The sequence below is a fragment of the Acinetobacter sp. HR7 genome, assembly GCF_000773685.1.
Taxonomy (GTDB): Bacteria; Pseudomonadota; Gammaproteobacteria; order Pseudomonadales; family Moraxellaceae; genus Acinetobacter; species Acinetobacter thermotolerans.
In genome coordinates this window covers 1-57,671 of the sequence record NZ_JPQO01000157.1, presented here as the reverse complement: position 1 = coordinate 57,671, position 57,671 = coordinate 1, and the positions used below count along the sequence as shown (strand labels likewise).

Genomic DNA, 57,671 nt, shown 5'->3' with positions numbered 1-57,671 from the left:
AGAATATGTTCAATTTTCAACTGATTTCGTACTCTCGATCAGACAGATTTCGCCAGAGTGAATGATGACATTCACTCAGCACAAACTTTGTTGGAATAACACAATGCCTGACTATCGTTCAAAAACATCGACACACGGAAGAAACATGGCCGGTGCGCGTGGCTTATGGCGCGCAACTGGTATGAAGGATGAAGACTTCGGCAAGCCAATTATCGCAGTGGTGAACTCATTCACCCAGTTCGTTCCAGGTCACGTGCACCTGAAAGACCTTGGCCAGCTGGTGGCTCGTCAGATTGAAGCGTCAGGCGGTGTAGCAAAAGAGTTCAATACCATTGCTGTGGATGACGGGATCGCGATGGGTCATGACGGTATGTTGTATTCACTACCTTCACGCGACCTGATTGCTGACTCGGTAGAATATATGGTCAGCGCACACTGTGCCGATGCCATGGTGTGTATCTCGAACTGTGACAAGATCACGCCGGGGATGCTGATGGCGGCAATGCGCCTGAACATTCCAGTGGTGTTCGTGTCTGGCGGCCCGATGGAAGCGGGTAAAGTCAAAATCCGTGGTAACGACAAAGCGATTGACCTGATTGATGCCATGATCGTGGCGGCTGATGACAACTATACTGATGAAGAAGTGGCAGAATATGAACGTTCTGCATGTCCAACCTGTGGTTCATGTTCAGGGATGTTCACTGCGAACTCAATGAACTGTCTGACTGAAGCATTGGGTCTATCTTTACCAGGTAACGGTTCAACTTTGGCAACGCATGCTAACCGTAAAAAACTGTTCGAACGTGCAGGTTCTCTAATTGTTGAACTAGCGAAACGTCATTATGAACAAGATGATTACAGCGTATTGCCACGTTCAATGGTGACCAAAGCATCGTATGAAAATGCCATGACTTTGGATATCGCGATGGGTGGTTCAACTAACACAGTACTTCACCTGTTAGCTGCTGCAAATGAAGCAGGTGTAGACTTTACGATGGATGATATCGACCGTTTGTCTCGTAAAGTACCAGTACTATGTAAAGTGGCTCCTGCGAAAAACGACGTGCACATGGAAGACGTCCACCGTGCCGGCGGTATCATGTCGATTCTGGGTGAATTAGACCGTGCAGGCCTGCTGGATACCTCTGTAGGGACTGTTCACGAAGCAACATTGAAAGATGCCTTGGATAAATGGGACATCATGCGTACTGAAAATGAAGAAGTGTATAACTTCTACCGTTCAGCACCAGGTGGCGTACCAACTCAAACTGCATTCTCACAAGACCGTTATTATTCACGTCTGGATGGCGATCGTGAAAAAGGTGTGATCCGTGACGCTGAACATGCCTTCTCTAAAGATGGCGGTCTGGCCGTGCTTTACGGTAACATCGCGCTGGACGGTTGTATCGTAAAAACTGCAGGTGTTGATGATTCGATTCTGAAATTTACTGGTACTGCACGTGTATTTGAAAGCCAGGATTCTGCAGTTGATGCGATTCTGGGTGACAAGATCAAAGCCGGTGATGTAGTGGTGATCCGTTACGAAGGCCCACGTGGTGGTCCTGGTATGCAGGAAATGCTATACCCAACCAGCTACCTGAAATCTAAAGGTTTAGGTAAAGCGTGTGCGCTGGTAACAGACGGCCGTTTCTCTGGCGGTTCATCAGGTCTGTCAATCGGTCACGTATCTCCAGAAGCTGCTGAAGGTGGTGCGATTGGTCTGGTTGAAGATGGTGACCGTATCGAAATCGATATTCCAAACCGTACTATTCACCTGGCAGTAGATGAAGCGACGATGGCCGCTCGTCGTGCAGCGCAGGATGAAAAAGGCTGGCAGCCTGCTGAACAGCGCGCCCGCAAGATTTCTAAAGCCCTGAAAGCGTATGCAATGCACACCACAAGTGCAGCAAAAGGTGCAGTACGTGAAATCTAAGCTGTAATTTTTATAGCACTAGAAAAAGCACTCCAAATGGGGGTGCTTTTTTTATTTCTTAAGCTTTAAAGGTTAAGTTAATTATGTGAACTTTCAATAAAATCAATCATGGCAGCGCTATACATGTTTAAAAACGATAGAGCCTTAATAAAAGTAGGTGTATAGTAAAAATACAGTATTGATGCAAAAGTGATGACGTACATGTCCATGAAATTTATTGGCCGTTTTCTGGCAATTTTAGTCTCTGTAATGGTTTTAGCTGCGCTCAGCATTCATTTTTTCTTCGATCCACATTACAGCATTGTCTTCTGGATTTTAGCTGTGCCGGTGATTTTGGGGACACCAATCTTGGCGTCTGTGGTCTTAGCATCTAATGAAGAACTTGATCTTCATCAGGTGCACTAAGCAAGAAGACACAAAAAGTGTAAATTATTGATTTCCATAAGTATGAAGATGAGTATTACTAACAAATCATCCAAGGTTTGATTGATCATCTTAGTAAAAGGCTCGGCTTAAAAAGACCGAGTCGTTTTTATGACAATCATTTGATGACGCGCTTCGAATACCATCTGAGAAATTAAACAAATCACTGAATCGGATAAACAGAGTTTTACTATTCAGTGCCCTTGGCTTTCAGTACAATCGAATAACATCTAGCCAGCTTTTGGTTTTACAACAATTACAGCAGGGACAACAACAATGAGTAAAGACAATATCCGTGAACATTCTGCGCCAGTTTATGACGGAATTGAAAATGCACCGGCACGTTCCATGATGCGTGCCACCGGTTTTAAGGATGAAGACTTTACTCGTCCCTTTATTGGCATTGCCTCTACATGGGCCAATGTAACGCCCTGCAATATGCATATTGAGGGCTTGGCAAAAACTGTGGAGCAGGGCGTCAATGCGGCCGGTGGCAAGGGCATTATCTTTAATACCATCACCATTTCTGACGGGATATCCAACGGCACTGAAGGCATGAAATATTCGTTGCTGTCGCGGGAAATCATTGCCGATTCGATTGAAGCCGTGGTTGGTTGTCAGGCCTATGATGGCGTGATTGCGATTGGTGGCTGTGACAAGAATATGCCTGGCTGCATTATGGGACTGGCTCGTCTGAACCGTCCCGGGCTGTTTATTTATGGCGGTACCATCAAGCCGGGTGAAGGCCATACTGACATGATTTCCGTGTTTGAAGCGGTCGGTCAGCATGCTAAGGGTGAGATCAACGCGATTCAGGTCAAGCACATTGAAGAGGTCGCTCTGCCAGGACCGGGTTCTTGTGGTGGCATGTATACCGCGAACTCCATGGCATCTGCGATTGAAGCACTGGGCATGAGCCTGCCAGGTTCTTCTGCGCAGGAAGCAGTGTCTAAAGACAAGCAGCTGGACTGCGCCCGTGCCGGTGAGGCAGTCATGAATTTGCTGCGTTTGGACATCAAGCCGCGTGACATTATGACTAAATCGGCATTTGAAAACGCCATCAAGGTGCTGATAGCGCTGGGCGGTTCGACCAATGGTGTGCTGCATCTGCTGGCGATGGCACATACAGTCGGTGTTGATCTGAGTCTGGATGATTTCGTGCGGATCGGGAAGGATATTCCAGTAGTAGCCGATGTACGTCCTTCAGGTAAATATCTGATGTCGGAACTGATCGCGATTGGCGGGATTCAGCCACTGATGAAACGCATGCTGGATGCCGGTATGCTGGATGGTTCCTGCCTGACGGTAACGGGTAAAACCCTGGCAGAAAACCTGGCCGATGTGCAGGACTATCCGGAAGGGCAGCAGATTATCCTGCCATTCGACAAGCCTGTGAAAAAAGATTCCCATTTGGTGATTCTGAAAGGCAACCTGTCACCAAATGGTGCTGTCGCCAAAATTACTGGTAAGGAAGGTCTGTACTTTAAAGGTCCGGCACGTGTGTTTGAAGGTGAACAGGGTGCGATGCGCGGCATTCTGGATGGCGAAGTACAGCCGGGTGAAGTGGTCGTGATTCGTGGTGTCGGTCCGAAAGGCGGACCGGGGATGCCGGAAATGCTGAAACCCACCTCAGCCATTATCGGCAAGGGCCTGGGGGCATCCGTAGCACTGATTACCGATGGCCGTTTCTCCGGTGGTAGCCATGGTTTTGTAATTGGGCATGTGACGCCAGAAGCCTATGAAGGCGGGCCGATTGGTTTGGTACAAAATGGTGACGAGATTTCCATTAATGCCGAAACTCGTGAAATGACTTGGCATGTGTCGGAACAAGAAATTGCCGCGCGTCGGGCCGCCTGGGTCAAGCCAAAGCCGAATTATACCCATGGTGCTCTGGCCAAGTTTGCCAAGCTGGCATCCGGGGCGGATACCGGGGCGGTAACTGACCTAAATCTCAAAATCTAAAGTCTCGGAAATCATTGATCATTTTGTCTTGAGTTGATATAAGTTTTTCACTGAGGGCAGACCTGAACGGTCTGCTATTCTGGTGAAAAAGATAGTATCCTGTAGCAGTTCAGACGCCGTCATCTGCTGCGCCGTCATACCTGTTGAGGCTAAATCCATGTCCCTGTTACGCCGTTGGTTCGATCCCATTCGATCGAGTTGGTTTTATCAAAAGCCAACCCGCCAGGCGGTGCTATCTGCTGAAGGTGGCTTAAGTATCTATCTGCGTCTGGATGACGTTTACAGCTATTTGGCTGTGCAGCTGTTACCCCAATTAGAAGAAATTTTGAGTCCTGAACTCAAACCACTCAAAGTCATTATTTCCCATCAGCGCGGTGAAGTGCCGAACCAGATGACCTTTGAGGAATGGCAAAATTACTGTATTAACGATGCCAAAATTCTCTCCCGCCAGCATCGTTTTAGTTTTCATGAAACCCCGGAACTGCCGACTGAAGAAGCCTTGCAGCTGGCGGAAACCATCCTGCGCCGAACGCCGTTACGTGGACAAGATTTTCTATATTTACTGGAAGATATCTTTCATATGCTGTGGCAGAAGCAGTATGGAAAATTGCGTACCTTGCATACCATGGCCAGCCGTCATCACCAGCCACAGAATTTTCCAGAACGGGTTTTTGATGACAGTACACCCGTTCTAGCCAGCTTCTTTCAGTTTGGCGGTCGTCAGTACCATGCGGTCGATGACCTGCTGCGTTTAACCCGCCGCCTGAAACAGCAGAAACTGCTGACTGGTAATCCGATCTTCCTGATCAATCATATTGAATGGCGTGAGCATCTGATCAGTGATGCCGAAGAGCTGAATGAAATTCAGGGACTGGATCCGGAACTAGATTTGTATATTGCCCTAGAAGATCCAATTTCCTGGCTGTTGCTGGCTTACATAAAAGAAGAATTGGCAGATTTTTATAATATTCATTTAAATATTTATCCATTGTCCTATCGGGGTCGCGATGACTTCGACTGGGGACTGGCAACACGGCTATCCAAACGAACGGAAGTGGCCTTTACTCCATTTTGCCGACCGACGGCACAAAGTGTCCTGCCGATGGCACGTTTGTTCTATAGCTGCCCGGAAGAGCAACGGCTGGATACCATGTACGGGATTTTACAGGCGGTATGGACGCGCGGCCGTGACCTGAGTTATACCCCGCATCTCAATGCTTTAGCCAATGAACTGGGCATTACCAAGCTCACCGAAGAAGACATTCAGGCCAAGCTGAATGAAAATGACATGCACTGCGAAATGAAGTCGCAACCGAATCTACCGGTGCTAGAACTTCGAATTGATAATCAAAGTTTTGTATTTAATAGCTTATATCGCGTTTGGATGATTGAAAGTATTTTCAGTAATGTGTTAGAAGAAAAGTATAAGAGTGATAATCAAACTGAAAGTGAACTGAAAAAACATGAACAAAGTAAAAGCTGAATCATTACAACATGCCCGTGAACAGATTGATGCAATTGATACAGCTTTGGTAGAGCTGATTGCTGCGCGCCAGTTTTATGTAGATCAGACCACACGATTTAAAAAAACTGAAACGGATCTACAGTCTCCAGACCGTATGGAACAGGTGGTTGAGAATGTCCGCGCTGAAGCGACCAAGCAGGGGATTGATGCAGATTTTGTGGAACATCTATATCGTGAAATGTTCAAGCATTTCATTCAGCGTGAACTGAAAGAATTTCGTCCTTAATTCATTTAAACATTCTATTCTTGCTGGGGCATTGTTTGCTTGCCAGCAATGTGCATTTTCAGCCTCAAGCTTTGCTTGAGGCTATATCCTTAAAACCCTGATTTTTCTTTATCCGCAATTTTTATAGCATGGGCGAAACAGATGTAGGTCCATCAGATGATTGCTTTCGTTATTGCCATCTTTGCCCTGGCCGGGCTGATTAAAGGCACCATTGGTTTAGGCTTGCCCGCAGTATCTATGGGTTTGCTGACCATTTTTATGAGTCCTTTTCAGGCCGCAACTTTGCTGATTGTACCTTCGATCCTCACCAATTTCTGGCAGCTGTTTGCCGAAGGTCATGTTCTCAAATTAATGCGCCGTTTCTGGCTATTATTACTAGGCATTGCTGTGGGTTCAATGTGGAGCATTTTCCCGACACTGGGTCATTCGGAGTTTCATAGTGAAGCTTTGCTCGGTGGCATGCTGGCGCTTTATGGCCTATATGGTTTATGTGCGAAAAAAATGCCGGATTTAAGCCGACATGAAAACTGGCTGTCTCCGATTATGGGTTATCTGGGTGGTGCCTTGACGGTAGCGACTGGTGTGGTGGTGATTCCGGTGGTACCGTATTTACAGACCCTGCATTTAAAGCGTGATGATCTGGTTCAGGCTTTGGGGTTGGCGTTTACGACTTCTACCTTATGTCTGGCGATTTTCCTGCACCGCAATCTAGTGGACAATATGCCGATTGATTATGCCATGTCCACGATTGCCCTGATTCCGGCGCTGATTGGCATGTGGTGTGGCAAGAAAATCCGTTATCGCATTCCTGAACAGAAATTCCGGACTGTATTTTTTATCGGTCTGATTGCTTTAGGCAGCTATATGATGCTGCATCAATTCGGCTGGATTTAATGCAGCAGCTTTTGTGCATCTGTGGACAGCAAGAATTGACTGAAATGCTGATAGGCCGTACTCAGTTCATCAAAATTCTTTGCTGCGAGTAATAATTTTCGGTTGGCCCAGTTTCCGGTCAGTTTAATTTGCTTGAAGGCATACAGTCGAGACAGACGTTGTGCAGCACGTTGCGGCATGATGGCGATACCGACACCATTGGCCACCACCTGGGCAATTGCGGCAAAATTAGGTAAGCGTAGGCGGTACTGAATCTCGCAGTTCAGTAATCTGGCCTGGGTTTCAATCGACTGTTGTAGCGAGTGATATTGCATCAAACCGACAAAGGGATAATTCAGACAGTCCGCCAGCTTTAATTTTGACTCCTGGTTTAATTCATGCTGCTGTGGGCAAATCAGTACCAAGGGATCATCGGAAAATTCCAGAGTCTGCAGTTCGGGTGCAGGGAAAAAACTCGAGATCAGTCCCAGTTTGGCAGTGCCACTGGTGATCGCCTGAATGATGTCATTGCTTTCCGCTTCTTTGAGATCGATCTGAATATTCGGATTATTCACCAGATATTGTGGCAGCAGCAGGGGCAGGTACTCGCTTTGTGCGGAGGAATTGCACCATAAGCTGATATTGGAATGTGATCCTTCACTAAACGCAGCCATGGCCTGTGCCAGTTGCTGTCCCTGTTGTAGCATCGCTTGGGCATGCTCGGCAAAGACCTGTCCGGCAAAGGTCAGTTTGACTCCGCCAGCATGTCGGGTAAACAGGCTGACCTGATAGTGCTGTTCCAGTTTTTTAATCCGCTCACTGGCCGCCTGCAGGGAAATGGCAGAGCTTTCGGCTCCTTTGGTCAGACTGCCGCTATCGACAATATTTAAAAACAGGCGTAAATCAAAAAAATCCAGACGCATCGGCAGGATGCCCATTACAAAGAATTAGTCTATCTTAACCAATTCCTCAACCAAATAAAAAAGCAGCCTTGGTGGCTGCTTTCTCATGATTTTTAAAAATTATTTTTTATCGACCAGTCCAAAGAACCAGTTCAGAAACAGGGCAGCAAACGTTGCAGTTCCGATCCCGCCAAGGTTAAAGTCACCAAAGGTCAGGGCGAAGTCACCAGTTCCGAGAATAATAGTTACTGCTGCGACCATCAGGTTTTTGTTTTGCGAGAAGTCGACCTTGTTTTCAATCCAGATTTTTGCGCCGGCAATGGTAATTAGACCAAAGACTACAATCGAAGCACCGGTCAGGATCGCGGTTGGAATGGTATGAATAATCGCACCAAATTTTGGAGATAATCCTAAGAAAATTGCAAATACACCGGCAATGGCAAAGATAATGGTGGAATAGACACGAGTCACGGCCATAACCCCAATGTTTTCACCATAAGTGGTCATGCCCGGAGCACCGACACCACCTGCCAAGGTTGTTGCAACACCATCTGCGAAGAAGGCTTTACCAATCTGTGGATCTAGGTTTTCACCGGTCATCGCACCGACGGCTTTGATATGGCCCAGGTTTTCTGCCAGCAAGATCAGCGCAATCGGGGCAATGATCAGCATGGCATTCACTTCAAACACCGGTGCATGGAAATGCGGTACCCCAAACCAGGCAGCTTCCTGAACTGGAGCAAAGTTGATGGGTGTTCCATGGCCCAGTACATTACTGAGTATGTAATACACGATATAGGACAGCAGCAGGCCGACTAGCAGTAACAGGCGTTGCAGCAGGCCACGGGTGAACACAGCAATCGAACCCATACACAGTACGGTCACCAGTGACATCCACATATTAAAGGTATTGCCCATCACATTTTTCACGGTTACTGGTGCCAGGTTCAGACCAATGATCATGACCACGGCACCCGTCACTACTGGGGGCATCAGCTTTTCAATCCAGCGGGTTCCGGTCGCCATGACCAGCAGACCAAAAATGGCATAGATCACGCCACAGGCCATGATCCCGCCTGCAGCTACTGCGATATTTGGATTCACACCATTGGTTCCGGCATAACCTGTTGCTGCAATCACCACACCAATAAAGGCAAAGCTTGAACCCAGGTAACTTGGGACACGACCACCGGTCATCAGGAAGAACAGGATGGTACATACCCCTGACATTAAAATCGCCAGGTTCGGGTCAAAACCCATCAGGAACGGTGCCAGTACAGTTGCACCAAACATGGCAAACGCGTGTTGTACACCCAGGATTAATGATTGTGCAGGTGGTAAATATTCTGCGGTGCCTACTGGTCGTGCATCGATACTGCCTTCATAAGGGCGCCATTTGGGGAACCAATTGGACATAAAATGAGCACTCTAAAGATAAATTGTGCACATCATACTCTTGTTTTTTAGAAGATTTAATTGCTGATACAAATTTTTTGTTCAAACTAATTTCATGACTTTATTTAAATTTACTGAACGGTAAAAGTTTTTTGAATTAAAAGTAAAAACAAATCAGTGTATTAATTCTGTAAACAGTCTATGTGTGAACCTATAAATAAATCTGATGGGCTATATAAGTAAAGCATTTTGGAATAGTTGACTGATCAATAAAAAAGCACATCGCGAAGGATGTGCTTTTTTGTGACTTGTAAATTATTAGCCTGTATTACGTAAACCGGCAGCAATCCCCGCGATACTCACCATCAGGGCATGGTCAACCGGGGTATTTTCGGCATTTTGCTGTGCCAGATACAGACGACGACGTTTCATCAGTTCAGCTTGGAGCAGATGCAGCGGTAACAGGTAAGGCTTACGCACACGCATAGATTGATCCAAGACATCATTGCTGGTCAGCAGTTTTGATTCACCTTTCAGGGTGAGCAGGGTCTGTACGCCGTCTTTCAAACGTTGACGCAGTTCTTCACCGAGCAATTTCAGATCCGGATCATCAGTCAGATGCGATTCATAGTACAGCGCCACATCGGCATCTGCTTTCGACAGTACCATTTCCAGCATGTCGATCAGGGTCTGGAAGTATGGCCACTGCGCCAGCATTTCATCCAGGGTTGGGCGCTGACCTTGTTCCAGCACTTCATTCAGCGCTGCACCAGTACCCAGCCAAGCTGGCAGCATCAGACGGATTTGGGTCCAGGCAAAGACCCAAGGAATGGCACGTAGTGACTCGATCCCGCCGCTGACTTTACGTTTCGCCGGGCGTGAACCGAGTGGCAGCATTTGCAGTTCCAGTTCCGGGGTTACGGTACGCAAATATTTCACAAAATGTGGATTTTCACGCACGGTCTGGCGATACACATTCACCGACAGATCGGTCATTTTGTGCATCAGCTCACGCCATTCCGGTTTAGGATTTGGCGGTGGCAGCAGAGTCGCTTCCAGAGTCGCCGCGGTATAGATTTCCAGGTTTTGTAGCGCAATGGTTTCCAGACCGAACTTGAAGCGGATCATTTCCCCCTGTTCAGTCACGCGGATCGCACCCGAAATCGAACCAGGTGGCTGTGAGAACAGTGCCTGTTGCGTTGGTGCACCACCACGGCTGATTGAACCGCCACGGCCGTGGAATAGGGTCAGTTTCACGTCATGCTGTTTGGCAACGGCAGTCAGCTCTTCCTGCGCACGGTACTGTGCCCAGTTGGCAGACATAAAGCCGGCATCTTTAGCCGAGTCTGAATAACCAATCATGACTTCATGTTTACCCTGAATATGCTGCTTGTACCAGTGCATATTGAACAGGGTCGACATGGTGTCCGCTGCACCATCGAGGTCTTTTAGCGTTTCGAATAAAGGCACCACACGGAGTGGATGTTTGATTCCAGCTTCTTTTTGTAATAGGAGCACAGCCAGCACGTCACTTGGGTATTCCGCCATCGAGATGATATAGGCACCGAGCGACTCACTTGGCTGCTGTGCCAGTGTACGCATGGTGGCAAAGACTTCCTGCACATCCGGATGTTCAATCAGGCTGCCGGCCGGTTCGTTCAGGTATTTCGGTAATAATGGACGTTTGCTTTGCAGTTCCTGTAGCAGGAAGTTCTGACGTGCCTGTTCCGTCCAGGTTTCAAAATTACCTAAGCCTAAGTATTCAGTAATTGCGGAAATCGCCTGACGGTGACGGCCAGATTCCTGACGGATATCCAGTTTTAGCAGTTCAATCCCGAAACTGTTGACGCGATAGATGAAGTCGAGCAGCTTGCCATTGGCAATTTCCGGCAGGTTGCAGTCCATCAGCGAGCGGTAGCACAGTAATAAAGGCTGTAATAGCTCATCTTTCGTTTTGATCACTCGGCTATCATCGGCATCTTTACCATGCAGTTTTTCTGCCAGCCAGTTACGGGTGGCTTTCAGGCGTTCACGAGTATCGCGCAGATATTCACGGTACGGTTCCGGATGCGATTTGCCCAGTGCCTGTTGCAGTTCTTCGCTGCATTGCTGGATCGACAGTTCCCAGCGCAAGTCTTCGATATCACGTAAATACAGATCCGCGGCTTTCCAGCGAGACAGCCACAGCACTTTCTGAGTCACATGATGCGTTACATTCGGGTTGCCGTCACGGTCACCACCCATCCAGGAAGCAAAACGGACTGGCGCAACACTCAGCGGTAGAGGCTGACCACATTGGTCCTGTACCATTTCATTCAGTTCACGGATGAATTTGGGTACCGCATTCCACAAAGTTTGCTCAATGGTGGTAAAGCCCCATTTGGCTTCATCCACCGGAGTCGGGCGGTGTTGGCGGATTTCATCGGTCTGCCAGGCAGAAGTAATCAGCTGTTTCAGATCAGCCAATACTTCCTGACGTTCACGCGGTGTCAGTTTTTGCTGGTCACATTTGGACAGGCAGTTATTGATGCCATCATATTTCTGAATCAGGGTCCGGCGGCTGACTTCGGTCGGATGCGCGGTCAGCACCAGTTCAATTTTCAGTTCACAGATCTGTTGATACAGGGTTTCAGAGGAAATTTCTTTCTGTTTGAATTTTTCAAACAACGGCACTAGTGGATTTGGTGATTCAGCTGTTTCATCAAACTCGCTTTGGCGGCGGCGGCGTACCACATGATATTGCTCGGCAATATTGGCAAAGTTAAGGAAGTGGGTAAAGGCACGCGCCAGAGGGAGAATTTCATGATCTTCCAGACTCAGGAACAGTTGCTCAAGTTGCTTTTCTGCTTCAACCTGACCATCACGTGCGCCTTTGGACAATGCACGGATCTGTTCGACCTGATTAAACAAATCTTGTCCTGCATGCAGCTTTAAGGTTTCACCCAGCAGGTTACCCAGTAAGCGAACGTCATCACGCAGTGGTGCATCAATCTGTTGAGCCATTTTTATATCCCCTCTGTTATATGCTTTGACTATACCGCTCCTGTCCGACATTCCAAGCCTGTTACAGACAAAAGTCGGACATGGTCTGCTTATAAATTAACAGTTGTCAGACCAATTTATGTGAATTTGGTTATAAATTGGCAGCTTAGTGGGCGTAGCGCAATAAGAAAATCTGAATAGCGTCCTGAATGATTATTTGCTGCTGTGCGGCATCGGGGATGGGCAGGACGCCGAGCATGACTTGTTGATGCCGCTTACCAAACAGCAAGGACATCATCAGCTCCGTCTGTTTGATAGGATCATCGGGCTGAATAAATTGATATTGCTGGGCAAGACTGAAGAAATTCCCCCAGAGCTGATCCAGAAAACCATGTGAGGCACGAAAGAACTGGGTGAGCAAGGGACTTTGCTCGGCAGCCAGTTCCATTAATAACAAATCTAATTTAATGGCTTCCGGCAAATTGACAATGTTCATCGATAGGGCACAGGTCTCGTAAAACACCGTTTTAAAGTCACTATCGGCTTTGAGCTCGATTGGACGGGCCTGAATGATGTGCTCGCAGGTATCTTCAATGGCGCAGGTAAAAAGATTGGCCTTGTCCTGAAAATGGTTATACACCGTCAGTTTGGTCACGCCCGCTGCCTGGGCAATCTGGTTCATGCTGGAACCATGATAGCCATGCTGCAAAAACAGCTGTGTCGCGGCATCCAGGATACGTTGACGCTTTTCTAAATCCTTGGGACGTCCTACCGAAATTTGCACTATCTCATCCAGAAAAAATAAATATGGTCATTGATTTATCTTGATTATTTTAATTAGTGTACCGCATGGTATATTAATTAAAAAATCACCAATTCAATATATCGTAGTCTATTTAGTAGAAAAACCATTATTAGATAAGAGCGGACAACATGAGCATGATGCAGCACTTCCTGACGGGCATGGTTATCGCCTGCAGTGTGACCCTGTGGGGATGTAGCAACAATAATGCAGCAGGAACAGAACAGGAAGTTCCTTTTGTGATGGTGACCCAGCCAAACACCTCCTATACCGAACAGAAAAGCTATGCCGGAGATGTGCAGGCACGCCAACAAACCCCGTTGGCCTTCCGGGTCGGTGGCCAGATTACCCAGCGTTTTGTCGATGTAGGTGATCAGGTGAGGGTGGGGCAGGTACTGGCAACGCTGGATATTCGGGATGCAGAACTGCAACTGAATGCTGCGCGTGCACAGCTGGAAAGTGCCCAGTCTGCTGCCCAGATTGCTGAAGATGAACTGAACCGTTTTAAACAGCTGCTGCCGACCAATGCGGTGAGCCGCTCGCAATATGATGCAGTCGAGAACCAGTACAAGGCCGCGATGTCGAACCTGAAACAGGCGCAGTCCAATTATGATGTCAGCCGGAATCAGACCGGTTATAACCGTTTGGTAGCGAATAAAAATGGGGTGGTAACTGCAAGGCATATTGAAGTCGGGCAGGTCGTGGCAGCAGGGCAGGCCGCTTATGAAATTGCCTTGAATGGGGACCGTGAAGTGGTGATTGGGGTACCGGAACAGGCGATCAGCGAGATCAAGGTCGGTCAACCTGCCTGGGTCACCCTGTGGTCTAAAAATGGTGAAAAATTCAGTGCTTATGTCCGTGAAATTTCTCCAGCTGCGGATCAGTCGCGTACCTTCACTGTGCGTGTGGCGTTGCGAGAAGGCCAGCAATCTATTCAGCTCGGTCAAAGTGCCAGGGTATTCTTTGTCAAAAATCAAGATAATGCCCTGAGCGTACCACTTTCCAGTATTTCTGCGACTGATGGTCAGGCCTATGTCATGGTAGTACAGCCGGACTCGACCATACGCAAAGTGCCGGTACAGATCGGCGCTTATGGTCGTGATTCGGTACCTGTGCTGAGTGGCCTCAAAACCAATGATTATGTGGTGATTGGCGGGATTCATCTGTTACGTGATCAGCAGAAAATCCGCCCGATTGACCGCCAGAACCGTAGCGTTAATATCCAGGCTGGAGGTTAAGTATGGGCTTTAACCTTTCGGAATGGGCCTTAAAAAACAAGGGTCTGGTACTGTATTTCATGATTCTACTGGGGTTGGTTGGGATCATGTCTTATTCCAAGCTGTCACAGAGTGAAGACCCGCCGTTTACCTTTAAGGTCATGGTGGTTCAGACTTACTGGCCGGGAGCTAGCGCGCAGGAAGTCTCGCTGCAGGTCACGGACCGGATTGAAAAGGAATTGATGACCACCGGCAATTACGAACGTATCATGGCCTATTCCCGTCCGGGCGAATCCATGGTGACCTTTGTGGCCAAGGACTCTCTCAAATCCAAAGATGTTCCTGATGTCTGGTACACCGTTCGCAAGAAAGTCAATGATATCCGGCATGAATTGCCACAAGGCGTACAGGGGCCGTTCTTTAATGACGAATTCGGCGATACCTTTGGCAATATCTATGTTCTGAAAGGCAAGGATTTCGATTATGCGACCTTAAAAGAATATGCGGATCGTCTGCAACTGCAGTTACAGCGGGTCAAAGACGTTGCCAAAGTTGAGTTGATCGGCCTGCAAGACCAGAAAATCTGGATTGAAATTTCCAATACCAAAGCGGCGCAGCTTGGGATTCCGGTGACTGCGATCCAGCAATCCCTGCAACAGCAGAATGCGATGAGCAATTCCGGTTTCTTTGAAACTGAATCCGACCGGATTCAGGTGCGTGTCAGCGGTGCCCTGAAAAGCGTGGAAGAGCTGCAGCAGATGCCGCTGTATGTGAATGGCAAGACGGTTCAGCTAGGCGATGTTGCAGAAGTCTATCGCGGTTTTACCGATCCGGCCCAGCCACGTATGCGCTTTATGGGTGAAAATGGCATTGGACTTGCGGTATCAATGCGTAAGGGCGGGGACATTATTGCACTCGGTAAAAGTCTGGAGCAGGAATTTGCCCGTCTGCAGAAGACGCTACCTTTAGGCATGGAACTGAAGAAAGTCTCTGACCAGCCGGTAGCCGTTAAACGCAGTATCAATGAATTTATGAAGGTGTTGGCGGAAGCGGTAATTATCGTGTTGCTGGTCAGCTTTTTTTCACTGGGTTTCCGTCCGGGGCTGGTGGTGGCTTTTTCCATTCCCCTGGTACTGGCGATGACCTTTGCCGGCATGAATTTCTTTGATGTTGGCCTGCACAAGATTTCCCTTGGAGCGCTGATTCTGGCCTTAGGCCTGCTGGTCGATGATGCCATTATCGCGATTGAAATGATGGCGATTAAAATGGAGCAGGGTTTTAGCCGGCTGGAAGCTGCTGGGCATGCCTGGCGCACCACTGCTTTTCCAATGTTGACCGGAACCCTGATTACCGCTGCCGGCTTTCTGCCGATTGCCACAGCGGCCTCGAGTACCGGGGAATATACCCGCTCGATTTTCCAGGTGGTGACGCTCGCTTTGCTTGTTTCCTGGATTGCTGCTGTTGTGTTTGTTCCTTATCTGGGTGATAAGCTGCTTCCAGACTTTAACCAGGATCTGGTACAGAAAGCGCCGTGGTATCAACGCCTCTGGGCACGTTTACGCAAGCAGCCTGAACCTGCACCACTGGTGCATCATGCCGGTGAGCAGCATGACCCGTATCAGACCCGCTTCTACCAAGGTTTCCGTCGTTGGGTTGATGCCTGTGTCACCTATCGCAAAACTGTGATTGCAGCCACTGTCGGTATTTTTGTCCTGTCGATAGCGATGTTTAAGCTGGTGCCACAGCAGTTCTTCCCGCCATCCAATCGTGCTGAAATTCTGGTCGATCTGAAACTGGAAGAAGGCGCTTCGCTGAAAGCCACTGAAGCTGCGGTGAAAAAAGTTGAAGCCTTCCTGTCCAAACAGGAGGGGATCGACAACTATGTGGCTTATGTTGGTACTGGTTCTCCGCGTTTCTATCTGCCGCTAGACCAGCAGTTACCACAGACCAGCTTTGCCCAGTTTGTGGTACTGGCTTCTTCACTGGAAGACCGTAATGAAATTCGTGAATCCTTGAGTAAGCAGATTCGTCTGTTACTGCCAGAAGTGCGTACTCGTGTATCGCTGTTAGAAAATGGTCCGCCGGTTGGTTATCCATTGCAGTTTCGTGTTTCTGGTGAAGATCTAGGTTTAGTACGTAGCTGGGCGCAACAAGTGGCAGCGAAAGTGGCCGAAAACCAGAACACTACCAATGTGCATTTGGACTGGGGTGAGCCAAGCAAGGTAATTAGGCTGGATATCGATCAGGACCGTGCCCGTCAGCTGGGTGTGAACAGTCATGATCTGGCCAGTTTCCTCAATAGTTCTATTGCTGGTGCAACGATTGACCAGTTCCGGGAAAAGCGTGAGCTAATTGAAATCCGTTTACGCGGTGATCAGGCAGAACGTGTGGATGTAGGCTCTTTAAGCAGTCTCGCGGTACCAACTTCAAGTGGCAAATTTGTCTCACTGGCGCAGATTGCCAAAATTGAATACGGCTTTGAAGAAGGCCTGATCTGGCATCGGAACCGTCTGCCGACCATTACTGTACGTGCTGACATCCGCACCAGCTTACAGCCTGCTACGGTGGTCAATGAGCTGAAACCTGAGCTGGATCAATTACATGCGAAGATGCCAAATGGATACCTGATTGAAGTCGGTGGAACGGTGGAAGAGTCGGCACGTGGTCAGACTTCAGTGAATGCAGGTATGCCGCTATTCCTGGCCGTGGTATTGACCCTGCTGATGATCCAGCTAAAAAGCATCTCGCGGACTTTTATTGTGTTCCTGACCGCACCGCTGGGCATCATTGGTGTGGTGCTGTTTCTGCTGTTGTTTAACAAGCCATTCGGCTTTGTGGCAATGCTTGGAACTATTGCCCTGTCCGGAATGATCATGCGTAACTCATTGATTCTGATTGATCAGATTGAACAGGATATTCTGGCGGGAGAATCTCAGTGGAATGCTATCATCAATGCTACGGTACGCCGTTGCCGTCCGATTGTGCTGACGGCACTGGCTGCGGTATTGGCCATGATTCCCTTATCCCGCAGTATTTTCTTTGGACCGATGGCCGTCGCAATTATGGGGGGACTGATTGTCGCGACCCTGCTGACGCTGTTTTTCCTGCCGGCGTTGTATGCCCAGTGGTTTAAAGTGAAAAAAACTGAGCATCCGGTTTAAAACTGTCATAATATCAGGTGCGAAATATTAAAAATTTTAATATAGTAGTGCCTGATATTTTAACAATTCAAAAAAATGCAAGGTTGCTGCTTTATCAAGGGTATAAGGCAGATGACGAGGTTGAAACAAACATGAATCCAGAAACTTTAACTCAAATGCGACGCTCTGTAGCACTTGCATATGTGTTCATGTTTTTAGCCTCTTTTACCGTGATTTTTGGTATTTTTTCTTACTGGTTGGCCCGCAAGGTGACCCAGGTCGATTACGCTGAGGTCTGGTTACAGGCACAGGCCTTATGGATCATGCGCAATGTGGTGATTTATACCGCGCTGGCAGTATTTGCGGCCCTCTGGTTTATTCCATTATTTTTCTATGCCTGGGACAGCATGCTGTGGGTTAAAGCCTGTACCGTGGCTGGCGTCATCTTTAGCTTTATCGCTTTTATTTACATGATTAATGCCTGGTTTAAAGGTGTGTCCAAATTCTATCAAAGCAAAGCGGTTTTCTAAGCTTTCGATTTTTTTTCAAATTCCCCCTTGTAAAAACAGGTTTGACCCCAATTTCAGACCTCAGTTGAGTATTAAATAAAATTCCGTGAGGAGCATCGCCAGACATGGCTAAACGTGATTATTATGAGGTTTTGGGTGTTGCTAAAACCGCTAGTGATGATGAAATTAAAAAAGCCTACCGTAAGTTGGCGATGAAATATCATCCAGACCGCAACCCAGATAACCCGGAAGCAGAAGAGAAATTCAAAGAAGCATCAGAAGCCTATGAAGTATTGTCTGATAGCGAAAAGCGCAGCATGTACGACCGTATGGGCCATCAGGCCTTTGAAGGCGGCATGGGCGGCGGTGGCGGCTTCGGTGGTTTCAGCGCAGAAGACATTTTCAGCCAGTTCGGCGATATCTTTGGTGGGGCTTTTGGTGGAGGTGGCCGTCAGCAACAGCGTGCACGCCGTGGATCCGACCTTCGCTATGTGATGGAACTGACCCTCGAAGAAGCGGTGAAAGGCATCAAGAAAACCATTACTTTCACAGCACCTGCACCATGTGATGCCTGTGATGGTAAAGGCTCTAAAAATCCAAACGATGTGGAAACCTGTCGTACCTGTCATGGTACAGGCCAGATCCGCATGCAGCAGGGCTTTTTCTCGGTACAGCAAACCTGTAGTACCTGTCGTGGTCAGGGCAAGATCATCAAGAATCCATGTCAAAAATGTCATGGTTCTGGTGTGGCAGATCGTCAGCAAACTTTGGAAGTTACCATTCCAGCCGGTGTTGACAATGGTGACCGCGTACGTTTGACCGGTAAAGGTGAAGCAATCCGTGATGGTCAGCCAGGTGACCTGTATGTAGAAGTGGTGGTGCGTGAGCATGAAATCTTCCAGCGTGATGGTGCTGACCTGTATATGGATGTGCCAATTTCAATTGCAGATGCTGCATTGGGTAAAGAAATTGAAATTCCAACGCTTGAAGGTCGTGTCAGCCTGAAAATTCCTGAAGGTACGCAAAACGGCAAGCTGTTCCGTCTGCGGGGTAAAGGGGTGAAACCGGTACGTAGCACGATGAAAGGTGACTTGCTTTGCCGTATTGTGGTCGAAACACCAGTGAATCTAACTGGACGTCAGCGCGAATTACTGAAAGAACTTCAGGCTACTATGGAAGGGGAAGGCAGCAAGTCTTCTCCGAAGAAAAAATCTTTCTTCGACCGTCTGTTTGACTGATTGAAGAGATGAAAAAAGGGTGCTGAGGCGCCCTTTTTTTATGCCCTGATTTAAACTCACAAAAATTAAATACACCGGACAAGATAGTAGAATTTTGAGAATAACTTTGTTGAACAACGCTAACAGAAATGCTACCGATCTTATATTTTTCAAATTTTTCATCCAGCTAAACTTGAGAATAAGAACAAAGCACTTGATAACGCATATAAATTGAAGGTAGCCGAGATGAAAATCAATATTGGTATTTCTGCAGAAGATCGAGAGAAAATTGTTGAAGGCTTGTCCCATTTATTAGCGGATAGCTATACCCTGTATTTAATGACCCATAACTTTCACTGGAACGTGACCGGACCACAATTTAATACCTTGCATACTATGTTTATGCAGCAATATACCGAACAGTGGAATGCGCTAGATATCATTGCGGAAAGGATCCGTTCTCTCGGTTTTCCAGCGCCAGGAACCTATAAACAGTTTATGAAACTGACGTCGATCGAAGAAGTACAGGATGTGCCTAAGGCAGAGGAAATGATTCGCTTGTTAGTGAATGCCCATGAAACCGTTGCCCGTACCGCACGAAGCATATTTAATATTGTCGAACAGGCCAATGACCAGCCGACCGCAGATCTGCTGACCCAGCGTCTGGACGTGCATGAGAAAACTGCGTGGATGTTAAGAAGTCTGCTGGAATAAGAAGTTTTATGAGCAGCAAAAAAACTGATCTGAGCTGAGACCAAAAAATTTAGAGAGTTCTTCCATTAAAAGCTTATACCGTCGGGTATGGGCTTCTTTATTATCAAAAACATTCATGTCACTTTTTAAATCTTTTCATAGATTTTTCTGAGATCAATCTTAGCCTTACCCGGGAGTTTTGCTATAGTAAGAGCAATTTTGAATCAAGATTAGGACAAGACTATGTCAGCAACACCACGCATTGGGATTTTAGGGGCCGGCGGCCGTATGGGACGCATCCTGATTCAGGCAGTCAAAGAAGCAGGTTATCAACTGGCAGCCGCGGTAGAACGTCCGGAAAGTACTTTACTGGGCGCTGATGCAGGTGAGCTAGCAGGCGTAGGTAGCCTGGGCGTGAAGGTTGTTGGTAGCCTTGAAGACGTGGTGAAAGATTGTGACGTGGTGATTGACTTTACTGCGCCAGTAGCAACAGTAAACCATCTGAAAATCTGTCGTGAAAATGGTGTCGCGATTGTGATTGGGACGACTGGTCTGAATGATGAGCAGAAAGCTTATCTGGAAGAATCAGCAACTCAGACTCCTGTGGTATATGCAGCCAACTATTCAGTAGGTGTAAACCTGTCCATTAAATTGCTGGAGCTGGCATCTAAAGTGTTTGGTGATACGGTAGATATCGAAGTGATTGAAGCACACCACCGTCATAAAGTCGATGCGCCATCAGGTACTGCACTGATGATGGGTGAAGCGATTGCTCAGACATTGGGTCGTGACCTGAAAAAAGATGCGGTGTATCACCGCGAAGGCCATACGGGTCCACGTGAACGTCAAAGCATCGGTTTCCAGACCATCCGTGGTGGTGACATCGTTGGTGAACATACTGTGATGTTTATCGGTGAAGGTGAGCGTGTAGAGATTACTCACAAAGCAACTAACCGTATGAACTTTGCTGCGGGTGCGGTACGTGCTGCAGCTTGGGTGGTCGGTCGTGATGCGCGTAAATATGATATGAAAGACGTGCTTGGCTTTAACGACATTCAAGTATAATATTTCTTCAGATTTATTTTAAAAATAACTTAAAACTAAAATAAGACGATAACCAATGAAGAAAGTTCTACTCATGCTCTGTGCTGTGGCCTTTGCTGCCACAGCACAGCCTAAAGCGATCCAGAATGCCAAGCTCAGTATTAATAAAAATAATATTAAGGTCTGGACCTATCAGGATCACAACAATCCAGTTTTTCTCTATAAAGCTGAGACCACTTATGATGTGCCAATCGAACAGGCAGTCTCCCTGATTCTGGATGTCGACCATGCAGTGAAATGGGTGCCGTATATGGGCAGCATCAAGGTACTTTCCCGTGATGATAAAAAAGGTGATTTTACCTTTTATATGGTGCTGGATTTTCCCTTTCCGTTGAAAGACCGTGATCTGGTGGTGCAGGGAAAAATGATTAAAGAGGCCAATGGCCAGATCACTATTAAAAACAAGGCAATTCAGAAAGGCTATCCCCTTAATCCGGACTATGTGCGTCTGACTCACTATGAAGGGGACTGGACTTTTAACCGCTTGGGTGAAAAGAAAGTTAAAGTCTCCACTTATGGCTATGCCAATCCAGAAGGTTCGATTCCATTGACCTTTGTGAATATGTTTGTGCAGCAGCAGCCTTATCAGATGCTACAGAAAATGAAGCAGGAGCTCAGCAAGCCTGCATCGGTTCCAGTCTTGCCAGAAGCTTTACGTTAAAGAATAAAAAAGTTCGCAACCTTAGCGACCCGACTGGTACAGTATCTTTAAGACATTCAATAAAAAAATCTGCCCAATCCTGTTGATTAGGCAGATTTAAATTATCCAGAAAATTCAGCGTACCGTTTAGAAATCTGCTTTCAAAACCACCCGGTAACGTGCCTTGCCGGCATGCAGATGTTCAATCGCATCATTGATTTTCGACATCGGGAAAATCTCGACCTGCGGTGCAATATTCTTGCGTGCAGCGAACTTGAGTAGCTGGCGTAAAGTCGCTGGCGAACCGGTGGCAGAACCGGTGACTGAACGCGACAGGCTGATCAATGAACCGGCAGAAACCTGCAGAGGTTCCAATGGTAAGCCAACCATATGCAGCTGACCGTTAGGCGCTAGGGTATTGATTAACAGTGGCCAATCCAAGGTGACATTTACCGTGCAGAGCAATAAATCAAAGGTATTACGAAGGGCTTTAATTGCGTTTGGATCACGGCTATTTACGACATGATCAGCCCCCATAGCTTTCAGTTCTTCAGTTTTGTCCAGATTCGAGGTAAAGGCAGTGATTTCACAGCCCCAGGCTTTCAGCAATTTAAGAGCCATATGACCCAGTCCGCCAATGCCGATAACCCCGACATGATGCACCGCCTGAATCTGATGTTGTAGTAGTGGAGTAAAGACAGTAATGCCACCACAGAGCAGGGGACCGGCACTTTCAGCAGGCAGTTCGTCCGGTAGTGGAATCACCCATTGCCAGCCAGCACGAACCTTATCGGCAAAACCACCGGCATGACCGACGATGGTTGCAACTTTTTCGCCGCTACACTGTACCTGACGGCCATCCAGACAAGGATCACAGTGTTGGCAGCTTTCTGCGGTCCAGCCGATCCCGACACGCTGTCCGATTTTCAGGCCTTTGGCTTCTGAACCTAGTGCGATTACCTTGCCAATCACCTCATGGCCTGCCACGACCGGATAAACCGAAGATTTCCAGTCATTCTGAATTACGGAAAGGTCGGAATGGCACAGGCCACAGTATTCGACTTGGACTTCGACCTGATGCGGTTGTAGTTCACCGGTATCAAACTGGTATGGCTCAAGCGGAGCACCTGGAGACATGGCCGCGTAGGCCTGAATAATATTCTTCGACATGGAATTAGCTCTTATTGGAATGGGAAGATTTCATTTTAAATTGACAGTGATTTTCATGGTCATCCACCATGCCGACCGCTTGCATAAATGCATAGCAGATGGTCGGGCCAACAAATTTAAAACCGGACTTTTTCAGGGCTTTGGACATCTGCTGGCTTTCGATCGTCTGGGCCGGAGCTTCATAATAATGTTCGATGGAATTATTCAAAATCGGCTGCTGGGCAAAGGACCAGAGCCAATTGACCACCTCAATATTCTGGGATTTTAAGTTGAGCCAGGCACGGGCATTGTCGCGAATCGCAGTCAGTTTGCCGATATGCCGGATCAGACGGCCATCAGCGAGTTTTTGCTGTAACTGCTCATCGGAAAGGGCAGCGATGAACTCTATAGAATACCGAAAAAAGTGTTCACGATAGGCTTCACGTTTTTTGAGTACCGTAATCCAGCTCAGTCCGGCCTGCTGGCCTTCCAGACACAGCATTTCAAACAGTCGTGCTTCATCCTTCAGGGGCTGGCCCCACTCCTGGTCGTGATATTGAATATAAAGCGGATCATCGGAGCACCAGCCACAGCGTTGAATCGTCATGTGATGCTCCTCTGTTTTAGAGTTTAAAACTGGTCCACTGATCTTGCTGGTTATCCCAGTAAGACAGCTCGGCCTGCTCCAGATCGCTGAACTTTATCCAGGCATCCTTGCCGTTTTTGTCTGCATAACCAGTGCTGATCAGAAGCGCATCTTCCGTGATTTCCATCACCCAGCCCTGATAGATCTGGCCATTGAGCACGATTTTTTGTTGATTGCCTGACTCAGCAAATTCCACCAGACGATTGATCAACGCTTCTGACATGTAAATTTCCTAAAAATTAACGTAAGTAGGGATACGGATTTACCGCACCGCGGCCTTTACCTTGTAAATACAGTCCATAGTGCAGGTGTGGCGCAGTATGCCGTGCATTACCGCTATTGCCGACATAGCCGATGACCTGGCCTTTTTTGACATAGTCACCAACGCTCAGACCGCGCTTGTGTCCGTCGAGATGGGCATAATAATGCCATGCACCACCAGGACCGAGTATCCAGACCACTTTACCACCCAAATTATTATTACGTAAGTCTGCAATCAGTCCGTCAGTCGCACTCAGTACTTTGGTTCCACGTGGAGCCATAATATCAATGCCTTCATGTAGGCGGCCGCTACTGCGCGAAGCACCCCAGGTATCCTTAAGCTGTGAGGCTTTGATCTGATCCACGGGAATCGGCAAACGGGAAGGCATGGAACGGCTTTTCAGTTTTTGTACCAGAACCGGATTCAATTGTGCGGTGCTCGACTGTTTCGGTGCAGAACTACAGGCAGCTAATAGCAGTATAAAGACAGAAACTACGACGAGACGGATATTGTGTTGCACATTTGCTTCCTTGCGCATGAGATGAAAATTAAAATTATTAAGTTAAAAATCTCTTATTTCTGAATATGTCACAGTTTGCTGGCCGAGATCAATTTTTTCATGGCAGTTGGAATGCCCGCTCTGATGGCATCAGTCGGCTCCATCCAGATGCCACCTAGTTCAATGGATAAATGTTCTTGCAGGTCAGGATCAATGGCAAAGATCAGACCTTCCAGTTGCCAGGTAAAATGGGTAAAACTATGCGAAATTTCGACTTTTTGAACAACCTGTTTTAGGCCTAAGTTCTGTCTCATTTGCTCCAGTTCATGAGCTTCTTCAAGAATCGGCAGGCACCAGAGTCCACCCCAAAGGCCACTGTTCGGGCGTTGTTGCCACAGCCATTGTTCACCACATTGTAGAACTAATACCTGGGCTGATCTGACCGGAACCGACTTTTTAGCTTTCTTAAATGGCAACTCATTTTCCAGACCTTGTTGATGTGCCTTGCAATGCTGTTGCATTGGGCAATACAGGCACAGCGGTTTTTTCGGTGTACAGACTGTGGCACCGAGATCCATAATCGCCTGGGTATAGTCATGATTACGTTCTACAGGGCATAGCTTCTCAGCCAGCTGCCACATGGCACGTTCATGTACTGGCTTGGACAGGTCATCTTCAATGGCAAAAAAGCGGGATAGCACCCGTTTCACATTACCATCCATGATCACGCCGTACTGACGCAAACCCAAGGACATCAAGGCACCTGCTGTGGAACGGCCAATTCCCGGCAGTGCCATCCATTCTTCTAGGGTCTCAGGGAAATGATTTTGAGCTGCGACAATGCCAGCCGCCTTATGCAGATTGCGCGCCCGGGCATAATAGCCGAGGCCTGCCCAGTAAGGTGCCACTTCATCCCATGTCGCGGTATCCAAATCCTGAACCGTAGGAAAACGCCCAATAAAACGGTCGAAATATTGCAGTACCGTTTTCACCTGCGTCTGCTGCAGCATAATTTCTGATACCCAGACCTTGTAGGGATCATCCGACACCTGCCAGGGCAAGTCATGCCGGCCGTGAACATCAAACCATTCTAGAAGCGCATCAGAAAATACAAACATGGATATAGGACAGGGAAGGGAAACAGGCAGGCATTATAGCTGATTCAAACTGTAGAATCGGTGAAAAGTATATCAAGGTGGTAGGGAGAGACAGATAATAAAAAAGTGAATAAGCCAAGACCCATTCACTCTATTTAAACTAAATTGAAAGACCTGTTTTAGTCTTCGATACCCCAACGGGCATCCAGTTTCAGCACTTTGCCTTCATAACGTGGAATGATGTGAATATGCAGGTGCTCTGCCTTTTCTTCAAAGACGTTCCCATCATTAAAACCGACATGAAAACCGGCTGGTTGATAACGTAATTTCAGTTCATTACGCGCCTGTTCCAGTAAAGTCATTAGGCTTTTACGTTCATTGTCGGTAATTTCAAAAAAGGAAGCCACATGACGTAGTGGCACAATCACGCTATGACCTTCGGACAATGAATTCGGTTCAGGCAATACCACCCCAAAGTCATTTTTGGCAATGACATCATATTCATCATAATTACAGTATGGGCAGTGAGTCTCAGTCATTTCATTCTCCTCGGTTCTTCTTTCTCAATCTCATTTTTTGCTATTCCACTCACCCTCAGAGAGGAATAGCATTACACTTATTAAACTTTATAATGACTTTAAGCCAAGTGACGTGCCAATAGAGCATACATCGCTTCAAGGCCCTGTTTTTCTGCTTCCGCATTGTAGCCAAGATCAACCCCATTGGCTTTGGCCCGTTCATCAGCCAGCGGGTTACTGAAGCCATGTTTAGCATCTTTGAAAATGATCACGTCATGTGGCACATGGGCTGCCTGCATTTCTTTACGGAAATTCTCGACATCTTCCAGTGACACCATTGAGTCTTTTTCACCATGTAATACCAGAATTTCTGCCTGAACCTGACCTTGTTGTGCAGGTGCTTTCGGTGACAGATTGGCGTGGAAAGTCACCACAGCTTTGACTGGAGCATTGGAGCGCGCCAGATCCAGCACTACTTTACCCCCATAACAGAAACCGATCGCTGCCAACTTAGAATCATCGACTTCTTCCTGTGCTGCCAGCGTGTTGAGCGCAGCAGTCGCACGATTCACGATGGTGTCGGGATCTTGAAAAGTCTGCATCATCCATTCATAAGCCTGACTGGATACCGTGGTTACTTTCTTGTCGCCATACATGTCGATCGCCAGCGCTGCATAGCCATGTTCTGCAAGTTCACGGGCGCGCTGTTCTGTATAGTCATTGCGGCCCCACCATTCAGGTGCCACAATTACGCCCGGAACAGGTTGGTCGGATTCAGGTGCGGCAAAATAACCGATCAGCTGGCTGCCATCGGGTGCAGTATATTGAATCTCGCGTGTTTTTATTGCTGCCATGCAGAGTTCCTCTATTGTTGTTCAGTATTTTGATGAAAGCATAAACATAGCAAAAGCCGGGCAAATGTCACAGGATTAGAGCGGATTAATTTGTTTTTTTAAGTCAAAAAATAAGGAGATGGGTTCTGCCATCTCCTCAAGTTTTATTTGGTCACTTCAATCAGTTCAATATCAAAGATTAAGGTGCTGTTGGGTTCAATCACGTCACCTGAACCAATCTGACCATAACCGAGTTCTGGTGGAATGAAGAAGCGATATTTGGCACCGGGCTTCATGAGTTGCAGACCTTCGGTCCAGCCCTGGATCACTTGGGTAGTTTTAAAGACCACAGGCTGGTTACGGGCAATCGAGCTGTCAAATACGGTACCATCGAGCAGGCGGCCTTCATAATGCACTTTGACATTGCTGTTCGCACTTGGTGATTTACCTTTGCCTTCCTGTAAAACTAAATATTGCAGACCAGATTTTGTAGTTTTGATACCCGGTCGTTTGGCATTTTTAGCTAGGAACTCACGGCCAATTTTGGCGTTTTCTTCAGCTTTTTTCTTGAGCTCAATTAGTTCACGAGCATCTGATTGACGTTTGTATTGCAGCAGGACTTTCGCCATTTCTTCTTCGGAAATTGTGGCTTTTTGACCGGAAGCTGCAGCTTTTAATCCGTTGCTAAATGCATCTAGATCAATCCCCTTTAGCGTATCGGCATTATTTTTACCCATCAGATAGCCAAAACTATAACCCACCTGTTCTGCTTCTGTACTTTTAGTGGTGATCTCTTTGGCATATAGGCTGCTAGAACATACGAGTAGGGCAGCCAAACTTAATTGTATTTTCATTATGAGTTTCTCAAAAACAAGGGAGAGCCAATGCTCTCCCTGAACCGTATTATTTGACTTGGATGAGTTCCACATCAAAAATCAGGGTGCTGTTTGGTGGAATCGTACCAGGTACACCTTGCTGACCGTAACCTAGTTGCGCTGGAATATAAAGAGTGGCTTTACCACCTTCTTTCATTAACTGTAAACCTTCAGTCCAGCCTGGAATCACTTGGTTCAGTGGGAATTCAATTGGCTCACCGCGTTCAACTGAACTGTCAAATACGGTACCATCGACCAGTTTACCAGTATAGTGAACTTTAACGACAGAGGTCGCTGCAGGTGATTTACCTGTACCTTCTTTAGTAATCAGGTATTGCAGGCCGGAAGCGGTTTTTTTCACGCCTGGTTTTTTCGCATTTTCAGTCAGGAATGAGTCGCTAGAAGCTTGAGACTTTTTAGCATCATCCAGTTGCTTTTGTTGCATGTCTTTCTGGAACTGTTCGTAAGCTGCTTGTAATTCTTCTTCAGTATAAGCAGGTTTAGTACGTGCATGGCCTTCACGAACACCAGTAACAAAACTGTTAATGTCTAGCTCAGGCGGCGTCTGATGTGCTACTTCATAACCAAGCGCATAGCTGATTTTTGAAACCGCTGATGCATTTTTAGAAGCTTTAGAGCTTTGAGTTGTAGGATTTTGAGATGCATAGTAAACAGGAACGAGCGCAGCACCGCCTAGGATAACAGCGACAGCAATCGGTAAGGCCTTACTCATGTAGTATTTCCAATATAATGTTATCGTTAATGTTCAGTCCATCTTAGCAGAAATTTCTCAGAAATCTTGAACAAGCTATGCAAAAAACGACGGGTTTTTATTATGGTTTCGTAGAGTAGGAATTTATACTATTGTGCTTAGAATTTCTTTTTATCTGGATTAAAATTTTGTAAATCGGAAAATTAATCTATAAGAGTTAATAAAAACATTCATCAATATTTGACTTAGCAATATAATAGGGATGTCAAAGATACCTTCCCATTTAAAAAGCAGGGTTATCATTCATTGATACCCATATATAGGCCTAGATCAATGCTACAGCTTTCGGAACTCAAAATTGCCATTATCGGATTAGGTTACGTCGGTTTACCTCTGGCTGTTGAATTCGGTAAAAAAGTCCCAGTCGTGGGATTTGATATTCACCAAAAACGCATTGATGAACTTAAGTCTGGCAAAGACCATACCTTGGAAGTGTCTCCAGAAGAATTAGCACAAGCGACAAGATTACATTACAGTGCCAATTTAGAAGACCTAAAAGATTGCAACTTCTATATCGTGACTGTTCCAACTCCCATTGATCAGTTTAAACAGCCAGATCTCACTCCGCTAATTAAAGCATCGCAAAGCATTGGTCAGGTTCTGTCTCAGGGTGATGTGGTGGTTTATGAATCCACTGTTTATCCTGGAGCGACTGAAGAAGCTTGTATTCCGGTACTGGAACAGGTGTCAGGTTTAACATTCAATACCGATTTCTTTGCTGGCTATAGCCCGGAACGAATTAATCCAGGGGATAAACAGCACCGTGTGACCAATATTCTAAAAATTACTTCAGGATCTACTCCTGAAGTGGCGGATTATGTGGATCAGGTCTATAACCTGATTATTCAGGCAGGTACTCATAAGGCACCAAGCATCAAAGTCGCAGAAGCAGCCAAAGTCATTGAAAACACCCAGCGTGATGTGAATATCGCGCTGATCAATGAATTGGCAGTGATTTTTAATAAAATGGGGATTGATACTGAAGCCGTACTGCAGGCTGCGGGAACCAAATGGAACTTCTTACCATTCCGTCCAGGTCTAGTCGGCGGTCACTGTATTGGTGTAGATCCATACTATTTAACCCATAAAGCACAATCTATTGGTTATCATCCGGAAATTATTCTGGCGGGGCGTCGTTTGAATGATGGTATGGGGGCCTATGTGGTAACCCAGCTGGTCAAAGGCATGATCAAGAAAAAGATCCAGGTTGAAGGTGCTAAGGTGCTGGTACTGGGCCTGAGCTTTAAGGAAAACTGTCCGGATATCCGTAATACTAAAGTGATTGATATCGTGCATGAGCTGCAGGAATACCATATTCAGGCCGACGTCTATGATCCATGGATTGACGCAGCTGAAGCAGAGCATGAATATCGCATTCATCCGATTACTGAGCTGAAAAATGGTGAATATGATGCAGTGATTCTGGCTGTAGCACATGAACAGTTTAAAGCGATGGGGGCAGCCCAGATTCGTGCTCTAGGTAAGGCCAATCATGTCCTGTATGACCTGAAATATGTATTCAGTCAGGCTGAATCAGATCTGCGTCTGTAACCCATTAGCATCATTTAGGATTTAAAGAGAATGAACCCATATCAAACGGTGTGTGAGCAGTTGCAGCAGACACCGAAAACCTGGTTGGTGACTGGTGTTGCAGGCTTTATCGGCTCCAACTTGCTGGAAACCTTACTGAAACTGAATCAGAAAGTAGTCGGCTTGGATAATTTTGCTACTGGTCATCAGTATAATCTGGATGAAGTTCAGTCACAGGTCAGTGCCGAGCAATGGGCAAATTTCCACTTCATTAAAGGCGATATCCGTAATTTGGCGGACTGTCAGCAAGCCTGTGCCGGCGTGGATTATGTCTTACATGAAGCGGCTCTAGGTTCTGTACCACGTTCTATTGCTGATCCGATTACCACCAATGAAACCAATATCAGCGGTTTCCTGAATATGTTGACTGCGGCACGGGATGCTGGTGTATCCAGCTTTACTTATGCTGCCAGCAGTTCAACTTATGGTGATCATCCGGCACTGCCTAAAGTGGAAGAACATATTGGTCATCCATTATCTCCTTATGCGGTGACCAAATATGTCAATGAGTTATATGCTGATGTATTCGCTCGCGCTTACGGTTTTAAATCGATAGGCCTACGCTACTTTAACGTCTTTGGTAAGCGTCAGGATCCCAATGGCGCCTATGCGGCGGTGATTCCAAAATGGACAGCATCGATGATCGCTGGCGATGATGTGTTCATTAATGGTGATGGTGAAACCAGCCGTGATTTCTGCTTTATTGAGAATACGGTACAAGCTAATATTCTGGCAGCCACTACCACCGATGAAAATGCCAAAAATCAGGTTTATAACGTCGCGGTGGGTGATCGTACTACCTTGAATGAATTGTATCGCGCCATTCAGAATGCTTTAGCTGAAAATGGTGTGCAGTACGATAAAGATCCAATCTATCGTGATTTTCGTGCTGGGGATGTACGTCATTCTCAGGCCAGTATTGCTAAGATTCAGCAGCATTTAGGCTATGCACCAAAATATAAAATTGCTGAAGGCATTCAGCTGGCCATGCAGTGGTATGTTCATAATCTGACATGATTGCGCGTCTGCTCGCCAAATACCAATCTGTTGGTTTAATTACCCTAAGTTTACTTGTAGGTGCGATAATGACATTTATCGCACTTCCTGTTTTAACGCGCCTGTATTCGGTGCAGGACTTTGGCGAGTATGGCATTGCCTTGGCTGTGGTCAGTGTTTTATCCACAGTGGCCAATTTACGTCTGGATCAGGCCCTCCTTATTGCAGAAGAACAGGAGAAAAAAAGCCTGATTTTTGAGGGAAGCATTTTTTCTCTGGTTCTGACCCTGATCAGTGGTTTGGTATTAAGTTTTATCTTTCGCTTAGATATGGTTGCTGCGATCTGTAGCGGTGTGCTGGCCAATACCCTGATCCAGAGCCTGTATAATTATAAATTTGCTGCACATGCTGAATATTTTTGTGCCGGGCTGAATATTTTTCGTAGCCTGATTGTGATTGCAGTCCAGCTGAGTTTGCCGCTGCTGATGAGTATTGCCTTGATTGACAGCTATATGATCAGTTCAGTGATCATGATCATCGTGGGGGTGCTGTATATCCTGAAACATCAACTCTATCAGGTCAGCTGGGAGGTGTTTAAAAATTATAAAGATTTTGTCTATGCCAATACCCCACATGCCTTGCTAAACAGTTTTTCACATAATTTGCCTTATTATGTGGTGTCACATTTTATTGGTGTACAGGCGATGGGTTTTTATGCCATTGTCGAACGAACCTTACGGGTGCCGATTAATCTGATTTCGCAGACTTTACGTCAATTTTTTATCCGGCTGTTTAAAACGACTCAGACCAATAAACCGGCTTTAAAAAGTAGCGTGCTACTTAGCGTAGTGTCTTTGCCCCTATTTGCCATTTTCTTTGTTGTACCGGAGTCTTTATATCTCTGGATTTTTGGCAAGGAATGGCTAGGAGTTTCGCAATATTTCCAGATTTTAGCTTTAGGATATTGGGCGATTTTCTGTAATCCGCCCAGTTCTGCTTATCTGGTGGCCCGGCGTAATAGCAAGGTATTGTTTAAATTGCAGATTGTCGAGTTGTGCATTAAATTCATTTTATTTGCCGTTCTGTATCTGCTATTAAGCGACAAGCTGTATATACTGATGGCGGTGCCGGTCGCGTTGATTTTCTATAACTTTGCCATTTTATACGTGGTGTGGAGAAGCAAAGTATGATGTTTTTTAAAGCCTTGAAGCTCATGCATTGGTTCACTGCGCAGTGCCGTAAGGCGATTTATAATCTGGCTTTTGGCACGCGGTTTCGCTACTTTGGCAAATATTCGACTTTGGAAATTAGTGGTCAGGTCAAAATTGGCAAGAATGTTTATATTGGGGATTATGTCAGCATCATTGTCGAGCCGGGTGCGAGTCTGACCATTGCAGATCACAGCTTTATTGGTGAAAACTGCTATATCAAATGTTTTGGTGGCAAGATCGAAATTGGTCGGGATGTCAGCATCAATTCCAAGTCCTATATCAATGGCTGTGGCGGGGTAAAAATTGGCAACAATACCCGGATTGGGACACAAAGCATCATTATCGCCAGCAACCATAAATTTGGTGAGCCGGATGTGTTGGTCAAGGACCAGATTACCAAGCAAGGCATCAGTTTAGGTGAAAATATCTGGCTGGGCGCACGGGTCACAGTGCTGGATGGTGTGACGATTCCAGATAATAGTGTAATTGGCGCCTGTAGCTTGGTCTCCAAGCCGCTGACAGAGGCAGGTGTCTATGTTGGGATTCCGGCGAAAAAAATAAAATCACTCTGACTGGGCATGCATATCCCTCTGCCTATTTTCAGCGTAAAATATCCGGCTTGATCTTTTTGCATTGAGTTTTATTAGCCCTATGGCCTTTATTCGTTCTGCTTTTCATCTGCTGTTTGACCTGGTCTATTTTATGGCCAAGGGCAGTGTGGCCTATGCGCGTAAAAAAGGCGTGACCGTAGGGGAGCAGTGCCGGATCTATATCAAGAGCTGGGGCTCAGAGCCATTTTTAATTTCACTCGGCGATCATGTTACCGTGACTTCCGGGGTGAAATTTATTACCCATGATGGCAGTACTTGTCTGGTGAAAGATGTTCAAGGCAAACGCTATCAACGTTTTGCGCCGATTCAGGTGGGTTCTCATGTGTTTATTGGCGTGAATAGTATCATTATGCCGGGCGTGAGCATCGGCTCGAATGTAGTGATCGGTGCCGGCTCTGTGGTGACCAAAGATATTCCGGATAATAGTGTCGCGATTGGTGTGCCAGCCAAAGTGGTGTCCAGCTTTGCGGATTATCAGACCAAGATCCAGGCGACCTGTGCCAGTGATAGCGATCTGGTCGGTATTCAGGACTATGCCGAACGGGTACAGCGCGCTATCGAAATTCAAGCCTCTAAAACCTCCCATTAATTTTTAAGTCAGGTCTGATTATGTTGAATAAAGTGATGTTCTTTTTGCCGACGCTGGGTGGCGGTGGTGCGGAGCGCACGGTGATTCAGCTGGCCAACAGTTTTGCCGAACAGGGCCTGAATATTCATCTGGGTGTGTGTGACCTGAATGGAGTCAAGGCAAAATTACTGCCGGAAGTTAGCCCGAAAATCCAGTTGGTGAATTTTGACTGCGGCCGTGTCGCCAATGCGATTCTGCCGTTAAAACAGAAACTGCAGGCTGAGCAGTATGATTGTCTGGTGGTCACACAAACCCATACCAATATTATTGCCGCTTTGGCCAAGAAACTGGCTGGGGTGAAAACCCGCCTGATTTTCCGGGAAGTATCAACGCCGTCTAAAAATATAAAAAACCAGGGCTTGACAAAATTCATCCTGAAAACCTTGGTGAATTTTACCTATCCGATGGCACAGCAGGTGGTGTGTGTCTCTAAAGGCGTTGAACAGGATTTCCGGAAATATTACAGCTATAAAAAGTCCAATCTAAGTACCATTTATAACCCGGTACTGGATGATGCCTATTTTGAAAAATTAAAAACACCCGTGCAGCACACATTCTTTGATGGCAGCAATAAAGTGATTCTGGCGGTTGGCCGCCTGACTGAAGCCAAAAACTTTGGTTTTTTGATCCGTTCCTTTAAAGACTTGCATGATCAGCATCCGGACACTCGCTTGCTGATTCTAGGTGAAGGTGAACTCCGTACTGAATTCGAGACTCTCATTGCTGAGTTAGGCCTGACCGACGTGGTGGATTTGCCAGGATTTGATTCTAATCCTTATGCCTATTTTAAATATGCTTCGCTGTTTGTGCTTAGTTCTAACTGGGAAGGTTTGCCGGGTGTGTTGATTCAGGCACTAGCCTCTAAAATCAAAGTGGTGAGTACCAATTGCCCAAGCGGTCCGATGGAAATTCTGGATAACTCCAGATTTGGCTTGCTAGTAGAATGCAATGACCAGGCCGGACTCACTCAAGCCATGCAGAAAGCCATTTTTGGAGATTATGTCAGCTATGCAGAGCAGGATTTTGCTGTACATATCGAGCAGTTCCATAAATTGACAGTCTTGCAGCAGTACCTGGAGATGATGGAGCAGGCCGCATGAGCAAGCCGACCATGGTACATGTGATCACCAACTTTGCTGGCGTTGGTGGTGCGGAAATGATGCTATCGCGCCTGATTCAGGCAACTGAGCAACAATATCAGCATGTCATTATCGCCTTGATGAAAACATCAAAAGTGTATCAAAGCACCTTGGATCGCTGTCAGACACATTATGCTCTAGGCTGGAATGGACTCAATACGTTCGGCACCATTCAAAAACTGCGTGCGTTATTAAAACAACTGACACCGCAAACGGTGCAGTGCTGGATGTACCATGCCAATGTCTTGACCAGCCTGAGTGTCATCGGCTTAAAGCAGAAACCTAAGGTAATCTGGGGTATTCATCATTCTCTGGCTTCACCGAAAGATGAATCGATGAGTACCAAACTGGCTTTAGGCTTAAGCAAGTTATTATCAAAGCAGCCTCAGGCGATTATTTATTGTGCTCACTCTGCCATGCAGCAGCATCAGGCGTTCGGGTTTCAGAAGCCCAATAGCCATGTGATTGCTAACGGGGTGTATCTGGATAGGTTTCAGCCTAATCCTGAATTACACGATCCCGTTGTGATTGGTTTTGCTGGGCGCTATCATCCAGCCAAAGGCTATCCTTATCTGTTTGAGACCCTGGCAAAACTGAAAGATCAGCCGATTGTATTTAAAATTGCTGGTGGTGGGGCCAGTTTCAATAATCCTGAAGTCAAAGCCCTGTTTGAACAATATCAGTTAGATCAGAACAAAGTGGAGTTGCTGGATCAGGTCTCCGATATGCCAGCCTTTTATCAATCCATTGATGCTTTTCTGATGACCTCGATTACCGAAGGCTTTCCCAATGTATTGGTTGAAGCGATGGCCTCCGGTTTGCCTTGCATCAGTACTGATGTTGGCGATGCCAGTTATATCGTGCAGGAGATGGGGAGTATCGTATCGCCACGCGATAGTGATGCCTTAACTCAAGCCATTTTAAAGTATCTCCAATTAAGTACAGATGAGAAAATTGCTTTAAAGCAGGCGACCCGGCAGCGGGTAGAACAGCATTTCAGCATCGAAACCGTCAGTCAGCAATATATGCAGGTATGGAGCCAACAGGCATGAAATTTTTAATGATCAGCAGCTTTTTACCTTCAGTGCTGAACTTCCGTGGCAAGTTATTGGAAGCCATTGCCGCGCGCGGTTTTGAAATCCATATCATGGCTCCGGAACTGTCCAGCTTTGCTGAAGAGTATCAGCAGTTGTTACAGTTGGGCTATCAGGTGCATGAAATTCCAATGCAGCGCACAGGTACCAATCCGCTGGCAGATCTGAAACTGTTAAAGCATCTATATCAGCAGATCCGTCGAATTCAGCCGGATTATGTGCTGTCGTATACCATTAAGCCGGTCATCTACGGCATCTTGGCAGCTTGGTTAGCCAAAGTTCCACATCGTTTCGCTCTAATTACTGGTCTGGGTTATGCCTTTCAGAATGTTGAATCAGGTCAACGCAGCTTATTTCAGAAAATGGTGCATGATTTATATGCCCAGGCCTTAAAGCATGCCGATAAAGTTTTCTTTCAGAACCCGGATGATTTAAAGCTGTTTCAGAATATGCATTTGCTGGAAAAAGATAAACCGACCGTGGTGGTAAATGGTTCCGGGGTGAATGTGCAGGACTTCGATATCATGCCATTGCCGCAAAATACGCAAGGTCAGGTTAAAGCTTCATTTTTGCTTATTGCCCGTTTATTGGGGGATAAAGGCGTACGTGAATATGCCGAAGCAGCGCGAATCATCAAAGCCCAATATCCGGAAACGGAATTTCATCTGGTGGGATGGATTGATGATAATCCGACTGCAATTTCCCAGACTGAGCTGGACAGCTGGATTGCAGAAAAGACCATCAATTACTGGGGCAGACTCAATGATGTGCGTCCGGCAATTGCAGCCAGTTCGGTGTATATTTTGCCGTCTTATCGTGAAGGCACGCCACGTACTGTGCTGGAAGCTATGGCCATGGGGCGGGCGATTATTACCACCGATGCTCCGGGCTGCCGTGAAACTGTCGCCCATGGTGTCAATGGTTATCTGGTCGGGGTAAAATCAGTGGATGACCTAGTGCAGGCGATGCAGTATTTTATTGACGATCCAAAGCTGATGGTCTATATGGGACAGCAGTCGCGGGAACGTGCCTTAAGCAAATATGATGTGCATCAGGTCAATGCACACATGCTGCGCGAGATGGGAATATCGGTATGATCAAACGAATTCTGGATGTAGTCATCGCTTCAACCGCTTTGGTGATATTGTCACCCGTATATGCCTTGGTAGCCTATAAGGTGAAAAAGAATCTAGGCTCTCCGGTACTGTTCCGTCAGGTGCGCCCAGGTCTGCATGGCAAGCCTTTTGAAATGATCAAGTTCCGTACCATGAAAGATGCTGTGGATGCCCAGGGTAATCCTTTACCCGACAGTGAACGTCTGACCCCGTTTGGCCAGATGCTGCGTTCCACCAGTCTGGATGAATTGCCAGAGCTGTGGAATGTGATCAAAGGCGATATGAGTATTGTTGGGCCACGTCCTTTATTGATGGAATATCTGCCGCTGTATAATGCTGAGCAGGCGAAACGGCATAATGTCCGTCCCGGCATGACCGGTCACGCACAGGTCAATGGCCGTAATGCCATTTCCTGGGAAGAAAAATTCCGTCTGGATACTTGGTATGTGGAACATCAATCGCTTTGGCTGGATTTTAAAATCATGCTGAAAACCGTGAAAAAGGTACTGGCTAAAGATGATATTAATGCCGAAGGCGAAGCGACCATGAGTAAATTCACTGGCACACCGGAACAGAAAAAATGACCCAGCTTTATGCGATTTATGGTGCTTCCGGCTGTGGCCGTAGCCTGATGCCGGTAGCGCGGCAGCAACTGGCACGTGACAATGATCTATCTGAAATCGTGTTTATTGATGATGCCCTGATAGAAATCGCCCAGATTAATGGTCATCGTGCTATGAATTATGCAGCATTTATTAATGAATCTGCAGAGGTTAAAGCGGTGCAGATCGCGATTGCCAATAGCCGTGTTCGGGAAAAAATTGCCCAGCGACTTGAACAGGATGGGATTCATCTCTGGTCGATTCAGGCCGATAATGTAGTATTGATGGATCAGGCAAAAATTGCCGCCGGTGCTGCCTTAAGTCCATTTGTGACCATTGCTTCGAATATCCAGATCGGTAAATGCTTCCATGCCAATTTATACAGTTATGTAGAGCATGATTGTGTGATTGGGGATTTTGTTACTTTTGCACCAGGGGTAAAATGTAACGGTAATATTCATATTGAAGACCATGCTTATATCGGTGCCGGAGCGATGATCAAGCAGGGCACACCAGATCAGCCTTTGGTGATTGGCCGTGGTGCTGTCGTCGGTATGGGCGCCGTGGTCACCAAAAGTGTCCCCGCCGGCGTGACTGTGGTCGGCAATCCGGCTCGCATTGTCGAGTCTAAATAAATCTCTCAACCAGGAAATACCCATGTTAAACACTGCATTTGAGCCGTGGCCAAGCTTTACTCAAGAGGAAGCAGACGCGGTATCAAAGGTTCTTTTGTCAAATAAAGTCAATTACTGGACTGGTCAGGAATGCCGTGCATTTGAAAAGGAATTTGCGCAGTTTGTGGGGACTAAACATGCCGTTGCGGTGGCTAATGGCACGGTTGCGTTGGATGTGGCACTGAAAGCTTTGGGAATCGGGACAGGGGATGATGTGATTGTCACTTCACGGACTTTCCTAGCTTCAGCAAGCTCGATTGTCACTGCGGGCGCTAATCCGGTCTTTGCGGACGTGGAGCTGGATTCTCAGGATATTTCCCGCCGTACCATTGAAGCAGTACTGACTCAAAATACCAAAGCCATTATCTGCGTGCATCTGGCAGGCTGGATGTGTGACATGGATCCGATCATGCAACTGGCTGAAGAAAAAGGCCTATATGTGATCGAAGACTGTGCCCAAGCGCATGGTGCCATGTATAAAGGCAAATCTGCTGGTTCTATCGGGCATATCGGCGCCTGGTCATTCTGTCAGGACAAGATTATGACTACGGGTGGTGAAGGCGGCATGGTCACTACCAATGATGAAGTGCTGTGGAAAAAAATGTGGTCTTATAAAGACCATGGCAAAAATTATGACAGCGTGTATAACAAGCAGCATCCACCAGGATTCCGCTGGCTACATGACAGCTTTGGGACTAACTGGCGCATGATGGAAATGCAGGCGGTGATTGGTCGTATTCAATTGAAAAAAATGCCGGAATGGACTGCGGTACGTAATGCCAATATGGCACGTATCCAAGCCGCTTTTGAAAATAGCCCTTATTTTACTGTAGCCAAACCATCAGCGGATTATGTGCATGCAGCCTATAAATGCTATGTACAGGTTAATGTCGATGCTTTGCCAGAAGCCTGGTCACGGGATCGCATCATGGCAGAAATCAATGCACTGGGTGTGCCATGTTTTAGCGGATCCTGTTCAGAGGTGTATCTGGAGAAAGCTTTTGAAGGGACACCATGGTGTCCGGCTCAGCGTTTGCAGAATGCCCAACAACTAGGTGAAAGCAGCCTGATGTTTGTGGTGCATCCAACCTTGTCTGAACAAAGCCTGCAAAAAAATGTAGATGTGATTCAGCAAGTGATTGCCCGTATTGCATAGTCAAAAACAGCGTATAATTTACGCCTTCCCTGATTTTTAGATCTGAACCCGAGTCCTTTGTGAAAGACATTATCCGATATCTTGCATCCTTGCCACGTCACCAGAAACAGATTGTACTGGTGGCAATGGATATCTGTGTCTTGCCGGTGATTATGTGGCTGGTCTACGCCATTCGTCTGGCTCGACCGAATGTCTCTGTCATGGGAGGGCTAGAGTTCTGGTATCTCTATGTCGGGGTATTTGGTGTTCTGATTTTTGCCCTGATGGGAATTTATAGTGCAATTGTCCGTTCATTTAATGAAGATTATCTGCTGCGACTTTCTATCGCGACTTTTATCCAGATTGTTGTTCTGTACGCAGTCAAGAAACTGGACCTAGCCTTTATTCCGATGAGCATCCCGCTCATGTATGGCTTTGTGCTGTTTTCCTGGATGTGGTGGAGTCGTGCGCTGATCCGTTATTTGACTTTGCGCACCTTTGCTAAAAAAGCTAACCGTAAACGTGTTGCGATTTATGGGGCAGGTTTAGCGGGTCAGCAAATTGCGGCGGCATTATTTCGTTCAGATAATTATCTACCGGTTTGTTTTATTGATGACAAAACTTCGCTGCAAGGGCAGTCACTCAGTGGTTTAAAAATCTATGCGCCAAAAAGAGTTTTAGGTAAATTCCGTAAGTTTCATATTGAAGAAATTTTACTGGCCATGCCTTCAGTTGGGCGTGCCCGCAAAAAGGAAATAATTGAATCCTTTGAACAGTCCGATGTGAAAATCATGGAATTGCCTGGCGTGACCCAGCTGGTCGATGGACAGGTGAAAGTCTCCGATATCCGGGAAGTGGATATTATTGATTTGCTTGGTCGTGATCCAGTTCCACCAAAACCTGAGTTGCTCGAAAAAAATATAAAAAATAAAGTGGTGATGGTCACTGGAGCAGGGGGGTCAATTGGTTCGGAATTATGCCGCCAGATTGTCAAGCACCAACCTAAATTGCTAGTTCTGTTTGAAATGTCTGAATTTGCCTTGTATTCCATTGACCGGGAATTACAAAGCCCAGGTGTAAAGGTTGTTCCAATATTAGGATCAGTAACCAATCAAACAAAACTTGAAAGAGTACTAGCACAATATCAGGTGCAAACTGTTTATCATGCGGCAGCATACAAGCATGTTCCTTTGGTCGAAGCCAATCCTTTTGAAGGGATTTATAACACGTCTATTGGTACCGCACGTAGCGTTGATGCTGCAGTGAATCAAGGCGTAGAAACCTTTGTTCTGATTTCAACAGATAAAGCAGTACGACCAACTAATGTCATGGGCGCTTCTAAACGTATGGCGGAGCTGTATTGTCAGGGGCTTGCTGCAACCAAACCGCAAACCCAGATAAGTATTGTGCGTTTTGGTAATGTGCTTGGTTCATCAGGTTCAGTAGTACCGCTGTTTAAAAAACAGATAGCTCACGGTGGGCCTGTAACAGTCACTCACCCAGATGTAACGCGTTACTTCATGACCATCCCTGAAGCGGCACAGTTGGTGATTCAGGCCGGCGCAATGGGGACTGGCGGTGATGTATTTTTATTGGATATGGGTGAGCCAGTAAAAATTGTGGACTTAGCAAAACAGATGATCCGTTTAAGTGGCTTACGGCCTATCGATGAAAATGGGGTAGGTGATATCGAAATTCAGTTTACTGGATTGCGTCCGGGTGAAAAGTTATATGAAGAATTATTGATTAATGCCGAAGGAGTAAAATCTACAGAACATCAGCGGATTTTGAAGTCTTTTGAGAAGTATTTTGATTTTTCAATTATTTCTAATGTATTTGTTATTTTTGTTAATATAATAAATCAACAAAAAATAGAAGATTTAATAAGTATTCTTAAAGAGTATGTGGATGGTTATAGTCAGTCAAAAGAATAATTTCTAAGGGTTTTTAAATTTATATTGTATTTATAATATTCTATAGATAAATTTTTTAGATACATTTAATTAGGGTTTGTTGACATTTAATAATGGTAGCCAAATAAAGATACAAACTAAAACAACAGAATTTTCATAGTTTCGCTTTAGCTTGTCATAGCGTGTGGCAATTCTTCTAAATTGCTTTAGCCTTGCAAAGGCATTTTCAATTAAATGCCTAATTTTATATAAATACCAATCCATATGATCGTTATTTGAAAGCGTATTGGATTTCTTGGGAATATTGGCTTTAGTACCTGTACTTTCTATCTGTTTTCTCAATAACTTAGAGTCATACCCTTTATCGGCACAGAGAATTTTTGTCTCATTTAGGTCTATGCTGTAACTAAGTTCCCTGCCACTTTTACATCGTGGGTCGTGCCATCTTCTATCAGAAACTGAACAGGGGTCCCATTAGAATCAACCGCCAAATGAATTTTAGAACTGTTTCCACCGATACTTTTTGAAATTGCCTGATACCTGATTCCTGTAGCGTGCTGATGAGCTCTCACATGGCTGGCATCAATAAACCCCCATTCCAAATCAGCATCAGATGAAATTAACTTAAATATTTTTAATAACTTATTATCTTTTGACCATCGGGAAAACTTCTTAAATATAGAACTTGGTTTTCCAAAGGCAGCGGGTAAATCCCTCCATAGGCAGCCTGTATGAATTCTAAAAAGAATAGCTTCGATAAAATTTCGAAGATTTTGTTTGAGATAAATACGAAAATTACGGAAAATGGTTTCTAACTTAGACCAGTGTTGACCTGTCAACATTGTACGAGGCATAGCGAGGAGTAGATTTGGTTTGGCGATTAAATTCTACTTTCTCGCTATTTTTTTGCACAGTAAATGTCAATAGACCCTAAATGTATCATAACTTTATGATTAAAAAATAAAATTTATTATATGGTTTAAATTTTTGAAATAAAAATTATGTGAATGCAGAGTTTTCTGTTGTTTGATAAATGAGTCTATCTAAATTTATTGATTAAAGTATCATAAAATAATTGATTAAGTTTCATCTAAATGTGATGGAAAAAATGATGAATCTACGGTTTGTCTGGGTGTGGTTGAACAAATCTGTATTTCAAGGCCATATTTCTTCTTTTAAAGTTAAATGCGAGTTTTTATTGACTATAATCTTAGAATGGACCCGCTATAGAAAGTATTATTTAGTTCATATCCTTAAAATTAATTATTGTTTTACTCAAGACATGGCTGACTATGAGGATTAGAGCTATAATCCATTTGTATTATGTATGAATTGAAATTAATGAACCAAGATAAAAGATGGTTTATGGATTATAAACTTATTGAATATAATATATTTGATTATGTCAGAAGAGACATTAAAAATTTTTCAATAATACAATGAAGTTAAAGTTTGCCGAACATCAAGATAACTAATATAGTTTGTTCCTTTCGATTAGTTTAGTAAGTTAACAATGATTAAGAAAGCAATTCTTCCAGTTGCAGGCCTCGGCACACGTTTTCTTCCTGCAAGTAAGTCTATTCCAAAAGAAATGGTAACCGTGGTTGACCGCCCTGCGATTGAATATGTGGTCAAAGAGGCTGTTGCGGCTGGTATTGAACAGATTATTCTGGTGACCCATTCTTCCAAGGCTTCGATTGAAAACTATTTTGACCGTAGCTTTGAGTTAGAGACTACACTGGAACAAAAGAAAAAATTTGATCTGCTCAAAGAGATCACTGAGATTCTTCCTCCTCACGTTAGTGTGATCAGCGTACGTCAGCCACAGCCTTTAGGTTTGGGTCATGCAGTACTTTGTGCCAAAAATGTAGTAGGTAATGAAGACTTTGCTGTACTACTACCAGATGTTCTGGTGAAAGATAGTGATACAACCAATGACCTGAGTCTGATGATTCAACGTTTTAATGAATCTCAAGCGTCCCAGATTATGGTTGAAGCTGTGCCGGATCACTTGGTTGATCAATATGGGATTGTTGATGTTGCAACTACTCCGGATGAAGGTCAGAGTACAGTGATGCAAGGCATTGTCGAGAAACCTGCTGTTGGTACTGCACCTTCAAATCTGTCTGTGGTAGGTCGTTATATCCTGCCTGCAAAAATTATGCAGTTATTGGAACAGACGCCACGTGGCGCAGGTAACGAAATTCAGCTGACAGATGCCATTGCCATGTTGCAGCAAACTGATACAGTTGAAGCATACCGTATGAAAGGCCAGACTTTTGACTGTGGTAGCAAACTCGGTTATCTCAAAGCTGTACTACATTATGGGATTGATCATCCAAAACTGGGTGAATCATTTAAAGCGCTGATTCAGGAACTAAAACTCTAAAGTTGGATATAACTATGAACATTGCAGTATTTGGGCATACCTTATACTCAGGCGTTATGGCAGCATTACTATCTGAATGTGGCCATCAAGTCTTCTGGTGTGATTTGCTAAAAAGACCGGATTCTGAACTGGTGTATGCTCAGGATGAAGCAGTACAGCAGTTACTGAATAAACAGAATAACAAAGGTTTTCTCAATTACTGCAAGTTTGATGATATTCCGCTGAATGTGGATGCTTACCTGTTCAGCTTTAGCCCCACTGAAAAAGTACAAGCCGTCGAAATTCTGCGTGATCTGCAGCGGCGCCCAATTATTCATCCTAAGCTGATGATTAATGCCTCTACTTTGGGTCTGCATGGTACAGAAAGATTTCAACAAATACTGCCTAATGATGACTGGATTTATCTACCGGATGTGATTCAGGAGGGCAATGCGCTACGTAGTTTGACAGATGCTCGCCAACTCATCGTGGGGTGTAGTAAGGAAGCAGCAAAGACGACTTTGAAGGAACTGCTTAGACCTTTATTTCCACGTGAACAGCAATACCTGTTTATGCCAGTACTTGATGCAGAATTCACTAAACTCAGTGTTTCCGGCATGTTGGCAACCCGGATCAGTTATATCAATGACCTGGCTGGTGTGGCAGAAAAACTTGGTATTGATGTTGAGAATGTACGCCAAGGTATGGCCGCAGACAGCCGTATTGGCTCTTCCTATCTGTATCCTGGCGCCGGATTTGGGGGAGAAAACTTCTCGCATGATGTGCAAACCTTGGCGAGTACTGTATCTGATACAGGCGCTAAAAGTCAGCTGTTGGCTCAGGTCTGGGAAATTAATGAGCAGCAGAAGGAAATTCTGTTTCGCAAGCTATGGAATTATTACCATGGCGATCTGAGCGGGAAAACTGTGGCTATTTGGGGAGCTTCTTTTAAGGAAAATACAGCCCGTATTCAGCAATCGCCGATTCATGCCATGCTGGCAGCATTATGGGCCCAAGGGGTAACAGTAAGACTGCATGATCCACAAGCCTTGACCGAAATCGAAAAAGTGTATGGTCAGCGTAAGGATTTGGTGTATTGCACTGATCAATATATTGCTGCAGAGGGAGCTCATGCACTCTGTGTGGTTACTGCTTGGAAACAGTACTGGAGTCCAAGTTACTCAACTTTACTGAAAACGATGCAACATCCCTTAATTCTGGATGGTCGGAATATCTATAATCCGGAATACGTGAAAGCACAAGGCTTTGCTTATAAAGGGGTCGGACGCTAATGGAACAAAAAATACTACCTTATACCGTGGAAGATACTGAAACAGTACTGAACCGTCTAAACAGTTTAAAGCAACAGTTTGAGCCTATGCATCTCACTGAATTATTTCAGCAGGATGAGAACCGTTTTGAGCGTTTTTCAGTAAATCTTGATCCGATTATCTTTGACTACAGTAAACATCGTGTTGATCAAAAAGTAATGCAGGCCTTGGTGCGGTTTGCCCAAGCCCAGGACTTAAATCAGTGGATCAAGAAACTCTTTTCTCAAGAAGAAATCAACTATACCGAGCAGCGTGCTGCAATGCACTGGGCATTGCGTTTGCCAGAAAAAGATAAAAAGTATAATCAACTGGCCAAGCAGGTACATGCTCAGCTCAAACGCATGTTTGCGTTGGTTGAAAAGATTCATGCCGGTCAATACCGTGGTGCGACTGGTGAAGTCATTCAGGATGTAGTGAATATCGGCGTTGGGGGTTCGGACCTTGGGCCTTTAATGGCGACTCAGGCTTTATCTGACTTCAAGCAGCCAACACAAAAGCCACTTAATGTGCATTTTGTATCGACGATGGATGGTAGCCAGCTTTCTGAGCTGCTACATAAACTGCGTCCTGAAACAACTTTATTTATTATTTCGTCTAAATCTTTCGGTACGATTGATACCCTCTCGAATGCCCAAACAGTTCGTCTTTGGTTAGAAAAGACTTTAGGGCAAGATAAGCAAACGCTGAAACATCATTTTATTGGGGTATCGACTAAACCAGACAAAATGACCGCGTGGGGCATTGCTCCAGAAAATCAGTTCCAGCTTTGGGATTGGGTTGGTGGTCGTTATTCACTTTGGTCCTGTATTGGTCTGCCAATTGCCTTAACGATTGGGGTGCAAGGCTTTAAGCATTTCCTGGCAGGGGCTTATGCCGTTGATCAACATTTCCAGACTGCCCCCTTTGAGCAGAATATTCCTGTATTGATGGGCTTATTGGGTATCTGGAATAATAATTTCCTTGATATCCAAACCCATGCGGTATTGCCATATGATGGGCGTTTGAAATATTTTGCTTCTTATTTGCAACAGCTGGAAATGGAATCTAACGGTAAATCCATTCAACGTAATGGTAATAAGGTGGAGTGGGATACTTGCCCAATCATCTGGGGTGAGGTAGGGCCAAATGCCCAGCATGCTTTCTACCAGTTGCTGCATCAGGGAACCCAGTCGGTCAGCTGTGACTTTATTACACCCGTGCAGCGTTATAACGCCAACCAGTTTACCTATGCAGACAATGCAGAAGCATTGATTGAACAGCATCATCTGGCCCTGTCTAACTGTCTGGCTCAGTCACGACTGCTAGCTTTTGGTAATCAGGCCTTAGACATAGCAGAACTTGCAGACTTACCAATGTATAAACAATACGAAGGTAATCAGCCAAGCTCGACGATTTTGTTGCAGGAATTGAATCCTTATAGTTTAGGTATGCTGATTGCATTGTATGAACATAAAGTCTTTGTGCAATCGGTGCTTTGGAATATCAATCCATTTGACCAATGGGGCGTAGAAAAAGGCAAGGAAATTGCGAATCAGTTATTGCCGATACTGAACGGTGAACAAACTGACTTATCTAAGTTAGATACATCGACACAAGGTTTAATTCAAATTTTAATGGGGAAACAGGGTGGCTAAAGTATTGGTAACAGGTGGGGCTGGTTATATCGGTTCTCATACCTGTCTGGAATTATTAAACGCTGGGCATGAAGTTGTCGTGTTGGATAATCTTTCCAACAGTTCTGAAGAATCACTCCATCGAGTTCAGGCTCTAGCCTCAAAAACACTGGATTTTGTCCAAGGCGATATCCGTGATCAAAAAATTCTTGATCAGATTTTCCAAACACATCAGATTGATGCCGTGATTCATTTTGCTGGTTTGAAAGCCGTAGGTGAGAGTCAACAGATTCCGTTGGAATACTTTGACAATAACATTGCAGGTTCCATCAGTCTGTTTCAGGCGATGCAGCGCGCGCGAGTATTTAAACTTGTATTCAGTTCTTCAGCTACCGTATATGGGGAAAGCAATATTTCCCCTTTAAATGAAGATATGCCAACAGGAATGCCAACCAATAACTATGGCTATACCAAGCTGATTGTTGAGCAATTACTGCAAAAGTTATCAGCTGCAGATGAACGCTGGTCCATTGCCTTGTTGCGCTATTTTAATCCAGTCGGTGCTCACAAGAGTGGGCAGATTGGAGAAGATCCACAAGGAATTCCTAATAATTTAATGCCTTATGTGACTCAGGTTGCAGTAGGACGTCGTGAAAAACTGGCTGTTTTTGGTCATGATTATGACACGCCAGATGGGACAGGAGTGCGAGATTATATTCATGTCGTAGATCTTGCCAATGCACATCTGTGTGCATTAAATAATCGACTGGATACACAGGGTTGCCGTGTCTGGAACATCGGTACCGGTAACGGAATTTCAGTTCTGCAGGTTAAGAATACCTTTGAGCAGGTGAACGGGGTGACGATTCCATTCGAATTTGTAGCAAGACGTGAAGGGGATGTCGCCACCTGTTTTGCAGACAATACACGTGCATTAAAGGAATTGGGCTGGACGCCGAAATATGGTCTAGAAGATATGTTGGCAGACAGCTGGAACTGGCAGAAGCAGAATCCGAATGGTTATCGCGATTAATTTTTCACATCAGTATCAAGCATAAAAAAGAGCCATTTGGCTCTTTTTTTTTGACTTTAGCTGCCTTGTATCAGCTGGGTCAACTCATCCACATAGACCTGCATCGGCTTAGGATTCCGATCCGCACGGGTTTCAATATTCAGACGTAATAAAGGTTCTGTATTAGAAGCACGTACATTCACACGCCATGCACCGAAGTCCAAGCTAACACCGTCTGTTTTATCTATAGCTGGATTTTGATCAGCATAGTGATCAAAGATCTTCTGAATCGTGGCTTGTGTATCTGCAACTTTAAAGTTGATTTCACCCGAACATGGGAATTTGGCAATCATTTCTTCAACAAGTGAAGATAACGGTTTTTGTGTTTCAGACAGGACTGAAATTGCCAGTAACCACGGGATCATGCCACTATCACAGTAAGCAAAATCACGGAAGTAGTGGTGGGCACTCATCTCACCACCATATACAGCATTGTGCTCACGCATTTTTTCTTTAATAAAAGAGTGTCCTGATTTGGACTGGATCGCTTCTCCTTTATACTGTTCCACAATATCAAACGTATTCCATACCAGACGTGGGTCATGCACAATTTTTTCACCTGCCTGTTTGAGCAGGAATGCTTGTGCCAGGAGCCCTACAATATAATAGCCTTCAATAAACTGGCCTTTTTCATCAAACAGGAAACAACGGTCGAAGTCACCATCCCAAGCAATGCCCATATCGGCTTGATGCTCAAGTATGGCATTACGTGTACTGTCACGATTTTCTACCAGGATTGGATTAGGAATACCGTTTGGGAAGGTTCCATCTGCTTCGTGATGAATCTTGATGAATTCAACAGGTACATTGAGTATTTTAAATTTATCTCCAATCGCATCAATGACATGACCTGCAGCACCATTCCCAGCATTCACCACCAGTTTCAAGGGACGAATTTTTGCAGGGTCAATATAAGTTATCAAATGATCGATAAATTCAGGCAACAGGTTATATTTTTCAGTCTTGCCTTTTACTGAGACTTCTTTAAACTCACCTGATTCAGCTAAGGCTTGAATGTCTTTTAAGCCAGAGTCTGCACCAATTGGACGTGCATTTTCGTGGACCAGTTTCATACCGTTATAGTCCATCGGATTATGGCTCGCGGTAATCTCAATTCCGCCCTGAACATCCAGATGGAATGCGCCGAAATAGACTTCTTCAGTACCTGTCATCCCTAAATCGAGAACATTCACTCCTGCATCATTAAGGCCTTTGATGGTGGCTTGTTTGAGTGCTTCGCTGGTTAAGCGTACATCACAACCGACTACAATTGTCTTAGGTTGATAGAGTTGTCCATAGGCACGACCAATTTTATAAGCGATCTCTTCATTCAGTTCGGTACCTAATTTTCCACGGATGTCGTAGGCCTTAAAGCACGTCAGATTAGTCATTTTTTATCATCCATTTTTGTTAAAAAGGCTGGAATTACCAGCCTTTTCAATTAACTACTCAACAGTTACTGATTTGGCCAGGTTTCGTGGCTGATCAACATCCGTGCCTCGCAATACTGCGACATGATAGGAGAGTAACTGCACCGGAATACTATAGACAATTGGTGCAAGCACGGCACCTACTGTGGGAATATGTACCACATGCTGACGGTCTTTGGCTTTGATGCCGCTATTTTCATCCGCAAAGACAAACAGTTCACCACCACGGGCTTGGACTTCTTCCATGTTGGATTTCAGCTTGTCTAACATGTCATCCTTCGGTGCTAGAATGACCACAGGCATATCATTGTCTACTAATGCGAGTGGACCATGTTTCAGCTCACCAGCAGCATAACCTTCCGCATGGATGTAGGAAATTTCTTTGAGCTTCAGTGCGCCTTCCAATGCGATCGGGAAGTGGGCACCACGACCTAAGAATAGACAATGTTGTTTTTCTACAAACAGTTCAGATAGGCGCAGGATCTCAGTATCATGGCGTAAAGTATCTAGAATTACTTTAGGTGTATGCCATAGCTCAGCCACAATTTTTGCAATTTCATCTACGGCAATGGTTTGCTTGATTTGACCAATTTTCAATACTAAAAGCATTAAAGCAGCAAGTTGTGTTGTGAATGCTTTCGTTGATGCTACCCCAATTTCAGGACCCGCAAGGGTCAACAAGCTATGGCTGGTTTCGCGTACCATTGACGAAGTTGCAACGTTACAGATGGTCATCGTGCTGATGTTTAAGCCTTTGGTGGCAGCACGTTTTTGTGTATCACGAAGTGCAGCTAAAGTATCAGCTGTTTCACCGGACTGGGAAATACACACATACAGTGTATTGTTGACAATCACAGGTGAGCGATAGCGGAATTCGCTGGCAATTTCTACCTGGCAAGGCAGATCAATCAGCTGTTCAAACCAGTATTTGGCAATCATGCCAGCATGGTAACTGGTACCACAGGCAATAATCTGCACTTGTTGAATTTTGGTGAAATCTTCAACAGCATCAGCCAGAAAATCTTCACGCAGGGCATTGCCATTTAAGGCCTGAGAAATGGTCTGCTTAATCGCTTCAGGCTGCTCATAGATTTCCTTGAGCATATAATGCTTATATTCGCCTTTAGACGCATTGCTGACAGTAGCATCCAGTTCCTTGACAGGACGATCGACCAATTTGCCATCCACAAAAACTTCTATTGTATTACGGGTCAGACGTGCGATATCGCCTTCTTCCAGATAGATAAAGCGGTTGGTAATTGGTAGCAGTGCCAGCTGGTCAGAGCTGATAAAATTCTCGCCGATACCGACACCAATCACCAGAGGAGAACCCTCACGTACGGTAATCAGCTCATCTGGATGTTCAGTATGGACAATGCCCAGTGCATAGGCACCTTTGAGTTGTGGTACTACCTGGCGGACTGCTTCCAGTAGGCTAGGTGTAGATTTCAGTGCATCATTGACCAGATGGGCAACGACTTCAGTATCGGTCTGTGAGGTAAATACGTAGCCCAATGCTTCCAGGTCATCTTTCAGTTCCTGATAGTTTTCAATAATGCCGTTATGGACCACCGCCACATTGCCAGAGACATGCGGATGGGCATTGTTTTCTGTTGGTTTACCATGAGTTGCCCAACGGGTATGCGCAATCCCGAGTGAACCAGTAATCTGGGATTCATTGACCGCCTGTTCCAGATTGGCGACTTTCCCGACACGGCGTTCACGCAGCACCTGGTTTTGATTGATGAGTGCCAAACCTGCTGAGTCATAACCACGGTATTCCAGACGTTTTAAGCCTTCTATAAGAATATTGCTGATGTTGCGTTCCGCAATACCACCGACGATACCACACATAATGATTTCCCCTTATTTCTTGATCTTTTGCGGACGCTGATAATTTTCTTTAATAAACTGCTTGGAGCGTTCTACTGCGAGACAGTTTTCTGCCACATCACGGGTAATGGTAGAACCAGCCCCAACTGTTGCACCATTGCCGATTTGAACCGGGGCAACTAGTGAACTATTAGAGCCAATAAATGCATTGTCGCCAATGATGGTTTTAAATTTATTCGCACCATCATAGTTACAGGTAATCGTGCCTGCACCAATATTTGAACCAGAGCCCACTTCAGCATCACCGAGATAAGTAAAGTGATTGGCTTTTGAACCGAAACCAATGCTTGAGTTTTTCACTTCCACAAAGTTACCAATATGCACTTCATCTGCTAGTTTTGCCCCTGGGCGTAAACGTGCAAATGGGCCAATCTGTGCATCTTCACCGACAACCGCATTATCAAAGACGCTATATGGCTGAACTTTTGTGCCCGCTGCAATTTTAGTATTTTTCAGGATACAACCTGCACCGATTTCGACATTGTCACCGAGTTCACAGTCCCCTTCGATAATCACATTGATATCGATACGGACATCTTTACCGACAGTAAGCTGGCCACGCAGGTCAAAACGGCTTGGATCAATGAGGTGTACACCTTGTTGCATTAACTGCTTCGCTTGGAATGCTTGAAATTGACGTTCTAAAGCAGCAAGTTGAACACGGTCATTAACGCCTTCTACTTCAAAAGCCAGCTCAGGTTCTACAGATGCAACACTCATACCATCGGCCAAAGCCATTGCCACGATATCGGTCAGGTAATATTCACCTTGTGCATTGTCATTGCTTAAACGTGGAAGCCATTCATGTAATTTGGCATTGCTTACCGCATAGATCCCGGTATTAATTTCTTTAATTTGACGCTGTTTTTCAGATGCATCTTTATGTTCAACAATGGCTTGAATTTCACCATTGTCACGCACAATACGGCCATAACCAGTTGCATCTGCTAGGGTTAAAGTTACTAGGCCAATACCGGTATCTTGAGTTGCATTCAGTAGATTCTGCAAGGTTGCAGGGGTAATGCAAGGGACATCACCCGACAGGATCAGCGAGATACCATCTTTGGGTAAGACCGGTAAAGTCATCTGTACCGCATGGCCAGTTCCTAGCTGTTCAGCTTGTTCTACCCATTTGATATCTTGGTCAGCAAATGCTGTCTGAACTAAATTGCCACCGTGGCCATAAATGGTAATGATATTGCCTGCATTGAGTTTTTTTGCAGTTTCAATCACATGACCGAGTAAAGGGCGTCCTGCAAGTGGTTGTAACACTTTGGGTAAGTTAGAACGCATACGGGTTCCTTTACCTGCAGCCAGAATAATAACAGTCGTTGACATGTTGTAATCCTAATAATGGCTTAAGCCACGGTGAAATAAAAATATAACCAGATGCATAATGCAGCCCAGAGGCCGGCAATAATATCATCCAGCATGATGCCAAAACCACCACCCACTTGGCGATCAACAACCCGAATAGGCCACGGTTTCCAGACATCAAATAAACGGAACAGGGCAAAGCCAATCAATAGCCAAAGCCAGTTCATTTGTCCTAAATATAGAACAGGTAAAAAGGTAATAGACTGCCCGGTGAACTCATCCCAGACAATCCGACCATCATCATGTACGCCCATCAATTCAGCAGTTTTGCCACAGATATAAATCCCTAAAAAGGACATCACGATCATCACCATGATCGAAGCCGGTAGGCCAATCACCAACCAGATGGGAACGAATAACAGGGCAAAGGCAGAGCCAAAAGTCCCTGGTGCTTTGGGAATTAGTCCGGAACCAAAGCCTACACCACAGAACGTAATAAAACGTTCATAGATGGACATGGATTTAAAATTAATCGTGGGTTTATGCAAAGTGTTGATATCCATTTAAATTCAGTATGACCTCATCTTCATGGTATTTCAAAGACAAGGTCTGATTTTCAGTAATTGTACCAATTCTTGTTATATTTATATCAGGTTGTTGTTCTAATAGTTGAGCATAATGCTGCGGACTTATAGTAAAGCATAATTCATAGTCATCCCCGCCTGCAAGTGCATATTGCCATTGTTTTTCATGATTTAAATCTTGCAAAGCAGGACTAAGCGGCAGTTTTTCCAGCTCTAAAGTAGCACCCACGTCAGAGCCTTTCAGAATATGTCCTAGATCCTGAGCCAAGCCATCTGAGACATCGATCATACTGTTAGCTAAGCCTTTTAATGTTGTACCAAGCTGACAGCGTGGCGTTGGATAATCTAATCGTTTTTGTAGTGGATGACCTAAATTTTGTAAGGCAAAAGCGGCATCACCTATAGTTCCGCTGACACAAATTAGATCACCAACTTTGGCTCCAGTACGAGGAACAGCTTTGCCAGTCTCTACCCAGCCTAAGGCAGTCACGGTAATGGTGAGATGCGGGCTTTGTGTGGTATCACCACCGATTAAACTCACCCCAAATTGATCGCAACAATCATAGAGACCCTGACTAAAGGCTTTTAGCCAGTCATGATCAATTTGGGGTAGGCTCAAGGCAAGCAGAATACTATGCGGGGTTGCACCCATGGCAGCAAGATCAGACAGATTGACCGCAACCGATTTCCAGCCAATGGCATGGGGATTGGTATCTAAGGGGAAATGTCTTCCAGCAACGAGCGTATCGGCACAGATGACCAGTTGTTGCTGAGGCGGGGGAGTGAGCAAGGCTGAGTCGTCACCGACCCCTAAATCGACAGACGCGGAGGTTGGACGATTAAAATAGGTGTCGATAATTGAAAACTCAGCCATACAACAATTCGACTAAAATCAGTGAGATTGTTGTTTTTCTGCTGCACGTAAAGTTGTCGCTAAACGATCCAGTACACCGTTGATGTACTTATGGCTGTCTGCACCGCCAAAATGTTTAGCAAGCTCAATCGCTTCATCCAGGACCACGCGGTATGGAATTTCCAGATGCTCTTTCAATTCATACGCACCCAGACGTAAAGTTGCAAGCTCAACGCCGTCAAGCGCTGCAATTTCGCGATCAAGCACAGGAGTCAGTAGCGCATCCAGTGCTTCATGATTGGCAACCACCTCGGTCAACAATTCATGATAATAGCTCAGATCCACTTTGTGCATCGCATTGTCCACACGTGTACGTGCTTCAATCTCATGCACCGGATTGTGGCTCATTTGCCATTCATAAATTCCTTGTACAGCAAAGCGACGAGCTTTACGTTTTGCTGCATAAGTTGCTTGAAGTGTTTGCGACATAGCGTTAAATAGCCTTTAACAAGTTTACCATTTCAATAGCAGTCAAAGCAGCTTCACTACCTTTGTTACCTGCTTTTGTACCCGAGCGTTCAATCGCCTGTTCGATACTGTCCGTAGTCAATACACCATTAATTACAGGAAGACCAGCGTCTAGGCCAACCACGCCTAAACCTTTGGCACATTCACCTGCAACGAAGTCGAAGTGAGGCGTGCTGCCACGAATCACTGCGCCCAGCGCGATGATGGCATCGAAACGATCTGAAGCAGCCAGTTTTTTAGCAACCACAGGAAGTTCCCAAGCACCAGGTGCATGAACAACAGTGATATTATCCTCTGATACGCCATGACGTTTCAATGTATCAATGGCACCTTCTAACAGATGTTCAACAACAAAGCTATTAAAACGGCCAACTAAGATCGCGTAACGGTCTTCGTTCGCGAGATGTAACATACCTTCAATACGGCGAACTGCCATAGCAACCTCGATTATTTCTCTGATGTTTGTTGTGCGGTGATGTATTCCACCACTTCTAAGTTAAAGCCTGACAGGGCATTGAAACGTAATGGAGAGCTGAGCAGCTTCATTTTTTCAACACCCAAATCACGTAAAATCTGTGCACCGACACCAATGGTCTGATACTGCTGGGAAAGCGCAGCATTCGACTTGACATTTTTTGGTGCTGTTAAGGCATCCAGGGCAGGGCCCAAGTCTTGCAGATGACGCTGACCAATCCAGACCAGAACACCGCGTTCACTCTTGGAAATTTCTTTTAGTGCACGGTCCAGGTTCCAGGCTGGTTCGCCATCCTGTTTATTCAGTTTTAGTAAGTCACGAGTCGGATTAAAGCCATGGACACGAACGGTTGTTACACCATCTTTTGGTTGACCTTTAACTAGCGCTAAATGGATATCCGGATTTCCAATTTCACGATAACGGTGTAATTCAAAAGTACCGTATTCGGTATCAATGCTTTGCTGATCCAGATGTTCGACCGTCTGTTCATTGGTCATACGGTAATGAATCAGGTCGGCGATAGTCCCGATTTTTAAACCGTGTTTTTCGGCAAAGATCTCCAAATCTGGGCGGCGTGCCATAGTACCGTCTTCTTTAATGATCTCGCAGATCACTGAAGCGGGTTCCAGACCAGCTAAACGTGCCAGATCACAGCCCGCTTCAGTATGACCAGCCCGGTGCAGGACACCGCCTGGTTGTGCCATCAATGGGAAGATGTGGCCTGGTTGTACGATATCAGCAGGTTTGGCGTGTGCAGCAACGGCAGTCTGAATCGTATGCGCACGCTCTGCTGCAGAAATACCGGTGGTAATGCCTTTAGCCGCTTCAATCGACAGGGTGAAGTTGGTACCGTGTTGTGCACCGTTGGCATCTACCATGAGTGGTAAGTTTAGCTGTTGGCAACGCTCTTTGCTTAAAGTCAGGCAAACCAAACCACGCGCATGAGTGATCATAAAGTTGATGTCCTCAGGGCGCACGTGGGTCGCAGCAATCACAAGATCGCCTTCATTCTCACGGTCTTCATCATCCATCAGGATGACCATTTTACCTGCACGGATATCTGCTACGAGCTCTTCAACGGTATTGAGCGGCATCAACCTTCACCTTCTTTTTTGATCTTTATTCAGACCGAACCATGACATTATTGGTTGCATAGTCTAACGCTTTTTGAGCAATTTTGCCTATGCTTATTGCTTTCCCTAGGGTGTTCATTGTTATACACAGTCTTTTTTGGCAAAGAAAGCCAACTTTGTGAGGAAGTGATGTGTTTTGTGTTTTTTTTAAACGATTGAAAATGATTAATATTGGCAAACTTATGAAGGATCGAGATAAGTCTGCTAAAAAATGGGCTAAAAATTATGCTAAATAGGCATAAAACAATAAAAAGCGAACCGGAGTCCGCTTTTTAAGAAAGGCGCTGCTTAGAAGAAGCCTGCTGGTTTTGTCGAGTAACTCACGAGCAGGTTTTTGGTCTGCTGGTAATGATCCAGCATCATTTTATGGTTTTCACGGCCGATGCCGGATTTTTTGTAACCACCGAACGCGGCATGCGCAGGGTAGATGTGATAACAGTTGGTCCACACCCGACCCGCCTTGATCGCACGGCCGGCACGGTAAGACGTATGTGCTGAACGTGACCAGACTCCGGCACCGAGCCCATAAATGGTGTCATTGGCAATGCGGATCGCATCATCGAAATCTTTAAATGTGGTCACCGCCAGCACCGGCCCAAAGATTTCTTCCTGGAAGGTGCGCATTTCGTTAGAACCTTTAAAAATAGTGGGTTCAATATAGAAGCCTTGACCGACCTCATTCCGAGCACCACCGCCAACTAATACCTCACAGCCTTCTTCACGACCCGTCGCGATACAGCCCAAGATTTTATCTTGCTGCTCTTGTGAGGCTTGCGCGCCAATCATGGTGTCTGTATCCAGTGGATGACCGGTTTTAATCCGTTTGACGCGCTCAACCGCACGCTCTAAAAACTTGTCGGCAATACTTTCCTGTACCAGGGCACGTGATGGACAGGTACAGATTTCCCCCTGGTTTAGAGCAAACATGGCAAAGCCTTCCAGGGCTTTTTCTAGGAAATCATCTTCCTGATCCATGATGTCTGCAAAGAACAGGTTCGGTGATTTACCACCGAGCTCCAGTGTCACTGGAATAATATTTTCGGTGGCATATTGCATGATCAGCTGGCCCACTGCAGTTGAACCGGTAAAGGCAATTTTCGCAATGCGTGGATTGGTTGCCAGTGGACGACCGACTTCCACGCCGTAGCCATTCACAATATTCAGCACGCCCGGTGGCAGGAGATCCTGAATCAGCTCAACCAGTACCAGAATACTTGCTGGCGTCTGTTCTGCTGGTTTTAACACAATACAGTTTCCGGCTGCCAGCGCAGGTGCCAATTTCCAGGCTGCCATTAGGATTGGGAAGTTCCATGGAATGATCTGACCGACCACACCGAGCGGTTCATGGAAATGGTAGGCGATAGTGTCTTCATCAATTTCCGAAATACCACCTTCTTGGGCACGGATACAGCCAGCGAAATAGCGGAAATGGTCGATACACAGTGGAATATCGGCAGCTAAAGTTTCTCGGATTGGTTTGCCGTTATCCCAGGTTTCAGCCACTGCTAAGAGTTCAAGGTTCTCTTCCAGACGGTCGGCAATTTTGAGCAGGATATTGGAGCGTGTGGTTGGCGAAGAGTTATTCCACTGGTCTTTGGCTGCATGAGCGGCATCCAGTGCCAGTTCGATATCTTCAACTGAGGAACGTGGAACTTTGGTAAAGGCCTTACCATCTACTGGAGAAATGTTGTCAAAGTATTCGCCTTTGACCGGAGGTACCCATTTGCCACCAATAAAGTTTTCATACTGGGCTTTGAATTGTACTTTTGAGCCGTCGGTATTAGGGTCTGCGTAACGCATAATGGTGTCCTTGCAATCATTGTTATAGTGAAACGTTTTAAAATAAATTTGAATAAAATAGAGCCATGAACCGGCTACTGCTAGAACTAATATAAAGAGCAAAATTGAAGGGAAGTTAAAGGCTTACAAGCTTGCTACAAAACACAACAAAGTTGGCTTGATTGAAGGTGGTTTTTATTTCATAAGTATTTAATCTAACGGGTTAAATTCATTATTTTTGAGACTTTTAAAGGGTTAACCTGTTCACAATTTATTGTAAATACAATTGTAACAAGAATAATAGCTGTAAGCGTCCGCTGAACACACCTTATGAATTCATCCTATAAGCCTTAATTTAGTCCCCACTTAAAAACAAGTGGGGACTAAAATTTA

At 45.5% G+C, this 57,671-nt stretch carries 52 protein-coding genes; 29 read left to right on the top strand and 23 right to left on the bottom strand.

Annotated elements, in window-relative coordinates:
- The first annotated feature begins 103 nt into the window (after positions 1–103).
- The 6 genes from ilvD (GW12_RS07575) to GW12_RS07550 all read left to right on the top strand — a co-directional run bounded on the left by ilvD (GW12_RS07575) (position 104) and on the right by GW12_RS07550 (position 6,963).
- Entirely contained in the window at positions 104–1,933 is a 1,830-nt protein-coding gene (gene ilvD, locus GW12_RS07575; RefSeq protein WP_081403473.1) for a dihydroxy-acid dehydratase, read from the top strand.
- Between the two features lie 201 nt (positions 1,934–2,134).
- Positions 2,135–2,338, top strand: coding sequence for a hypothetical protein (locus GW12_RS07570; protein ID WP_034585723.1), 204 nt, complete (start codon positions 2,135–2,137; stop codon positions 2,336–2,338).
- A 294-nt stretch (positions 2,339–2,632) separates the two neighbouring features.
- Entirely contained in the window at positions 2,633–4,318 is a 1,686-nt protein-coding gene (ilvD, locus tag GW12_RS07565) for a dihydroxy-acid dehydratase (RefSeq protein ID WP_034585720.1), read from the top strand.
- A 157-nt stretch (positions 4,319–4,475) separates the two neighbouring features.
- The gene (locus GW12_RS07560; protein WP_034585717.1) at positions 4,476–5,801 is read left to right on the top strand and encodes a hypothetical protein; all 1,326 of its coding nucleotides are present in this window, start codon (positions 4,476–4,478) and stop codon (positions 5,799–5,801) included.
- The gene (locus tag GW12_RS07555; protein ID WP_034585714.1) at positions 5,782–6,069 is read left to right on the top strand and encodes a chorismate mutase; all 288 of its coding nucleotides are present in this window, start codon (positions 5,782–5,784) and stop codon (positions 6,067–6,069) included. The genes GW12_RS07560 and GW12_RS07555 overlap by 20 nt, the downstream gene beginning before the upstream one ends.
- 156 nt (positions 6,070–6,225) lie before the next feature.
- Positions 6,226–6,963: a sulfite exporter TauE/SafE family protein gene (locus tag GW12_RS07550; protein ID WP_034585711.1), complete on the top strand. Its 738-nt coding sequence runs from the start codon at positions 6,226–6,228 to the stop codon at positions 6,961–6,963.
- On the opposite strand, the gene GW12_RS07545 is transcribed toward GW12_RS07550, so the two are convergent.
- The 4 genes from GW12_RS07545 to GW12_RS07530 form a co-directional block, all read right to left on the bottom strand.
- Positions 6,960–7,865 (bottom strand): LysR family transcriptional regulator, encoded by a 906-nt coding sequence (locus GW12_RS07545; protein ID WP_034585753.1) that lies wholly within the window; start codon positions 7,863–7,865, stop codon positions 6,960–6,962. The genes GW12_RS07550 and GW12_RS07545 overlap by 4 nt on opposite strands.
- 99 nt (positions 7,866–7,964) lie before the next feature.
- Positions 7,965–9,260: a solute carrier family 23 protein gene (locus GW12_RS07540; RefSeq protein WP_034585708.1), complete on the bottom strand. Its 1,296-nt coding sequence runs from the start codon at positions 9,258–9,260 to the stop codon at positions 7,965–7,967.
- A gap of 297 nt (positions 9,261–9,557) precedes the next feature.
- A complete protein-coding gene (gene ppc / locus GW12_RS07535; RefSeq protein WP_034585705.1) occupies positions 9,558–12,242 on the bottom strand; it encodes a phosphoenolpyruvate carboxylase in 2,685 nt (894 codons plus the stop codon).
- A gap of 145 nt (positions 12,243–12,387) precedes the next feature.
- Complete coding sequence (locus GW12_RS07530) at positions 12,388–13,005, bottom strand: TetR/AcrR family transcriptional regulator (protein WP_034585703.1); 618 nt, start codon at positions 13,003–13,005, stop codon at positions 12,388–12,390.
- Between the two features lie 149 nt (positions 13,006–13,154).
- Between GW12_RS07530 and GW12_RS07525 the strand changes: the two genes are divergently transcribed.
- From GW12_RS07525 to GW12_RS07495, 7 genes are all read left to right on the top strand, one after another.
- Positions 13,155–14,261, top strand: a complete 1,107-nt coding sequence (locus GW12_RS07525) for an efflux RND transporter periplasmic adaptor subunit (RefSeq protein WP_034585700.1) — start codon at positions 13,155–13,157, stop codon at positions 14,259–14,261.
- 2 nt (positions 14,262–14,263) lie between these two features.
- Positions 14,264–17,401, top strand: a complete 3,138-nt coding sequence (locus tag GW12_RS07520) for an efflux RND transporter permease subunit (protein WP_034585697.1) — start codon at positions 14,264–14,266, stop codon at positions 17,399–17,401.
- Between the two features lie 131 nt (positions 17,402–17,532).
- Positions 17,533–17,910 (top strand): hypothetical protein, encoded by a 378-nt coding sequence (locus tag GW12_RS07515; RefSeq protein ID WP_034585694.1) that lies wholly within the window; start codon positions 17,533–17,535, stop codon positions 17,908–17,910.
- A 104-nt stretch (positions 17,911–18,014) separates the two neighbouring features.
- Positions 18,015–19,127, top strand: a complete 1,113-nt coding sequence (gene dnaJ, locus GW12_RS07510; protein ID WP_034585691.1) for a molecular chaperone DnaJ — start codon at positions 18,015–18,017, stop codon at positions 19,125–19,127.
- A 225-nt stretch (positions 19,128–19,352) separates the two neighbouring features.
- Complete coding sequence (locus GW12_RS07505) at positions 19,353–19,820, top strand: Dps family protein (protein ID WP_034585688.1); 468 nt, start codon at positions 19,353–19,355, stop codon at positions 19,818–19,820.
- 222 nt (positions 19,821–20,042) lie between these two features.
- On the top strand, positions 20,043–20,864 hold the full coding sequence (gene dapB, locus GW12_RS07500) for a 4-hydroxy-tetrahydrodipicolinate reductase (protein ID WP_034585687.1): 822 nt from the start codon (positions 20,043–20,045) through the stop codon (positions 20,862–20,864).
- A gap of 55 nt (positions 20,865–20,919) precedes the next feature.
- Positions 20,920–21,564 (top strand): START domain-containing protein, encoded by a 645-nt coding sequence (locus tag GW12_RS07495; protein WP_034585684.1) that lies wholly within the window; start codon positions 20,920–20,922, stop codon positions 21,562–21,564.
- 126 nt (positions 21,565–21,690) lie between these two features.
- Here GW12_RS07495 and GW12_RS07490 read toward each other — a convergent pair whose 3' ends face one another.
- The 9 genes from GW12_RS07490 to GW12_RS07450 all read right to left on the bottom strand — a co-directional run bounded on the left by GW12_RS07490 (position 21,691) and on the right by GW12_RS07450 (position 28,155).
- The gene (locus tag GW12_RS07490; protein WP_034585681.1) at positions 21,691–22,713 is read right to left on the bottom strand and encodes an NAD(P)-dependent alcohol dehydrogenase; all 1,023 of its coding nucleotides are present in this window, start codon (positions 22,711–22,713) and stop codon (positions 21,691–21,693) included.
- A 4-nt stretch (positions 22,714–22,717) separates the two neighbouring features.
- Positions 22,718–23,299, bottom strand: a complete 582-nt coding sequence (locus GW12_RS07485) for a DNA-3-methyladenine glycosylase I (RefSeq protein ID WP_034585678.1) — start codon at positions 23,297–23,299, stop codon at positions 22,718–22,720.
- Between the two features lie 16 nt (positions 23,300–23,315).
- On the bottom strand, positions 23,316–23,561 hold the full coding sequence (locus tag GW12_RS07480) for a hypothetical protein (RefSeq protein WP_034585676.1): 246 nt from the start codon (positions 23,559–23,561) through the stop codon (positions 23,316–23,318).
- 16 nt (positions 23,562–23,577) lie between these two features.
- Positions 23,578–24,138, bottom strand: a complete 561-nt coding sequence (locus GW12_RS07475; RefSeq protein WP_161788381.1) for a M23 family metallopeptidase — start codon at positions 24,136–24,138, stop codon at positions 23,578–23,580.
- Between the two features lie 50 nt (positions 24,139–24,188).
- A complete protein-coding gene (gene mutY, locus GW12_RS07470; RefSeq protein ID WP_034585675.1) occupies positions 24,189–25,217 on the bottom strand; it encodes an A/G-specific adenine glycosylase in 1,029 nt (342 codons plus the stop codon).
- Positions 25,218–25,375: 158 nt separating this feature from the next.
- Positions 25,376–25,735: an HIT family protein gene (locus GW12_RS07465; protein ID WP_034585673.1), complete on the bottom strand. Its 360-nt coding sequence runs from the start codon at positions 25,733–25,735 to the stop codon at positions 25,376–25,378.
- Between the two features lie 98 nt (positions 25,736–25,833).
- Positions 25,834–26,568: a dienelactone hydrolase family protein gene (locus GW12_RS07460; RefSeq protein ID WP_034585671.1), complete on the bottom strand. Its 735-nt coding sequence runs from the start codon at positions 26,566–26,568 to the stop codon at positions 25,834–25,836.
- 143 nt (positions 26,569–26,711) lie between these two features.
- On the bottom strand, positions 26,712–27,401 hold the full coding sequence (locus tag GW12_RS07455) for an FKBP-type peptidyl-prolyl cis-trans isomerase (protein WP_034585669.1): 690 nt from the start codon (positions 27,399–27,401) through the stop codon (positions 26,712–26,714).
- Positions 27,402–27,450: 49 nt separating this feature from the next.
- Positions 27,451–28,155 (bottom strand): FKBP-type peptidyl-prolyl cis-trans isomerase, encoded by a 705-nt coding sequence (locus GW12_RS07450; protein WP_034585667.1) that lies wholly within the window; start codon positions 28,153–28,155, stop codon positions 27,451–27,453.
- Positions 28,156–28,467: 312 nt separating this feature from the next.
- Between GW12_RS07450 and tviB the strand changes: the two genes are divergently transcribed.
- From tviB to GW12_RS07390, 12 genes are all read left to right on the top strand, one after another.
- A complete protein-coding gene (gene tviB / locus GW12_RS07445; protein ID WP_034585663.1) occupies positions 28,468–29,745 on the top strand; it encodes a Vi polysaccharide biosynthesis UDP-N-acetylglucosamine C-6 dehydrogenase TviB in 1,278 nt (425 codons plus the stop codon).
- Between the two features lie 30 nt (positions 29,746–29,775).
- Positions 29,776–30,801 (top strand): NAD-dependent epimerase/dehydratase family protein, encoded by a 1,026-nt coding sequence (locus GW12_RS07440; protein ID WP_034585661.1) that lies wholly within the window; start codon positions 29,776–29,778, stop codon positions 30,799–30,801.
- Entirely contained in the window at positions 30,798–31,970 is a 1,173-nt protein-coding gene (locus GW12_RS07435; protein WP_034585659.1) for a lipopolysaccharide biosynthesis protein, read from the top strand. Before GW12_RS07440 ends, GW12_RS07435 begins: the two co-directional genes overlap by 4 nt.
- A complete protein-coding gene (locus GW12_RS07430; RefSeq protein WP_227504147.1) occupies positions 31,967–32,563 on the top strand; it encodes a DapH/DapD/GlmU-related protein in 597 nt (198 codons plus the stop codon). The genes GW12_RS07435 and GW12_RS07430 overlap by 4 nt, the downstream gene beginning before the upstream one ends.
- 79 nt (positions 32,564–32,642) lie before the next feature.
- Positions 32,643–33,191, top strand: coding sequence for an acyltransferase (locus GW12_RS07425; RefSeq protein ID WP_034585656.1), 549 nt, complete (start codon positions 32,643–32,645; stop codon positions 33,189–33,191).
- A gap of 20 nt (positions 33,192–33,211) precedes the next feature.
- Positions 33,212–34,330, top strand: a complete 1,119-nt coding sequence (locus tag GW12_RS07420) for a glycosyltransferase (RefSeq protein WP_034585654.1) — start codon at positions 33,212–33,214, stop codon at positions 34,328–34,330.
- Positions 34,327–35,421 carry a glycosyltransferase gene (locus GW12_RS07415; protein WP_034585651.1) on the top strand — a complete coding sequence of 365 codons (1,095 nt, stop codon included), beginning with the start codon at positions 34,327–34,329 and terminating at the stop codon, positions 35,419–35,421. The genes GW12_RS07420 and GW12_RS07415 overlap by 4 nt, the downstream gene beginning before the upstream one ends.
- Positions 35,418–36,560 (top strand): glycosyltransferase family 4 protein, encoded by a 1,143-nt coding sequence (locus tag GW12_RS07410; RefSeq protein WP_034585648.1) that lies wholly within the window; start codon positions 35,418–35,420, stop codon positions 36,558–36,560. Before GW12_RS07415 ends, GW12_RS07410 begins: the two co-directional genes overlap by 4 nt.
- Positions 36,557–37,162: a sugar transferase gene (locus tag GW12_RS07405; RefSeq protein WP_034585645.1), complete on the top strand. Its 606-nt coding sequence runs from the start codon at positions 36,557–36,559 to the stop codon at positions 37,160–37,162. The genes GW12_RS07410 and GW12_RS07405 overlap by 4 nt, the downstream gene beginning before the upstream one ends.
- The gene (locus GW12_RS07400) at positions 37,159–37,815 is read left to right on the top strand and encodes a NeuD/PglB/VioB family sugar acetyltransferase (protein WP_034585642.1); all 657 of its coding nucleotides are present in this window, start codon (positions 37,159–37,161) and stop codon (positions 37,813–37,815) included. The genes GW12_RS07405 and GW12_RS07400 overlap by 4 nt, the downstream gene beginning before the upstream one ends.
- Before the next feature lie 22 nt (positions 37,816–37,837).
- A complete protein-coding gene (locus GW12_RS07395) occupies positions 37,838–39,010 on the top strand; it encodes a DegT/DnrJ/EryC1/StrS aminotransferase family protein (protein ID WP_034585640.1) in 1,173 nt (390 codons plus the stop codon).
- 59 nt (positions 39,011–39,069) lie between these two features.
- A complete protein-coding gene (locus GW12_RS07390) occupies positions 39,070–40,923 on the top strand; it encodes a nucleoside-diphosphate sugar epimerase/dehydratase (RefSeq protein WP_034585636.1) in 1,854 nt (617 codons plus the stop codon).
- Between the two features lie 69 nt (positions 40,924–40,992).
- On the opposite strand, the gene GW12_RS07385 is transcribed toward GW12_RS07390, so the two are convergent.
- Positions 40,993–41,756 (bottom strand): IS5 family transposase gene (locus GW12_RS07385; RefSeq protein ID WP_152598541.1). Its coding sequence is split into 2 segments (ribosomal slippage): positions 40,993–41,306 and positions 41,306–41,756, totalling 765 coding nucleotides; the frame shifts between segments, so codons are not numbered across the junction.
- A gap of 659 nt (positions 41,757–42,415) precedes the next feature.
- On the opposite strand from GW12_RS07385, the gene galU reads away from it, so the two are divergent.
- From galU to galE, 4 genes are read left to right on the top strand one after another with little or no spacing between them, the layout of a single operon-like run.
- Positions 42,416–43,291, top strand: a complete 876-nt coding sequence (gene galU / locus GW12_RS07375; RefSeq protein WP_034585631.1) for a UTP--glucose-1-phosphate uridylyltransferase GalU — start codon at positions 42,416–42,418, stop codon at positions 43,289–43,291.
- Between the two features lie 14 nt (positions 43,292–43,305).
- A complete protein-coding gene (locus GW12_RS07370; protein WP_034585629.1) occupies positions 43,306–44,562 on the top strand; it encodes a nucleotide sugar dehydrogenase in 1,257 nt (418 codons plus the stop codon).
- A complete protein-coding gene (pgi, locus tag GW12_RS07365; protein ID WP_034585626.1) occupies positions 44,562–46,235 on the top strand; it encodes a glucose-6-phosphate isomerase in 1,674 nt (557 codons plus the stop codon). The genes GW12_RS07370 and pgi overlap by 1 nt, the downstream gene beginning before the upstream one ends.
- On the top strand, positions 46,228–47,247 hold the full coding sequence (gene galE, locus GW12_RS07360; RefSeq protein WP_034585623.1) for a UDP-glucose 4-epimerase GalE: 1,020 nt from the start codon (positions 46,228–46,230) through the stop codon (positions 47,245–47,247). The genes pgi and galE overlap by 8 nt, the downstream gene beginning before the upstream one ends.
- Before the next feature lie 56 nt (positions 47,248–47,303).
- Here the strand turns inward: galE and GW12_RS07355 are convergent, their stop codons facing one another.
- From GW12_RS07355 to GW12_RS07315, 9 genes are all read right to left on the bottom strand, one after another.
- Positions 47,304–48,677, bottom strand: a complete 1,374-nt coding sequence (locus tag GW12_RS07355) for a phosphomannomutase/phosphoglucomutase (RefSeq protein ID WP_034585620.1) — start codon at positions 48,675–48,677, stop codon at positions 47,304–47,306.
- 54 nt (positions 48,678–48,731) lie between these two features.
- Positions 48,732–50,570 (bottom strand): glutamine--fructose-6-phosphate transaminase (isomerizing), encoded by a 1,839-nt coding sequence (gene glmS, locus GW12_RS07350; RefSeq protein ID WP_034585615.1) that lies wholly within the window; start codon positions 50,568–50,570, stop codon positions 48,732–48,734.
- 12 nt (positions 50,571–50,582) lie between these two features.
- A complete protein-coding gene (glmU, locus tag GW12_RS07345; RefSeq protein ID WP_034585613.1) occupies positions 50,583–51,947 on the bottom strand; it encodes a bifunctional UDP-N-acetylglucosamine diphosphorylase/glucosamine-1-phosphate N-acetyltransferase GlmU in 1,365 nt (454 codons plus the stop codon).
- A 20-nt stretch (positions 51,948–51,967) separates the two neighbouring features.
- Entirely contained in the window at positions 51,968–52,489 is a 522-nt protein-coding gene (locus tag GW12_RS07340) for a phosphatidylglycerophosphatase A (RefSeq protein ID WP_034585610.1), read from the bottom strand.
- Positions 52,467–53,384: a thiamine-phosphate kinase gene (thiL, locus tag GW12_RS07335; protein ID WP_034585607.1), complete on the bottom strand. Its 918-nt coding sequence runs from the start codon at positions 53,382–53,384 to the stop codon at positions 52,467–52,469. Before thiL ends, GW12_RS07340 begins: the two co-directional genes overlap by 23 nt.
- A gap of 18 nt (positions 53,385–53,402) precedes the next feature.
- On the bottom strand, positions 53,403–53,852 hold the full coding sequence (gene nusB / locus GW12_RS07330) for a transcription antitermination factor NusB (RefSeq protein ID WP_034585604.1): 450 nt from the start codon (positions 53,850–53,852) through the stop codon (positions 53,403–53,405).
- A 4-nt stretch (positions 53,853–53,856) separates the two neighbouring features.
- Positions 53,857–54,327 (bottom strand): 6,7-dimethyl-8-ribityllumazine synthase, encoded by a 471-nt coding sequence (ribE, locus tag GW12_RS07325; protein WP_034585602.1) that lies wholly within the window; start codon positions 54,325–54,327, stop codon positions 53,857–53,859.
- 11 nt (positions 54,328–54,338) lie between these two features.
- Positions 54,339–55,460, bottom strand: a complete 1,122-nt coding sequence (gene ribBA, locus GW12_RS07320; RefSeq protein ID WP_034585600.1) for a bifunctional 3,4-dihydroxy-2-butanone-4-phosphate synthase/GTP cyclohydrolase II — start codon at positions 55,458–55,460, stop codon at positions 54,339–54,341.
- A gap of 327 nt (positions 55,461–55,787) precedes the next feature.
- Positions 55,788–57,299: an aldehyde dehydrogenase family protein gene (locus tag GW12_RS07315; protein ID WP_034585598.1), complete on the bottom strand. Its 1,512-nt coding sequence runs from the start codon at positions 57,297–57,299 to the stop codon at positions 55,788–55,790.
- Positions 57,300–57,671 lie beyond the last annotated feature (372 nt).

Coding starts and splice junctions, on each gene's coding strand:
- ilvD (WP_081403473.1), top strand. CDS start 104: ATGCCTGACTATCGTTCAAAAACATCGACACACGGAAGAAACATGGCC.
- GW12_RS07570 (WP_034585723.1), top strand. CDS start 2,135: ATGTCCATGAAATTTATTGGCCGTTTTCTGGCAATTTTAGTCTCTGTA.
- ilvD (WP_034585720.1), top strand. CDS start 2,633: ATGAGTAAAGACAATATCCGTGAACATTCTGCGCCAGTTTATGACGGA.
- GW12_RS07560 (WP_034585717.1), top strand. CDS start 4,476: ATGTCCCTGTTACGCCGTTGGTTCGATCCCATTCGATCGAGTTGGTTT.
- GW12_RS07555 (WP_034585714.1), top strand. CDS start 5,782: ATGAACAAAGTAAAAGCTGAATCATTACAACATGCCCGTGAACAGATT.
- GW12_RS07550 (WP_034585711.1), top strand. CDS start 6,226: ATGATTGCTTTCGTTATTGCCATCTTTGCCCTGGCCGGGCTGATTAAA.
- GW12_RS07545 (WP_034585753.1), bottom strand. CDS start 7,865: ATGCGTCTGGATTTTTTTGATTTACGCCTGTTTTTAAATATTGTCGAT.
- GW12_RS07540 (WP_034585708.1), bottom strand. CDS start 9,260: ATGTCCAATTGGTTCCCCAAATGGCGCCCTTATGAAGGCAGTATCGAT.
- ppc (WP_034585705.1), bottom strand. CDS start 12,242: ATGGCTCAACAGATTGATGCACCACTGCGTGATGACGTTCGCTTACTG.
- GW12_RS07525 (WP_034585700.1), top strand. CDS start 13,155: ATGAGCATGATGCAGCACTTCCTGACGGGCATGGTTATCGCCTGCAGT.
- GW12_RS07520 (WP_034585697.1), top strand. CDS start 14,264: ATGGGCTTTAACCTTTCGGAATGGGCCTTAAAAAACAAGGGTCTGGTA.
- GW12_RS07515 (WP_034585694.1), top strand. CDS start 17,533: ATGAATCCAGAAACTTTAACTCAAATGCGACGCTCTGTAGCACTTGCA.
- dnaJ (WP_034585691.1), top strand. CDS start 18,015: ATGGCTAAACGTGATTATTATGAGGTTTTGGGTGTTGCTAAAACCGCT.
- GW12_RS07505 (WP_034585688.1), top strand. CDS start 19,353: ATGAAAATCAATATTGGTATTTCTGCAGAAGATCGAGAGAAAATTGTT.
- dapB (WP_034585687.1), top strand. CDS start 20,043: ATGTCAGCAACACCACGCATTGGGATTTTAGGGGCCGGCGGCCGTATG.
- GW12_RS07495 (WP_034585684.1), top strand. CDS start 20,920: ATGAAGAAAGTTCTACTCATGCTCTGTGCTGTGGCCTTTGCTGCCACA.
- GW12_RS07490 (WP_034585681.1), bottom strand. CDS start 22,713: ATGTCGAAGAATATTATTCAGGCCTACGCGGCCATGTCTCCAGGTGCT.
- GW12_RS07485 (WP_034585678.1), bottom strand. CDS start 23,299: ATGACGATTCAACGCTGTGGCTGGTGCTCCGATGATCCGCTTTATATT.
- GW12_RS07480 (WP_034585676.1), bottom strand. CDS start 23,561: ATGTCAGAAGCGTTGATCAATCGTCTGGTGGAATTTGCTGAGTCAGGC.
- GW12_RS07475 (WP_161788381.1), bottom strand. CDS start 24,138: ATGCGCAAGGAAGCAAATGTGCAACACAATATCCGTCTCGTCGTAGTT.
- mutY (WP_034585675.1), bottom strand. CDS start 25,217: ATGTTTGTATTTTCTGATGCGCTTCTAGAATGGTTTGATGTTCACGGC.
- GW12_RS07465 (WP_034585673.1), bottom strand. CDS start 25,735: ATGACTGAGACTCACTGCCCATACTGTAATTATGATGAATATGATGTC.
- GW12_RS07460 (WP_034585671.1), bottom strand. CDS start 26,568: ATGGCAGCAATAAAAACACGCGAGATTCAATATACTGCACCCGATGGC.
- GW12_RS07455 (WP_034585669.1), bottom strand. CDS start 27,401: ATGAAAATACAATTAAGTTTGGCTGCCCTACTCGTATGTTCTAGCAGC.
- GW12_RS07450 (WP_034585667.1), bottom strand. CDS start 28,155: ATGAGTAAGGCCTTACCGATTGCTGTCGCTGTTATCCTAGGCGGTGCT.
- tviB (WP_034585663.1), top strand. CDS start 28,468: ATGCTACAGCTTTCGGAACTCAAAATTGCCATTATCGGATTAGGTTAC.
- GW12_RS07440 (WP_034585661.1), top strand. CDS start 29,776: ATGAACCCATATCAAACGGTGTGTGAGCAGTTGCAGCAGACACCGAAA.
- GW12_RS07435 (WP_034585659.1), top strand. CDS start 30,798: ATGATTGCGCGTCTGCTCGCCAAATACCAATCTGTTGGTTTAATTACC.
- GW12_RS07430 (WP_227504147.1), top strand. CDS start 31,967: ATGATGTTTTTTAAAGCCTTGAAGCTCATGCATTGGTTCACTGCGCAG.
- GW12_RS07425 (WP_034585656.1), top strand. CDS start 32,643: ATGGCCTTTATTCGTTCTGCTTTTCATCTGCTGTTTGACCTGGTCTAT.
- GW12_RS07420 (WP_034585654.1), top strand. CDS start 33,212: ATGTTGAATAAAGTGATGTTCTTTTTGCCGACGCTGGGTGGCGGTGGT.
- GW12_RS07415 (WP_034585651.1), top strand. CDS start 34,327: ATGAGCAAGCCGACCATGGTACATGTGATCACCAACTTTGCTGGCGTT.
- GW12_RS07410 (WP_034585648.1), top strand. CDS start 35,418: ATGAAATTTTTAATGATCAGCAGCTTTTTACCTTCAGTGCTGAACTTC.
- GW12_RS07405 (WP_034585645.1), top strand. CDS start 36,557: ATGATCAAACGAATTCTGGATGTAGTCATCGCTTCAACCGCTTTGGTG.
- GW12_RS07400 (WP_034585642.1), top strand. CDS start 37,159: ATGACCCAGCTTTATGCGATTTATGGTGCTTCCGGCTGTGGCCGTAGC.
- GW12_RS07395 (WP_034585640.1), top strand. CDS start 37,838: ATGTTAAACACTGCATTTGAGCCGTGGCCAAGCTTTACTCAAGAGGAA.
- galU (WP_034585631.1), top strand. CDS start 42,416: ATGATTAAGAAAGCAATTCTTCCAGTTGCAGGCCTCGGCACACGTTTT.
- GW12_RS07370 (WP_034585629.1), top strand. CDS start 43,306: ATGAACATTGCAGTATTTGGGCATACCTTATACTCAGGCGTTATGGCA.
- pgi (WP_034585626.1), top strand. CDS start 44,562: ATGGAACAAAAAATACTACCTTATACCGTGGAAGATACTGAAACAGTA.
- GW12_RS07355 (WP_034585620.1), bottom strand. CDS start 48,677: ATGACTAATCTGACGTGCTTTAAGGCCTACGACATCCGTGGAAAATTA.
- glmS (WP_034585615.1), bottom strand. CDS start 50,570: ATGTGTGGTATCGTCGGTGGTATTGCGGAACGCAACATCAGCAATATT.
- glmU (WP_034585613.1), bottom strand. CDS start 51,947: ATGTCAACGACTGTTATTATTCTGGCTGCAGGTAAAGGAACCCGTATG.
- GW12_RS07340 (WP_034585610.1), bottom strand. CDS start 52,489: ATGGATATCAACACTTTGCATAAACCCACGATTAATTTTAAATCCATG.
- thiL (WP_034585607.1), bottom strand. CDS start 53,384: ATGGCTGAGTTTTCAATTATCGACACCTATTTTAATCGTCCAACCTCC.
- nusB (WP_034585604.1), bottom strand. CDS start 53,852: ATGTCGCAAACACTTCAAGCAACTTATGCAGCAAAACGTAAAGCTCGT.
- ribE (WP_034585602.1), bottom strand. CDS start 54,327: ATGGCAGTTCGCCGTATTGAAGGTATGTTACATCTCGCGAACGAAGAC.
- ribBA (WP_034585600.1), bottom strand. CDS start 55,460: ATGCCGCTCAATACCGTTGAAGAGCTCGTAGCAGATATCCGTGCAGGT.
- GW12_RS07315 (WP_034585598.1), bottom strand. CDS start 57,299: ATGCGTTACGCAGACCCTAATACCGACGGCTCAAAAGTACAATTCAAA.